53 protein-coding genes, 3 pseudogenes and 1 riboswitch (2 of these 57 cut by a window edge) are annotated in these 57,671 nt (G+C 34.9%); of the genes and pseudogenes, 31 read left to right on the forward strand and 25 right to left on the reverse strand.

What is annotated here, in order from left to right; all coding sequences use genetic code 11:
* Nucleotides 1–480, forward strand: the 3' portion of a protein-coding gene (locus tag C794_RS03825; protein ID WP_017795811.1) for an ABC transporter ATP-binding protein. The gene continues 285 nt to the left of window position 1, outside the view; only the last 480 of its 765 coding nucleotides appear in the window; its start codon lies off the left edge, out of view; the stop codon is at nucleotides 478–480.
* A gap of 177 nt (nucleotides 481–657) precedes the next feature.
* Here the strand turns inward: C794_RS03825 and C794_RS03830 are convergent, their stop codons facing one another.
* Nucleotides 658–873 (reverse strand): hypothetical protein, encoded by a 216-nt coding sequence (locus C794_RS03830; RefSeq protein ID WP_017795812.1) that lies wholly within the window; start codon nucleotides 871–873, stop codon nucleotides 658–660.
* A 140-nt stretch (nucleotides 874–1,013) separates the two neighbouring features.
* Nucleotides 1,014–2,423, reverse strand: a complete 1,410-nt coding sequence (locus C794_RS03835) for a YfcC family protein (protein WP_017795813.1) — start codon at nucleotides 2,421–2,423, stop codon at nucleotides 1,014–1,016.
* 470 nt (nucleotides 2,424–2,893) lie between these two features.
* Between C794_RS03835 and C794_RS03840 the strand changes: the two genes are divergently transcribed.
* From C794_RS03840 to C794_RS03905, 14 genes are all read left to right on the forward strand, one after another.
* Nucleotides 2,894–4,450 carry a spore germination protein gene (locus C794_RS03840; RefSeq protein ID WP_026133711.1) on the forward strand — a complete coding sequence of 519 codons (1,557 nt, stop codon included), beginning with the start codon at nucleotides 2,894–2,896 and terminating at the stop codon, nucleotides 4,448–4,450.
* Nucleotides 4,450–5,562, forward strand: coding sequence for a GerAB/ArcD/ProY family transporter (locus C794_RS03845; protein ID WP_017795815.1), 1,113 nt, complete (start codon nucleotides 4,450–4,452; stop codon nucleotides 5,560–5,562). The genes C794_RS03840 and C794_RS03845 overlap by 1 nt, the downstream gene beginning before the upstream one ends.
* Complete coding sequence (locus C794_RS03850) at nucleotides 5,559–6,713, forward strand: Ger(x)C family spore germination protein (protein WP_017795816.1); 1,155 nt, start codon at nucleotides 5,559–5,561, stop codon at nucleotides 6,711–6,713. Before C794_RS03845 ends, C794_RS03850 begins: the two co-directional genes overlap by 4 nt.
* Nucleotides 6,714–6,724: 11 nt before the next feature.
* The gene (locus tag C794_RS20625; protein ID WP_154648730.1) at nucleotides 6,725–6,892 is read left to right on the forward strand and encodes a hypothetical protein; all 168 of its coding nucleotides are present in this window, start codon (nucleotides 6,725–6,727) and stop codon (nucleotides 6,890–6,892) included.
* A 43-nt stretch (nucleotides 6,893–6,935) separates the two neighbouring features.
* Nucleotides 6,936–8,384, forward strand: a complete 1,449-nt coding sequence (locus C794_RS03860; protein ID WP_017795818.1) for an FMN-binding glutamate synthase family protein — start codon at nucleotides 6,936–6,938, stop codon at nucleotides 8,382–8,384.
* Between the two features lie 596 nt (nucleotides 8,385–8,980).
* Entirely contained in the window at nucleotides 8,981–10,246 is a 1,266-nt protein-coding gene (gene celB, locus C794_RS03865; protein WP_039819745.1) for a PTS cellobiose transporter subunit IIC, read from the forward strand.
* Nucleotides 10,243–10,986: a carbohydrate deacetylase gene (locus tag C794_RS03870; protein ID WP_017795820.1), complete on the forward strand. Its 744-nt coding sequence runs from the start codon at nucleotides 10,243–10,245 to the stop codon at nucleotides 10,984–10,986. The genes celB and C794_RS03870 overlap by 4 nt, the downstream gene beginning before the upstream one ends.
* A 626-nt stretch (nucleotides 10,987–11,612) precedes the next feature.
* Nucleotides 11,613–13,073 carry an Msr family ABC-F type ribosomal protection protein gene (locus tag C794_RS03875; protein WP_017795821.1) on the forward strand — a complete coding sequence of 487 codons (1,461 nt, stop codon included), beginning with the start codon at nucleotides 11,613–11,615 and terminating at the stop codon, nucleotides 13,071–13,073.
* 24 nt (nucleotides 13,074–13,097) lie between these two features.
* Nucleotides 13,098–13,253, forward strand: a complete 156-nt coding sequence (locus C794_RS20630) for a hypothetical protein (protein WP_017795822.1) — start codon at nucleotides 13,098–13,100, stop codon at nucleotides 13,251–13,253.
* Between the two features lie 347 nt (nucleotides 13,254–13,600).
* Complete coding sequence (locus C794_RS03885; RefSeq protein WP_017795823.1) at nucleotides 13,601–14,041, forward strand: hypothetical protein; 441 nt, start codon at nucleotides 13,601–13,603, stop codon at nucleotides 14,039–14,041.
* 385 nt (nucleotides 14,042–14,426) lie between these two features.
* Nucleotides 14,427–15,041: an anthranilate synthase component II gene (locus tag C794_RS03890; RefSeq protein ID WP_017795824.1), complete on the forward strand. Its 615-nt coding sequence runs from the start codon at nucleotides 14,427–14,429 to the stop codon at nucleotides 15,039–15,041.
* Nucleotides 15,013–16,773 (forward strand): aminodeoxychorismate synthase component I, encoded by a 1,761-nt coding sequence (gene pabB / locus C794_RS03895; protein ID WP_017795825.1) that lies wholly within the window; start codon nucleotides 15,013–15,015, stop codon nucleotides 16,771–16,773. The genes C794_RS03890 and pabB overlap by 29 nt, the downstream gene beginning before the upstream one ends.
* Nucleotides 16,774–16,825: 52 nt before the next feature.
* Nucleotides 16,826–17,338, forward strand: coding sequence for a type 1 glutamine amidotransferase domain-containing protein (locus C794_RS03900; RefSeq protein ID WP_017795826.1), 513 nt, complete (start codon nucleotides 16,826–16,828; stop codon nucleotides 17,336–17,338).
* 313 nt (nucleotides 17,339–17,651) lie between these two features.
* Nucleotides 17,652–18,605, forward strand: a complete 954-nt coding sequence (locus tag C794_RS03905; protein WP_017795827.1) for a formylglycine-generating enzyme family protein — start codon at nucleotides 17,652–17,654, stop codon at nucleotides 18,603–18,605.
* A gap of 266 nt (nucleotides 18,606–18,871) precedes the next feature.
* Here C794_RS03905 and C794_RS03910 read toward each other — a convergent pair whose 3' ends face one another.
* On the reverse strand, nucleotides 18,872–20,479 hold the full coding sequence (locus tag C794_RS03910) for a BCCT family transporter (protein ID WP_017795828.1): 1,608 nt from the start codon (nucleotides 20,477–20,479) through the stop codon (nucleotides 18,872–18,874).
* A 490-nt stretch (nucleotides 20,480–20,969) separates the two neighbouring features.
* Between C794_RS03910 and C794_RS03915 the strand changes: the two genes are divergently transcribed.
* Nucleotides 20,970–22,187: a M20/M25/M40 family metallo-hydrolase gene (locus tag C794_RS03915; protein ID WP_017795829.1), complete on the forward strand. Its 1,218-nt coding sequence runs from the start codon at nucleotides 20,970–20,972 to the stop codon at nucleotides 22,185–22,187.
* A gap of 400 nt (nucleotides 22,188–22,587) precedes the next feature.
* On the opposite strand, the gene C794_RS03920 is transcribed toward C794_RS03915, so the two are convergent.
* Genes C794_RS03920 through C794_RS03940 form a run of 5 tightly spaced genes read right to left on the reverse strand, consistent with a single transcriptional unit; the run spans nucleotide 22,588 to nucleotide 27,173 of the window.
* Complete coding sequence (locus C794_RS03920; protein ID WP_017795830.1) at nucleotides 22,588–23,358, reverse strand: alpha/beta hydrolase; 771 nt, start codon at nucleotides 23,356–23,358, stop codon at nucleotides 22,588–22,590.
* The gene (locus C794_RS03925; RefSeq protein WP_017795831.1) at nucleotides 23,351–24,163 is read right to left on the reverse strand and encodes an ABC transporter ATP-binding protein; all 813 of its coding nucleotides are present in this window, start codon (nucleotides 24,161–24,163) and stop codon (nucleotides 23,351–23,353) included. Before C794_RS03925 ends, C794_RS03920 begins: the two co-directional genes overlap by 8 nt.
* Before the next feature lie 6 nt (nucleotides 24,164–24,169).
* Nucleotides 24,170–25,201: a FecCD family ABC transporter permease gene (locus C794_RS03930; protein WP_039819746.1), complete on the reverse strand. Its 1,032-nt coding sequence runs from the start codon at nucleotides 25,199–25,201 to the stop codon at nucleotides 24,170–24,172.
* On the reverse strand, nucleotides 25,194–26,204 hold the full coding sequence (locus C794_RS03935) for a FecCD family ABC transporter permease (protein WP_017795833.1): 1,011 nt from the start codon (nucleotides 26,202–26,204) through the stop codon (nucleotides 25,194–25,196). Before C794_RS03935 ends, C794_RS03930 begins: the two co-directional genes overlap by 8 nt.
* Nucleotides 26,205–26,210: 6 nt before the next feature.
* On the reverse strand, nucleotides 26,211–27,173 hold the full coding sequence (locus C794_RS03940; protein ID WP_017795834.1) for an iron-hydroxamate ABC transporter substrate-binding protein: 963 nt from the start codon (nucleotides 27,171–27,173) through the stop codon (nucleotides 26,211–26,213).
* Nucleotides 27,174–27,335: 162 nt separating this feature from the next.
* On the opposite strand from C794_RS03940, the gene C794_RS03945 reads away from it, so the two are divergent.
* The 6 genes from C794_RS03945 to guaA all read left to right on the forward strand — a co-directional run bounded on the left by C794_RS03945 (nucleotide 27,336) and on the right by guaA (nucleotide 37,525).
* Nucleotides 27,336–28,841: an amidase family protein gene (locus tag C794_RS03945; protein ID WP_017795835.1), complete on the forward strand. Its 1,506-nt coding sequence runs from the start codon at nucleotides 27,336–27,338 to the stop codon at nucleotides 28,839–28,841.
* A 172-nt stretch (nucleotides 28,842–29,013) separates the two neighbouring features.
* Entirely contained in the window at nucleotides 29,014–30,543 is a 1,530-nt protein-coding gene (locus C794_RS03950) for an AbgT family transporter (RefSeq protein ID WP_017795836.1), read from the forward strand.
* 629 nt (nucleotides 30,544–31,172) lie between these two features.
* A complete protein-coding gene (locus C794_RS03955; RefSeq protein ID WP_017795837.1) occupies nucleotides 31,173–32,138 on the forward strand; it encodes an AAA family ATPase in 966 nt (321 codons plus the stop codon).
* Entirely contained in the window at nucleotides 32,135–33,403 is a 1,269-nt protein-coding gene (locus tag C794_RS03960; protein WP_017795838.1) for a DUF58 domain-containing protein, read from the forward strand. Before C794_RS03955 ends, C794_RS03960 begins: the two co-directional genes overlap by 4 nt.
* Nucleotides 33,400–35,589 carry a DUF4129 domain-containing transglutaminase family protein gene (locus C794_RS03965; RefSeq protein ID WP_017795839.1) on the forward strand — a complete coding sequence of 730 codons (2,190 nt, stop codon included), beginning with the start codon at nucleotides 33,400–33,402 and terminating at the stop codon, nucleotides 35,587–35,589. The genes C794_RS03960 and C794_RS03965 overlap by 4 nt, the downstream gene beginning before the upstream one ends.
* A 76-nt stretch (nucleotides 35,590–35,665) precedes the next feature.
* A riboswitch (purine riboswitch) is annotated at nucleotides 35,666–35,767 on the forward strand.
* Nucleotides 35,768–35,989: 222 nt separating this feature from the next.
* On the forward strand, nucleotides 35,990–37,525 hold the full coding sequence (gene guaA / locus C794_RS03970) for a glutamine-hydrolyzing GMP synthase (RefSeq protein WP_017795840.1): 1,536 nt from the start codon (nucleotides 35,990–35,992) through the stop codon (nucleotides 37,523–37,525).
* 56 nt (nucleotides 37,526–37,581) lie between these two features.
* Here guaA and C794_RS03975 read toward each other — a convergent pair whose 3' ends face one another.
* The 5 genes from C794_RS03975 to C794_RS03995 all read right to left on the reverse strand — a co-directional run bounded on the left by C794_RS03975 (nucleotide 37,582) and on the right by C794_RS03995 (nucleotide 42,182).
* Complete coding sequence (locus tag C794_RS03975; protein WP_017795841.1) at nucleotides 37,582–38,793, reverse strand: site-specific integrase; 1,212 nt, start codon at nucleotides 38,791–38,793, stop codon at nucleotides 37,582–37,584.
* Between the two features lie 38 nt (nucleotides 38,794–38,831).
* Complete coding sequence (locus C794_RS03980; protein ID WP_017795842.1) at nucleotides 38,832–39,017, reverse strand: DUF3173 domain-containing protein; 186 nt, start codon at nucleotides 39,015–39,017, stop codon at nucleotides 38,832–38,834.
* Between the two features lie 517 nt (nucleotides 39,018–39,534).
* Complete coding sequence (locus C794_RS03985; protein WP_017795843.1) at nucleotides 39,535–39,789, reverse strand: helix-turn-helix domain-containing protein; 255 nt, start codon at nucleotides 39,787–39,789, stop codon at nucleotides 39,535–39,537.
* Between the two features lie 699 nt (nucleotides 39,790–40,488).
* Nucleotides 40,489–41,514, reverse strand: a complete 1,026-nt coding sequence (locus tag C794_RS03990) for a sensor histidine kinase (protein ID WP_017795844.1) — start codon at nucleotides 41,512–41,514, stop codon at nucleotides 40,489–40,491.
* Nucleotides 41,511–42,182, reverse strand: a complete 672-nt coding sequence (locus C794_RS03995; protein ID WP_017795845.1) for a response regulator transcription factor — start codon at nucleotides 42,180–42,182, stop codon at nucleotides 41,511–41,513. Before C794_RS03995 ends, C794_RS03990 begins: the two co-directional genes overlap by 4 nt.
* Before the next feature lie 206 nt (nucleotides 42,183–42,388).
* Between C794_RS03995 and drcA the strand changes: the two genes are divergently transcribed.
* Nucleotides 42,389–43,156 carry a daptomycin efflux ABC transporter ATP-binding protein DrcA gene (gene drcA, locus C794_RS04000; RefSeq protein WP_017795846.1) on the forward strand — a complete coding sequence of 256 codons (768 nt, stop codon included), beginning with the start codon at nucleotides 42,389–42,391 and terminating at the stop codon, nucleotides 43,154–43,156.
* Complete coding sequence (locus C794_RS04005; protein ID WP_017795847.1) at nucleotides 43,143–45,068, forward strand: ABC transporter permease; 1,926 nt, start codon at nucleotides 43,143–43,145, stop codon at nucleotides 45,066–45,068. The genes drcA and C794_RS04005 overlap by 14 nt, the downstream gene beginning before the upstream one ends.
* 205 nt (nucleotides 45,069–45,273) lie before the next feature.
* Here C794_RS04005 and C794_RS04010 read toward each other — a convergent pair whose 3' ends face one another.
* The 6 genes from C794_RS04010 to C794_RS04035 form a co-directional block, all read right to left on the reverse strand.
* The gene (locus C794_RS04010) at nucleotides 45,274–45,420 is read right to left on the reverse strand and encodes a hypothetical protein (RefSeq protein WP_017795848.1); all 147 of its coding nucleotides are present in this window, start codon (nucleotides 45,418–45,420) and stop codon (nucleotides 45,274–45,276) included.
* 360 nt (nucleotides 45,421–45,780) lie between these two features.
* The gene (locus tag C794_RS04015; RefSeq protein ID WP_017795849.1) at nucleotides 45,781–46,035 is read right to left on the reverse strand and encodes a helix-turn-helix domain-containing protein; all 255 of its coding nucleotides are present in this window, start codon (nucleotides 46,033–46,035) and stop codon (nucleotides 45,781–45,783) included.
* Entirely contained in the window at nucleotides 46,019–46,456 is a 438-nt protein-coding gene (locus tag C794_RS04020; protein ID WP_017795850.1) for an RNA polymerase sigma factor, read from the reverse strand. The genes C794_RS04015 and C794_RS04020 overlap by 17 nt, the downstream gene beginning before the upstream one ends.
* A 736-nt stretch (nucleotides 46,457–47,192) precedes the next feature.
* On the reverse strand, nucleotides 47,193–48,320 hold the full coding sequence (locus tag C794_RS04025) for an acyltransferase family protein (RefSeq protein ID WP_230199316.1): 1,128 nt from the start codon (nucleotides 48,318–48,320) through the stop codon (nucleotides 47,193–47,195).
* 127 nt (nucleotides 48,321–48,447) lie between these two features.
* A complete protein-coding gene (locus C794_RS04030; protein ID WP_017795852.1) occupies nucleotides 48,448–48,669 on the reverse strand; it encodes a hypothetical protein in 222 nt (73 codons plus the stop codon).
* A gap of 24 nt (nucleotides 48,670–48,693) precedes the next feature.
* Complete coding sequence (locus tag C794_RS04035) at nucleotides 48,694–49,407, reverse strand: GAP family protein (RefSeq protein ID WP_017795853.1); 714 nt, start codon at nucleotides 49,405–49,407, stop codon at nucleotides 48,694–48,696.
* A gap of 96 nt (nucleotides 49,408–49,503) precedes the next feature.
* On the opposite strand from C794_RS04035, the gene C794_RS04040 reads away from it, so the two are divergent.
* From C794_RS04040 to C794_RS20790, 5 genes are all read left to right on the forward strand, one after another.
* Nucleotides 49,504–50,109, forward strand: a complete 606-nt coding sequence (locus tag C794_RS04040) for a TetR/AcrR family transcriptional regulator (RefSeq protein WP_017795854.1) — start codon at nucleotides 49,504–49,506, stop codon at nucleotides 50,107–50,109.
* Nucleotides 50,110–50,329: 220 nt separating this feature from the next.
* A complete protein-coding gene (locus C794_RS20960) occupies nucleotides 50,330–50,530 on the forward strand; it encodes a DUF5946 family protein (RefSeq protein ID WP_230199332.1) in 201 nt (66 codons plus the stop codon).
* Nucleotides 50,531–50,564: 34 nt separating this feature from the next.
* On the forward strand, nucleotides 50,565–50,747 hold the full coding sequence (locus C794_RS20965) for a hypothetical protein (RefSeq protein ID WP_230199317.1): 183 nt from the start codon (nucleotides 50,565–50,567) through the stop codon (nucleotides 50,745–50,747).
* Between the two features lie 9 nt (nucleotides 50,748–50,756).
* Nucleotides 50,757–51,344 carry a GrpB family protein gene (locus C794_RS04050; protein WP_051042498.1) on the forward strand — a complete coding sequence of 196 codons (588 nt, stop codon included), beginning with the start codon at nucleotides 50,757–50,759 and terminating at the stop codon, nucleotides 51,342–51,344.
* Between the two features lie 122 nt (nucleotides 51,345–51,466).
* Nucleotides 51,467–51,604 carry a hypothetical protein gene (locus C794_RS20790; RefSeq protein ID WP_195891533.1) on the forward strand — a complete coding sequence of 46 codons (138 nt, stop codon included), beginning with the start codon at nucleotides 51,467–51,469 and terminating at the stop codon, nucleotides 51,602–51,604.
* A 308-nt stretch (nucleotides 51,605–51,912) separates the two neighbouring features.
* Here the strand turns inward: C794_RS20790 and C794_RS04060 are convergent, their stop codons facing one another.
* Nucleotides 51,913–52,515: a hypothetical protein gene (locus C794_RS04060; protein WP_017795857.1), complete on the reverse strand. Its 603-nt coding sequence runs from the start codon at nucleotides 52,513–52,515 to the stop codon at nucleotides 51,913–51,915.
* Nucleotides 52,516–52,838: 323 nt separating this feature from the next.
* A pseudogene (locus C794_RS20635) lies at nucleotides 52,839–52,960 on the reverse strand (TetR/AcrR family transcriptional regulator); the annotation flags it as partial.
* 187 nt (nucleotides 52,961–53,147) lie between these two features.
* On the opposite strand from C794_RS20635, the gene C794_RS20795 reads away from it, so the two are divergent.
* The gene (locus C794_RS20795; RefSeq protein ID WP_017795860.1) at nucleotides 53,148–53,288 is read left to right on the forward strand and encodes a hypothetical protein; all 141 of its coding nucleotides are present in this window, start codon (nucleotides 53,148–53,150) and stop codon (nucleotides 53,286–53,288) included.
* A gap of 66 nt (nucleotides 53,289–53,354) precedes the next feature.
* Here C794_RS20795 and C794_RS04080 read toward each other — a convergent pair whose 3' ends face one another.
* Nucleotides 53,355–54,107 carry an alpha/beta fold hydrolase gene (locus C794_RS04080; protein ID WP_017795861.1) on the reverse strand — a complete coding sequence of 251 codons (753 nt, stop codon included), beginning with the start codon at nucleotides 54,105–54,107 and terminating at the stop codon, nucleotides 53,355–53,357.
* A gap of 323 nt (nucleotides 54,108–54,430) precedes the next feature.
* Between C794_RS04080 and C794_RS20290 the strand changes: the two are divergent.
* Nucleotides 54,431–54,580 (forward strand): annotated as a pseudogene (locus C794_RS20290) (TetR family transcriptional regulator); the annotation flags it as partial.
* 34 nt (nucleotides 54,581–54,614) lie between these two features.
* On the opposite strand, the gene C794_RS04090 reads toward C794_RS20290, so the two are convergent.
* The 3 genes and pseudogenes from C794_RS04090 to C794_RS04100 all read right to left on the reverse strand — a co-directional run.
* Nucleotides 54,615–55,526: a conjugal transfer protein gene (locus C794_RS04090; RefSeq protein WP_017795863.1), complete on the reverse strand. Its 912-nt coding sequence runs from the start codon at nucleotides 55,524–55,526 to the stop codon at nucleotides 54,615–54,617.
* Nucleotides 55,527–55,541: 15 nt separating this feature from the next.
* Nucleotides 55,542–56,551: pseudogene (locus C794_RS04095) on the reverse strand (bifunctional lytic transglycosylase/C40 family peptidase).
* An 8-nt stretch (nucleotides 56,552–56,559) separates the two neighbouring features.
* On the reverse strand, nucleotides 56,560–57,671 hold the 3' portion of the coding sequence (locus C794_RS04100) for a CD3337/EF1877 family mobilome membrane protein (protein WP_026133716.1). 1,087 nt of this gene lie beyond the right edge of the window; 1,112 of the gene's 2,199 nt are visible here — the last part of the coding sequence; its start codon lies off the right edge, out of view; it ends in the stop codon at nucleotides 56,560–56,562.

Below are 57,671 nucleotides of genomic sequence, written 5' to 3' on the forward strand. Positions count from 1 at the left end.
TTAACAGGTAAAAAAATAAATAAAAAGCAACGAGGTTTAGATTATTTGAAAAGTGTTGGACTCTCTCAAAAGGAGAACCTTTATCCAAAGCAACTTTCAGGTGGTATGGCTCAACGTGTAGCAATAGCTCGAGCTCTAGTCACTTCTCCAGAGATTCTATTACTAGATGAACCTTTTAGTGCATTAGACGCATTTACGAAAATGCAATTACAAGATTTATTATTGTCTATATGGAGTAAGTATCAAACAACAATGGTACTGGTGACTCATGATATTGATGAAGCTCTGTTTTTATGTGATAGAATACTAATTTTACGTGGACAGCCTGGAACGGTGGCTGCAGAAATTGTATTGGAACAATCAAAACCTAGATTAAGAGGTAGTCAAGAGATGGCAACTTTAAAGGCAGAAATTTTGGAAATCCTTCAACTTGAACGTGGAGAAGAAAAGAGTATACAAGAAAAAAGATATACGGTGTAATAATTAATGTAGTGAACTGAAAAAATCGAAAAATCCATACGTGACTTTCTACGGGCGGTTGTCAGCTTACTCGTTTCTTTGTTTTTCCTCCCGTAGAGATTACGTATATCTTCAACATTCCTTTCGTTCTGTTCTAAGCTCAAAACTTGAGGTGTTTTTCGTTGTTTTGTTATTTTTTTAATGATTTTCTATTTCATATCTTCCTGCCTCTATATCGGATTGCAATGAAGATAGATAATTTTTTAATTCTAAATCCTGGATACTGCCCAGTTCACTCCATTTGAAATTAAAAGGCTCTTCATCAATAAGCATGGCAAGCCAGATATCCCCGTTACTTCGGTAAGTAGCAATTAATTTGTACTTTGAAGTGTAGGGAGGAATCTTAAATGACATTCCTCATCATTCCTCGCTAATTAAGTTGTATATCTAATCTTATATCGGTAATTATTTAAGGATATCAACTAAATTGAATAAATAATTAGGTATTTACGCCTAATTATTTATTTGGGGATGAATATATTATAATGAATTCCTTACATAGGACCCCATTGAATGAGAACTCCTATTATCAAAGCTATTATTGCAATTACTAGCCAGACAAGAAATAGAGGGAAAACCCATTTTAACCATTTTGTATAAGGTACTTTAGCTACAGCAAGACTAGCCATTAGAATTCCTGACGTAGGAAAGATTAAATTAGTCAGCCCATCCCCAAATTGATACGATTGAACTGCAACTTGTCTAGTGACTCCAATCATATCAGCTAATGGAGTTAGAAGCGGCATTGCTATCATTGCTTGTCCACTACCTGAATTTACTAAAAAGTTAAGCAATGAATTTGAAATAAACATACCAATTGCTGAAAATACTGGTATTAAATTTTCAAGAGGTACTGATAATGCATATACAATTGTATCAATAATCATTGCTTCTTCTAATATAACAATAACTGACCTCGCTAACCCTACCACTAAGGCTCCGTAAATAAGGTTTTTAGCCCCATGTAAAAATGTTTCAGCTAGAGTATTATAATGCATTCCTGCAATAATTCCAGAACCAAGTGCAATAAATATAAAGAAGGCAGACATATGATTTATCGTCCACTCGAGTTGAATAGACCCATAAACGAAAAAGCTTAGACAAAGAGCCACAAAAATTAATATTAATTGATGCCTCTTCGTGAAAGGAGCATTTAAACTATCCATCTCATTCGTTGCTTCGTAAGTTCCTACTATACTTAACTCTGGGTTTTCTATGATTTTCTTTGCATATCGCCAAATGTAAGCAATCGTTAAAGAAAGCATCAAAATGAAAATAATTATTCTAAATAATAACCCAGAAAATATCGGAAGACCGGCAATATCTTGTGCTATACCCACAGTGTAAGGATTTAAAAATCCTACACTAAATCCAACAAAATTAGATCCAAATGTAATAGCTGCTGCAACAATTGGATCAAGCTTTAATGCTCGCGCAATTATTACTCCGACCATTACAAAAGCAATAACAGCATTTGCTACCGCACCAACTGCTCCAATGAGTGCAAAGATTGTAGATACTGATGCAATAAGCCAAAACTCATTTCCCCGAGTGAGTCGTACAGCTTGGTTAATTAAACCCTTTAAAGCACCGGAACGTTCAATAATTTCAAACATTCCCCCAGTAAATAAGATCAAAAATATAATATCCGCAGACTCAACCATACCCGTTTGAATAGCATTAAAAAAATCTAAAAATCCTAATGAATTTCCATCCATTGATTGATAAGTATCTGGTATAACTTTTTCAACACCATCAACGTTTTCTCTCTCAAAGCTACCTGAGGGAATAATATATGTTGCTATATAAGCTACTAATAACACTAAAAATAGAATGACATATGTATCGGGCATCACTAATCTTGACTTTCTTTTTTGTCGGGAAATATCTTGCTTGTCCTCCATATTCAACCTCCTTGTGGCTAATTACCCTATAAATGTAAAAAACAAAAATCAGAAAATATTGTAAATATATCTCCCGATTATATCGTATTGATTAATAAATTCAATAAAAGGTAAGCAATATAGAACAAAATTATTAGTTAGCGATATGAATATGATTCTAAAGAAGGAATTTAATAATGGCATTTATTAATGAAGGATCCGATACATGTTACGAAAAACAATTGCCACACTTTAAAAAGGATGGGGACAACTAAAAAAGATAAGTGGGAAATCACTGCGTAAATGTCCGATTCTATTCAAAGGTCTTTAGGTCATGCCATTGTGGTACTAACATCTAAGTGGTCAAGAGCGAAAAGTCCACTAAATGAAGCTTCACTTTTTCTTTTTTACTTTTGTATATTTTATACAAACTAGAGAATAATTAACTGTTTATGTGGAATGGTAAAAAAAACTGTATGTTTGGAGGTATCATGTTGAGAAGATCAATATTATCTAAATTAAAAAATATTCAATCAGATAACAAACGTGCTACTTCTATACAGGTATCTGCAAACACGAAATTATCGGTATCAAGTAAGGTAATTACTAACCTTCAAAATATAAAGGATACGATAGGTAATCCAGAAGATTTAAATTTACGTAATATTAAAATCGGTAAGATGAATACGAACTGTGGGATTGCCTATATTTCAGGAATAACCGATGAAATTCGTATTAATAATAATATTATTAAAAACCTTCAGCAAAATTTAAAAGATATTGACGTCGATCTAATAGAGAATATTAAGTTAGAGGTAATATCAATAACTTCTATTGAAGAATCTGAGAATATGGATAAGATTATTGATTATATTTTAGATGGACAGACTGTATTTTTTATTGATGGTGAAAAGAAGGCTTTAATCATCGGTTCTACCGGTGGTAAAGAACGCTCTGTGGAGCAGCCTCAATCTGAAACATTAATACATGGACCAAGAGATGGTTTTATAGAAAATTTAGAGGTGAATTTGTCTTTAATTCGAAAAGATATAAGAGATCCGAAATTACGTTTTAAAAGTTTTGAAATCGGATCTAGGTCAAAACAAAAGGTAATGCTTTGCTATATAGAGGATATAATTAATCCTAATATTCTAGAAGAAGTTACACGAAGACTTCAATCTATAGATACCGAATACGTAACGGATTCTGCACAAATTGAACAATGGATTGAGGATAGTTCACTATCTCCTTTTCCTCAAATGATAAGTTCAGAACGACCAGACAAAGCGTCATTTGAAATGTTGCATGGAAAATTTGTAATTTTGGTGGATGGCACTCCTTTTTCTATTATTGGACCTATTGTTTTAAATGATATTGTGAAATCAATGGAAGACTATAATCAACGTTGGATAACTGCTTCTTTGATACGTAGTTTGCGATTTATCGCATGTATAATTGCGTTATTTTTACCAGCGATCTACATCGCGTTGGTATCTTTTCATCCCGGGATGCTGCCTACATCTTTAGTTTTTTCTATAGCAGCTAGTAGAGAGGGAATGCCCTTTAATGCAGCTGTTGAAGTGTTGTTAATGGCAATGGTATTTGAGATGCTTCAAGAAGCTGCTATACGACTTCCAAGGGTAATTGGTCAAACCATCAGTATTGTAGGAGGTTTAGTAATTGGGGAATCAGCTGTAAATGCTGGAATTGCTAGTCCGATAATCGTTATTGTGACAGCGTTAACAGCTATTGCAAGCTTTTGTGTTCCCTATTATAGTGTAGCAATTAGTTTTCGCGCAATTCGCTTTGGAGTTATGTTAGCCTCAGCATTACTTGGATTGTATGGGCTGATATTATCGTTAATTGTAATGGTGATTCATATTACTAACCTAAAAAGTTTTGGAGTGCCATACAGTATTCCTCTTATGCCAATGGTGAAAAGAGATTTATCAGATACTATTATCCGTGCACCAATTACTGTTTTATCGAAGCGAGAGAATTTTTTGCAGAATAATTTACATCAATCTAAAAAAGGTCGGAAAAGTTAATGAAAACAGTGAACTATACGGATGGGAGAATTTCAAATAGAGCAATTGGTTTTTCGATTCCAAGTATGATTGTGGCTGTAGGGATCCTAACTTACCCACGTTTATTAGCAAGTAAGACAGAGGCAGCGGATGGATGGGTAACATTAATTATTGCTGGATTGATCTCAATTATAATTACTTGGTTGATTGCGAATATAGCATCCAAATTTCCTAATCAGTCATTTTTAAATTATGCATCTTTTTTGTTAAGCCGGCCTGTTGCAGTTGTTTTTTCGCTTTTATATATCATCATTTGTTGGTTTATTGTAGGGTATGAATTAGCGTTTATTGCGGATATATCACAACATTATCTTTTTGATAGAACCCCATCAGAATTTGTTATATTAGCATTCTTATTAGTTATTGTGTATGCAGTTTCTGGTGAGAGAAATGCAGTGTTTCGTATGTGTTTTGGATTTATGACCTTTTCGGTCATTGCTACTGTTGCGTTAGTAATTATGGCATTGCCATTTGGTGATTTTAAACATCTATTACCGATTTTTACTACGGATTGGAAGACGTATATAAAAGAACTTCCAAACGGCATTTTATCATATACGGGAGCTTTTATTTTATTATTCTATATGAAATTAAATAGAGATCCAAAAAATGGTCCTAAAAGTGCCTCTGTGGGAATGTTAGTTGTAATAATACTATATGTTGCAATATATCTAAGTTGTATAGCTGTGTTAGGAAATGTTACGACAGCCAATACAATCTATCCATTAGTGGAGCTTGCCAACACAATTCATTCAGCAGGCCTTCTGGACCGTATTGAATCTTTATATTTTATTATATGGAACACTACCATATTTCTCACTTGTATCCTTGCATATGATGTTAGTGTCATGATAATTACAGATTTATTCCCTAAGGCTAATAAAAAATATGTGGCGTTTGGATTATCCCCTATTGCATTTTTGTTATCCATACTACCGGCTAATTATTATCAACTCGGGTTATATGCAACAATTATAAGTTATTCATCCGTTATCGTGACAATTTTAACTATATTGTTCTTATATATTATGTATATTTTTAAACGCAAGAAAAAACAGGAGATAAAACCATGAAAAAGTTATTAGTCAGCATTATAATTACTTCTTTTCTTTTTTTAACAGGTTGTTGGGATAGTTTGGAATTAGAAGAGCGAGCGTTTTTATCTGGAATTGCGATTGATCTTCCTCATGACAATACAAACCAAACTTTAAATGTGACCGAACAAATTGTAGTTCCAAATGGGCTGATTACCTTACCAGCATCTAGTGGTACTGGAAAAGGTTTTCGAAATATTGTGGAGGAAGGAAGAACAATTTATGAAGTAGGAGATGCAATAGAAAAACAAGAGGATAGAAAATTAGATGGTAGCCATATAGAGATTGTAGTTATTTCTGATGAAGTTGTGAAAGAAGAATATCAATTAGCAGATGTTGTAGATGTATTTATGCGTGAAAAACGAATGAATAGAGAAGTGATACTTTCTATTGCGGAAGGATCTGCTGGGGAATTATTGTACATTGAACCACAAGATGTAAAATTGCCTTCTCAATATTTAACACAACTCATTATAGGAAATTACCGATCAGTTGGGGGAGATCCACAACGATTTGGAAATATGCAACAATACTTTATTAATAATCGTAGTTTTACGTTGCCCTTGTTAACTACGGAAGGGTCTTCAACCGGTATTGATTTGACGGGTCTAGCTGTTTTTAGTGGGGATAATTCTAAAATGATCGGAGCTTTAAAAGATGACAATCTAGAAGGTTATATGATTATACAACCTATGTATAATGGTTCAGTAACAACAAAATTAGATAATACCTATGCAACTTTTCATATTCCAGATGGAAAAACAAAGATAAAATTAAAAAATAAAGACCCTGAAAATCTTCACTTTGAATTTGAAACTTTTCTAGATGCTGAGTTAGTGGAAACTTTTTATTCGGAAGATTTTTTTGCACATAAAAACATGAAAAAATTGGAAAGTTCTTTAGAAACAAGAGTGAAGAGTTTAATTACAGGAACAATAGAGAAGGTTAGGGATGAGTATGAAACTGATATTTTAGGTCTTGCTGAACATCTGATAACCAAGGAGCCGAAGATTTGGAAACAAGTAAAAGATGATTGGGACTATGGAGAAAATTATTTCAAGGATGTGGAAATTACGTTATCAGTAAATATTGATATTAAAGAACCGGGAAATTCAGTGGATACGGATTAGGAGGGATTGGTTTGATGGATTTTATCGCAGACAGGTTAAATAATATTGCGTTGATATGCTTCTTACTATCTATAGCAGTTCCAATAACTATAAATTATATTAATTTCAAGTACCATCAATTAACCGACCCGAAATGGAAAAAAGAAGAGGATGAGCAATCAAAATCAAACCAACAGTAATATGTCTTTATTAGCTGAATAAAGAAAGGAAATGAATAGAACAATGATAGACATAATCATTTTAATATTGCTATGTATCGTAATTTTAGGGTTTCTATTCACGCTTTTGAATTGGCGTAAAATAATTAAAAAAATGACAAAAAAATATGGTTCCATTATTATGTCTGATAAATATCAAGAAAATCTGATTGAAATGTTGGCTGGTTTTAAACATATGGGAATTCAAACTACATTTGAGAATAATCTGAGGTCAGAGTTTGGAAAGATTTTGCATCGTCCATTGGGATCTACAAGACAATGGCCGCACTTTGAAAGCATTACGTTTATACCAGCTCAAGCGGCGAAATTCCCAACGGATCACGATGTAGCGGTAGATATTTCAGTAACAATTGGACCAAAAGCAAAAAAACCACTTGAAATTAATGCTCCCTTTATGATTAGTGGAATGGCATATGGAATTGCGTTAGCTAAGAATGTACGTCTTGCTTTAATGGACGCTGCGAATAACGTAGGAATTGCAATAAATTCTGGAGAAGGTGGAATTTTAGACGAAGAGATAGACAGTGCAGATAAATACATATTGCAGTTTGGAAAGGCAAGATGGTCAAAAGATGAAAAATTGCTTAAAAAGGCAGATATGATAGAAATAAAATTCGGACAAGGAGCATTACTTGGAATGGGAGATGTAATCATTCCAAGGGATTTACAAGGACATGCAAGGAAAGTTATGGGGTTAGAAGACGATGAAGACGCGGTGATTCATAACAATTTCTTTGAAAATCAGACGATGAAAGACCTAAAAGATTTAGTACAAGAGCTTCGACGAATTAGTGGAGGGGTACCTATTGGAGCTAAAGTTGGAGCAGGAGGTAAGATAGAAGATGATATTGACACTCTATTAGAACTCGATGTTGATTTTATAGCAATAGATGGTGGTCAAGCAGCTACGTATGGGGTTGCTCCAATTTTAACAGATGATTTCGGTATTCCCACTTTGCATGCTTTAATAAGAGCAGTTAACCATTTAGAAAAATTAAATAAAAAAAGTGAAATCAGTCTTATCATTTCTGGAGGAATGTTTACACCTGGAGAGTACTTGAAGGCAATAGCATTGGGTGCGGATGCAGTTTATCTAGGTTCTGTATTATTATTTACAGTTGCTCATAAACAAGTTCTAGATGCAGTACCATTTGAACCGCCTACTCAAGTGGTGTGGAGTGATGGAAAGTATAAAGATAAATTTGTGCGAGAAGAAGGAGCAAAAAATGCTACCAATTATCTTAAGTCAACTATCGAAGAATTAGAAGTCGCTATTCGTGCTATGGGGAAGAAAAAATTATCAGATGTTACTAAGGAAGATCTGGTATCTTATGAGAAAAATACTGCTGAAGCAGCTGGGGTTCCATTTACTACACATCCTTATTCAGAAGGCAAAGTAAGTCACCCATCCCTCAAAAAAGAAAAGAAGAAGGATCCTCTAATAGAATTGTAATTAAAGCTTTCTCTACAATTAAGCAGAGAAAGCTTTTAGTTTAGTCAAATTGTCCCTTAGTAATATTTCAAACAAAGCTACCCCGATGCCAATTAATTTTATTTATTCTGGGATTAAATAGCTCTGCCTTACTCAGAATTTATATTGCATAGAGAAGTATATTAACCGTAACAATAACTAGTTTAATATCTTTTCACCTTCATTCATTTCATTGTCATCCACTAACTTTAAAATTAGAAATACATTTTGAATACCTTCTTCCTTATATACTTAAATTATTTATTACAGAATACGCTTAAATGGTGTTTTTGTATGTTTTTCTATCATGAATTTTAAAAGATAGATCAACTGTTCTTAAGAGATTTATATTAGTTTTAAAGGTAATTAGTAGAGAAATATACATTTATTTTTAATGTAAAAATTTATTGTTGTTCTAACTATTTGTAAAGAATACTGTTTTTATAAGAACAGAAATTTAAGAATTCTTGTAGCTGTGATTTCATATGCTTAGAGTATACAAGCTTTTGAGAACCATCAAACACTGGATAATCTTTTTCAAAAAAGGGGGTTTTTTGGTGACCAAGTTTCAAACATTTATGGAAAAGTATTTCATGCCAGTGGCGGGAAAACTTGCGGAGCAGCGGCATCTTAAGGCAATCCGTGATGGTATTATAGCAGTTATGCCATTATTGATTATCGGAAGTATTTTTTTAATTATTTCTTCTCCACCAATTAAATCGTGGGCTGAATTTATGTCGCAATATGCTCCAACATTAAGTATTCCGGTTAATGCAACATTTGGTTTGTTAGGATTAGTCGCAGTATTTTCCATCGCTTATAGCTTGGCTAAGAGTTATGAGATAGATGGATTATCTGCCGGTGTACTTGCATTATCAGCATTTTTTGTAGCTACGCCATTAACTGAGGATGGGAATATACCATTGAATTTAATGGGAAGTGAAGGGCTGTTTATTGCGATTGTTTTAGCTATTTTTACGGTAGAGGTGTTTCGTTTTTTTAATCGAAGGAAGTTAGTAATAAGAATGCCTGACACCGTTCCCCCATCTGTATGGAGAGCGTTTACAGCATTAATTCCCGGTGCAGTTATTATTACTATTGTATTTGGAGTAGATGTGTTACTTACACATTGGTGGGATTTATCTTTACATGATATAGTTGCGACAGTATTAAGACAACCATTAGAAATGCTTGGTGCTAGTTTTTGGGGCGCGATGGTAGCAATAATATTAATTCATTTATTATGGGCATTTGGAATTCATGGTATATCGGTTGTCGCAAGTGTGATGGCTCCAATTTGGTATAGTCTTACCGAACAAAATGTAGCTGCTCATCAAGCAGGTGAAGAATTGCCGCATATTATTGGCCAACCATTTATGGCTATCTGGTGGGCAGTCGGTGGATCGGGGATGGTTTTAGCACTTACATTACTATTTTTGTTATTCTCTAAATCAAGACATTTAAAAAATGTTGGAAGAGGATCAATTGGTGCCAGCATTTTTAATATTAGTGAACCGACAATATTTGGAGCGCCTGTGGTAATGAATCCGATATTAATGGTTCCTTTTATACTTGCTCCATTGACTGTTGGAATTATTACTTACGTTTCGATGGCGATTGGTCTTGTTGGAAAACCGTATGTAATTGTACCATGGACAACTCCAGCACCGTTTTCTGGGCTTCTTACGACAGGGGAATTCAGTGGGCTTGTTTTAATGATTATTAATATTATTGTTGCGATGGTAATTTATTATCCTTTCTTTAAGATGTATGATCGACAGTTATTAAAAGAAGAAACTGCAGATGCTACAGATAATATAAAGGAAGAAGGAAAAAGTGAATGAGTAGAAAGAAGTTAATTGTGAATGCAGATGATTTTGGATTGTCACCAGGAGTTACGATGGGAATTTTGTATGCACATCAGTTTGGGATTGTATCAAGTACTACAACAATGGTGAATACCGTGTTTGCAAAAGATAGCATTCAACTTGCTAGAAATTTTCCAGATTTAGGTGTTGGCTTACATGTAGTGTTAGATAGAGGTAAGCCAATTTCTTTAACTGTACCAAGTTTAATTGATAGGAAGGGAAACTTTTTAAAAGGGGAAGAGTTGTTAGAGAGTGCTGAAAAGAAAGATGTAAAAGAAGAGATTATTTGTCAGTTAGAGCGATTACTTTCATGGTATCCAAAGGTCACACATTTAGATAGTCATCATCATGTTCATACACATATTTCCACTGTTGCAGAAGCTATAGAAGAAGTAGCTAAAGAATATCGGTTACCGATAAGAACGTTAGATGGATTTACAATTGGCGATATTTTAACACCAAGTAAATTTATTGGAGGATTTTACGGTGAAGGAGAAGTCAGTGCAACATCGTTAATAAATCTTTTAAATAATATAAAAGAAGATGAAGTAACCGAATTGATGTGCCATCCAGGTTTTCTAGACAATTGGCTAATGGACCAATCTAGTTATCAACAACTTCGGGTACAGGAACTAGAAACACTTATTAATCAAGAAGTAAAAAATTCAATATTTTCGAATGATATAGAATGTACTCATTATGGGTGTTTTTTATGATTCGTGATATTGACGATAATAAATTGTATCGCTATAATTAACTTAATATCACGATGTACGGAAGGAGAATTAATAAAGATGAATTCAATTAGATTACGTTCCCCAAAGATTTTGAACAAATAACTGAATATGTTCAAGCTCTACCTGTTTTTTAGGAGAGTAAATGGGAGTAATCTGTCTTATACGAATAAATCGTCTTAAATTAGTTTCTCAATGATTGAGGGGATGGTACATTACAAAAGGGTTTGGTCAAAAGACGGATGATAGCTAGAATAAGCGTCAGAAATATACGAAGTCTCCAGAGGGCGTATCATAGTTGGAAACCCACCCCGTAATGCGGAGCATTCGGATGCTCACCAGCTGTAGCTGGATAAGCTGGTATATTTCTGAAACGGGATTATTTATCTTTTGCGTAATTACTTATGTCCACCCCCCCTTATCTATAGTTTTTCTCATTTACGAAAACACAGGTAGAGTACCTGTGTTTTTTTGTATAGGAGGATAAATATGTATATGCTATTGTTCTTTTAATTCATACGAGCTTGTCATTATTAATCATTTAATCAAGCTCGTATCGATATAGCTAGCTATCGATACGAAGTAATATTATTCGGAGGTAGCTATCAATGGAAAGAATTTGTTTTGAATTAGAAAATATTGAATTGACCTATTTAGATAAAGAAATTTTAAAAATTAACCGACTAGCCATTCATCAATTTGATCGTATTGGTATTGTTGGAAAAAATGGATCGGGAAAGAGTAGCTTATTGAAGTTACTTGCAGGAAAAATAGATCCAAATAAAGGCATCGTTCACCAACACGCAAGTTATGCCTATTTCGAGCAAATGGAAGCCCCAGATAAAACTTTAACAGGAAATGAAGATCCTGCTTTGTTAGGAAAACTACATGTTCCATCTCAATTGGATTCAATAAGTGGAGGAGAACAAACTCGGTTGAAATTAACGCAACTTTTCTCAAAGTATCGAGAAGCTTTATTTATTGATGAGCCAACAACACATTTAGATCAAGACGGAGTTGCATTTATTCAATCTGAACTAGAATTTTATTATGGAGCTTTAGTATTAGTAAGCCATGATCGTGCCTTATTAAATAAATTAGTATCGACGATTTGGGAAATTCGCGATGGCTGTGTTTTTGTTTACGCAGGCAATTATGATGAATATGAAAAACAGAAACAGCTTGAGTTAGAGCAAAAACAGGAAGCTCATCATCAATTTGTGAAGGAAAAATCCCGTCTAGAAAAAGCTGCAGATCAAAAGCGTTCAAAGGCTAATAAAATGATGAAAGGTGAAAAAGCAAATACCCGCTCCAAAGAAGGAGTTAACCGGATGTTCGCGACAAAATCAAAAGATGCGACGCAAAAAGCGATACAAAAAAGTGCAAAAGCTATTGAAAAACGAATAGATCAATTAGAGGAAATTGCTGCCCCTGAATCAAGTCGCCCAATTAACTTCTATAAGTCAAAAGCACTTGAATTGCACAATAAATTCCCTATTATAGGTGACCAATTAACTTTGCAGGTAGGGGATAAAGTTTTATTAGAAAAAGCAAGATTTCAATTTCCGCTTGGCGAAAATATTGCAATTACTGGAGAAAATGGAACAGGAAAAAGTTCATTACTGCAACACATTGTACAACGTGGAGACGCATTGGATATTTCACCTAAAGTAACATTTGGTTATTTTCAACAACTGAGTTATCAGCGGAATATTAATGAGACAGTGCTTGAATTTTTGCAAAAGCGAACAGAATATGAGGAAGGATTTTTAAGAAGTATTCTTCATTCTATGTATTTCTCGGGAAATGATTTAAGGAAAAAGTTGAATCAATTAAGTGGAGGAGAGTCGATTCGACTGCAATTAAGCTATTTGTTCCTAGGAGAATTTCATGTACTAATATTAGACGAACCAACGAATTTCTTAGATATACCAACTATCCAAGCTCTAGAGAATTTCTTCCACTCATACCCCGGGACAATCGTATTTGTTTCGCATGATCAAACATTTATTAATCATGTTGCTACGAGGAAATTTGTTATTAATAACAAGAAGTTATATGAAGTATAATAGAATTGGGAGAGGTTGAAGTTTATGAAAATCATATTCCAAAATAGATTTTCAACCAAGACAGAGCTTTATGTGATGAAAGGATTCAACCGATTATTGTTAAATAAGTGTGGATCGATTAAACGAATTATTCATGAAATCGAACAAGATATAGAAGCAACAAATAACCGAAAACTTTAAATGTAACTCACAAAAAACTGCCTATTAGGCAGTTTTTTGTACATAGGTATATCATTATTAAGTTCTAAAAAAGAAACTGTCTTTTACTATGGAATTTGTTTAATTAGGAAATGAATTGAAAAGTTTTTTGCCATTTAGAAATTTCGTTTAACAATTAGAATGGGAGTTGTATATGACATAAAAGTTAAAGCAGAAGCGAAACTTTTGGATAAGCTAGTGATGGAGTTGAATTAGTAAAGAAGTTTAATATAGAAAAAAGTATAGGGTATTTGATATCATAGTCCACTAGTGAGTAGTTATGAAAAATTTAAAGAACGACATGAATTGCATCATGAGGAGAGAAGCACATGAAAAAATGGATGATTAGTATTATTATGTTGTTAACAATTGGGGTTGTAATTGCTAAAGTGAACAGTCCTGAAGTAACGTTTGCACATGTATTACCAGAAGAAATGAATGATTCAACAGAAATAAAGGAAATTACGATTTATGAGATTAAACCTTCTGGAAAACCACGAGAAATTGTTTTATCTAATAAACAAGATATTGATAAACTACTCCAAGTATCAAAAAATATGAAGTTGAAACAGACAGACGAATATGCCCATAGTGGTTATCTACTTCTATTAAGTGATGAAAATCAAACATATACTATTACAGTAAATGATGACGGGATTTTGGATATGGATACACATGATAATCACTATACAATTAAAGGAGAAAATGACTTATTAAAAATAATTAAATCATTTGAGGATAAGTGGGAGCCAGTTCAAGAAGAAGAATAATAATGCTGATCAAAATTACTTACTAACATTAAGTGAGTAAATTTCATAATAGCCAAGTTTCATTAAAAAATGAATGATTGTTGTGTTCGGATTACAGAGGATTCTTAGCTTTGATTGTAATGGAGGACGGCGACTCCTGCAGGAATAGCACGAGCTGAAAATCAACTAGAAAAATGGTCTTTTTTTCTAGTTAGTTGAAGCCGTGCCTGCGGAAAGCGTCGTCTGCAATGGAAATCAAACAGCACAACATTTAGATTTCAAACTAAATACTTTAAAACTATGAATAGATTCAAAAGCTATTCCATTAATGTTATTTATAACTGCTAAGATGAAGTCTATGCTATAGTTAAGAGGAAATTTGAGATTGAAGCTATAGGAGAAAAAAATGCTATTAATTATAGATAACTACGATTCTTTTACATATAATCTTGTACATTATTTGGAGAAATTTTCAATTGAGTTAATGGTAATAAAAAATGACCAAACAACAATAAAAGAAATTATTGAATTAGATCCTGAATATATCTTGCTATCACCGGGTCCTCATAATCCAGATCAGGCAGGGATTACCTTAGATGTGATTAAGTTTTTTCATGATAAAGTACCAATATTAGGAGTTTGTCTTGGACATCAGGCAATTGGACAAGCATTTGGTGCGAATATTATAAAAACTAAACCGATGCATGGAAAACGCTCAATTATATTTCATGATGCTAAAACGATATTTATGGATATACCCTATCCTTATTTAGTAACACGGTACCACTCATTAGTAATTGAACGTGCTTCATTACCTGAAGAATTAGTAATCACATCTGAATCAGAAGATGGGGAGATAATGGGAGTTCGACACACCACTTTCCCAATAGAAGGTGTTCAATTCCATCCAGAGTCTATTTGGACAGAATGTGGTGAAAAATTACTCCTTAATTTCATTACTCATTATGCTAATTATAAGGAGCGTAGAAACGATGCAACAGACAGGGAAATTGATATTTGATTTTGCATTTGATGAACAAAAAAAGAAAAGATTAGTTTTTCTAGATCCAGTTGATATGATTGTCGCGAATGCGAAATCTGAAGTTATTTCTGCTATGGAAAAAATTGAAACCTATACAAATCAAGGCTATTATGCAGGTGGGTATATATCTTATGAAGCAGGAGAAGGATTTGATAATAATTTAAAAACTTCGGACGACTTTGAACTTCCTTTAATTATGATGGGGATCTATAAACAACCTTTAGAAAAATCAATAGATGAACAGGAGTGTCCACAAACATCCGAGCTATTCGATTGGGAGATGTCTACTTCTAAAAAAAAATATCTAAAACATGTATCAACCATCAAAAATTCTATAGCCCAAGGTGATACATACCAAGTTAACTATACAGTGCGTTTACATTCCAACGATGTAGTTTGTGATCATAATTTATATGAAAAATTAAGTAAAGCTCAAAAAGCAAATTACTGCGCCCACTTACAGCTGGGTAGATATAACATTGTATCAGCATCTCCTGAGTTATTTTTTCAATTAAAGAATGGCAAGATACTCACGAAACCGATGAAAGGTACGATGAAGCGTGGAAAATCCATTGAAGAGGACATTCGGAATAAGCAATTGCTATCGGAGTCGATAAAAGATCAAGCTGAAAATTTAATGATTGTAGATCTATTAAGAAATGATATCTCTAAAATTGCAAAAAAAGGTACTGTAAATGTACCAAAGCTATTTAATATCGAGAGTTATCCTACTGTATTTCAAATGACATCTACGGTTTCTGCAGAAATTGAAGAAAATGTCGGGATTATAGATATATTTAAAGCATTATTTCCATGTGGATCGATAACAGGTGCACCGAAGCAAAGTACGATGCAGATTATTCAAGAACTCGAAAACAGTCCGAGAGAAGTTTATTGCGGAAGTATTGGATATATTACACCGAATCAAGAGGCGCTCTTTAATGTAGCTATACGTACTGCGTTAATTGATACAGAACAAAACACAATGTCTTATGGTGTTGGTGGTGGAATTACTTGGGATTCTGATCCAGAAGCTGAATATCTAGAGGCTTGGGCAAAGGCGGAAATACTCAAATCTCTTAACGAGACTAATATTGAATTGTTAGAGACAATGAAATATGAAAATGGCCACTTTTTTTTAATAAATAATCACTTGAATCGATTAAATAAATCAGCTGAATATTTTAATTTCTCAATTTCTATAAAAGAAATTGAACAAAAATTATATGAGTATGCAGAAGAAAATTTAAATCAAAAACAAGCGTATAGAGTTCGATTATTAGCCAATAAACGCGGTGAAATTAAAATTAATTCCACAATTATTCCAGTGATAAATGAAAAAACAAATTACTCATTTCAACTTGCCGCAAGTCCAATAAATAAGAAGAACCCATATTACTACCATAAGACAACATTTCGTAAGATGTATGAAAAATTTCGAGAAGAATTAGGAAATGCGTTTGATATCTTACTTTGGAATGATAAAGAAGAGCTAACGGAATTTACAATGGGAAATCTCGTTGTAAAAGTAGAAGGAGAATATTGGACACCTCCTATAAAGTCTGGTTTACTTGCTGGTACTTTTCGTCAACAGCTAATTGATGAGAAGAAAATCAAGGAAAGAATCATATCTAAGTCGGAATTAGAAAGAGTTGACGAAATTTGGTTTATAAATAGTGTGCGAGGTTGGATGCAGATGTTTCAACAGTAAAAATTCGGGTACACTACTCATAGATGCTTAATAATGAAAGGATGAGTTAAACATGAGTAAACACATTGCAGTATTAGTCACAGATATGGTAGAAGAAATCGAATTAACTGATCCAGTTAAAGCTTATAAAGAAGCGGGTCATACGGTAGATATTATTAGTAATGAAGGAAATAAAACGATTAATGGTAAAAATGGAGATAAAATCGAAGCGGACAAAGGTATTAACGATGTAGATCCATCTTCTTATGATGCATTATTAGTACCAGGTGGATTCTCTCCGGACTTACTTCGGATTGATCCTAAAAATGGAGAATTTGCAAAAGCATTTATGAAAGACAATAAACCAGTATTCGCGATTTGTCATGGACCTCAATTCTTAGTGGAAACGGACTTACTGAAAGGTAAAACATTAACTAGCTTTGTTTCCGTGAGAAAAGACCTTGAAAACGCTGGTGCGACAGTTAAAGATGAAGAAGTAGTCGTTGATGGTAATCTTGTAACAAGCAGAACACCGGATGACTTACCAGCATTCAACCGCGAATCACTAAAATTGCTTGAAAAATAATAATAATAATTAGGAAAGGGGCTGGATATAACTAGCCTCTTTTATTTTGAGAGATAAGAAAGTATAGAATTTGGACTTCATATTTTTTGTAGACAGAAACGACAAAGTCCAGGTCCAGCTCCGACTCAATTAATACTTTTAATTTTGTCCTTGAGTTTCTGTATCGGTTAGATGTATTGAAATTCATATGAATTAACAAATGAATACAACAATCCCAATTATGAAAACGTTATAATTGAGTTAAAGAATAAGTTACAGAATTTGAAAGGTTATTATAACGATCATAACTAGTTTTCATAATGGAGGTATATTCATGAAAAAGAAAAGCTGTTGTGTACCAAATAGATCACAGCAACCAAAAAAAACAACTGAAATTAGTGGGATTAAACCAACGGATAATCATTCTTTCCTTGAAAATATGGTAGAGATTAAAGGTGGGGAATTTTTGATGGGAACTCAAGAAAGTGATGGTTTTCCTGAAGATGGAGAAGGCCCTGTCAGACCTGTATCCGTAGGTTCATTTTTAATGGATTCCATCACTGTAACGAATAGACAATTTCAAGATTTCATTGAGGCTACCGGATATCTTACGGATGCAGAACGTTATGGTTGGTCTTTTGTATTTTTTCAATTTTTAAGTCAGGATGTGTTGGAGTCTGCGACAGAGAGAGTAGCCCAAACTCCTTGGTGGATAGTCGTAAAAGGTGCAGATTGGGCGCATCCAGAAGGTCCGAATTCATCTATTGACAATCGCATGTCCCATCCAGTAGTCCATGTGTCATGGAATGATGCAAATGCGTATTGTAAGTGGGCTGGAAAAAGACTACCAACAGAAGCTGAATGGGAAATGGCAGCTAGGGGTGGATTAGAACAAAAGCTATATCCATGGGGAAATGAACTTGTTCCAGATGGGGTTCATATGTGCAATATTTGGCAAGGTACCTTTCCAACGCATAATACATTGGATGATGGATATTTAGGCACTGCACCTGCAAAATCATTCCCAGCTAATTTATATGGACTATTTAATATGGCGGGTAATGTTTGGGAGTGGTGTTCTGATTGGTTTACCAATGTTCCTTCCAACCGCGGTGGAGAAAATAATCCGGTAGGCCCGAATACAGGGACAAGTAAGGTCATACGTGGAGGATCATATCTCTGTCATAAAGGTTATTGTAATCGCTATCGTGTTGCTGCTCGCTCAGCAAACACGCCAGATAGTTCCACTGGAAATATGGGATTTAGATGTGTGAGTAATATGAAATAAAGAAAGAGTGTTTTATATAGGGATAGACACTACTTACCAAACAGTTATGTTAGATAGGCTATTCGGAAGGTCCGGAAACGAAATATTATTGAAGGGTATGATGCTGGAGGTATGAAAGAATAAGGAGTGAATGCATCGAATCAAGCACAATTTAGTGTGAATTTTCATCATAAAAATTATAGAGAACAATGACAATGCCGATTATACTTTACCTAGATGGTAAGGGATATAGGAAGTTGAAAAAATAAAGAACCCGGAGTAAGCTGCTATTCTCCGGGTTCTTTATTTTTTTCTTTTCGATTTTGATTTCTTTCAACATCAACAATGATGGCAGAGGTTGATTTTGAATGTTTTGTTCGATTTAAATCGTATGTTGAAGCTTTTATAAATGACCAAGCTAACAGTATCATAATAAACATGACGGGAAAACCAGCGACAATACTAGCAGTTTGTAGTGTCTCAAGTCCGCCTATAAACATAAGTGTCATCGGTAATATCATTAATGTAAATGCCCAGAATAAACGATGCCATCTTAGAGGTTCACCTTTCGTTACTTGTTTTTGTGCTACTGCAGCTAGAATGTAGGATGCAGAGTCAAATGTTGTAGCTAAGAAGACAATGGCTAGAACCGTAAATACTGGTATCACTAACCAAGCTAATGGTAATTGATCAAGAATAGCAATAATGGCTGCCGGTGCACTATATTCATTAATATAACTAATAACATCAAATGAGCCGGAAAGCTGGAGGTATAAGCCATAGTTACCTAGAACACCAAAGAACAGTACACAACCTAACGTTCCATAGATTAATGTCCCTAAAATCATTTCTTTAATGGTTCGACCTCGAGATATTCTTGCTACAAACAAACCGACAAATGGTGCATAAACTAGCCACCATGCCCAGTAAAAGACGGTCCAGCTTTCAGGGAAATTTGTTCCTTCAATTCCGGGAATGTTAGCTTGTGGTTCTAGCCATGTTGCCATAGAGAAGAAGTTATTAACAATTACACCAAGGCTTGTAAATGTCATTTCACTAATAAAAAGAGTTGGGCCAAATATAAAGACAAAAGCTAGAATGAAAATGGTCAGCCAAAGATTTAAATCACTTAGCCTTTTAATCCCTTTATTAATCCCTGAGAAAGAACTAATTGCAAAAATAGCTGTACATATAATCATGATAATTGCTTGTAAAAATAAAGTAACAGGAATTCCTGTTAAATGATTAATTCCTTCAGCAATCATCGGTGTCCCTAAGGTTAATGTCGTTCCTGCCCCACCTAAAAGACCGAAGATAAATAGTATATCAATGATTACTCCTAGGGGACCGTCCGCATATTTACCAATTACAGGTCTTGAAGCCTCACTGATTTTCAATACAGGTTTTTTTCGAACATAATAGAAATATGCGATAGGTAAAGCTGGTAGTGTGTACAATGCCCAAGCTATTGGCCCCCAGTGGAATATACCATAGGATGCAGCCCAATTAATCGCTTCTTCTGATTTCGGAGTAATTCTAAATGGCGGACCTTGATAATAAAATGCCCACTCAATCATTGCCCAGTACAAAATACTAGAGCCTATACCTGCAGAGAAAAGCATCGCAGCCCAAGAAAAGGTACCAAATTCTTTCTTTACATCTCTTCCACCCAGTTTAATTCTTCCGTTTTTACTGAATGCAACGTATAAGATAAATATCAGAGCTCCCATTCCTAAAATGAGATACAATATACCGAAGTTTCCTGTTACAAAAGTATTTGCAGAATTAATTACTTCTGATCCAGCTTCTGGAAATAGAATTAATGGAATGACAACGGTGAGTAATATAAGTAATGCTCCAATAAATGTTGGCCAATCTATTAAACGTTTGTTCATTATTTACCTCATTTCTATGGCTTCATTATTTTTTTACTGGCAACTAACTTGTGTCCTTCACTAATTAAAAAACATTATTTACGATACCAAAACGCTAATTTTTTAACAAATAGCAAAAATAAGGATAATTACATCTGAGTAGAAAAATGTCTTTATTTGACGAACAATATATTATTATTCCATATTATTTCTTTTAAAAGCTTTTATTTGCTAATCTTTACAAAAAAAGATTGTTTGGATATTCCTTCGAGATTAACAATGAGATGATTTAAGGACAATCCTGTTTTGTTAGGATTAGTTTTGATTAAACTTGTGATTTTTATGAGTCAGAGTAGTATTTTGTTTCAAAATATAAGCAGTGAATTAACTCTGTGCGATAAATTAGAAAATTATCATATGTTAAAACGTTCCATAAACTATAAATTTCCGTTATGCTAGTTAGAGAAGCTAATATCATAACAAATGCTAAATATAATAGGAGGCTTGCAGGATGGAAGAAGTGTTTGAGCGTTTGCTGGAAAAGCAAGAAATAAAACGCACATTAGAGTTCATTCATCAAGATGAAAAACTAACATTAAAGGAGCAAATTCAATTAACGGAAATACCAGCTCCGCCTTTTAAAGAACAAAAGAGGGCTATAAAATTTCAAAAAATGCTAATTCAACATGGGCTTGAACATGTACATATCGATGAAGAAGGAAATGTTTTTGGAATAAGAAAAGGAACAGGTAATGGTCCGAGATTAGTAATTTCTGCACATCTAGATACGGTATTTCCAGAAGGCACGGATACGAGAGTAAGTGAAAAAGAGGGTAAATTCTTTGCTCCGGGAATCGGTGATGATACGAGAGGATTGGCTGAAGTACTTTCAATTGTTAGAGCATTAACCCAAAGTAATATAAATACAATTGGGGATATTATCATTGGAGGTACAGTTGGTGAAGAAGGGGCAGGAGATTTAAGAGGGATAAAAGCCTATTTTAATAAAAATAAAGCGGATGGATATATTTCGATCGACGGACCAAACTTAGAGGCGATTACGTATCTTGGGACAGGAAGTTATCGCTATGAAATTACCTATTCAGGTTCAGGAGGCCATAGTTTTGCAGATTTTGGAACCCCAAGTGCCACGCATGCGCTAGGGAGAGCGATTGCTGAAATATCCAATATTGTAACTACTTCCGACCCGAAAACAACATTCTCTGTTGGCCCGATAACTGGTGGTTCTTCAGTCAATGCAATATCTGAAACCGCATCTATGCAAGTTGATTTAAGATCTAATTCGAAATCAGAACTCGATCGATTAGACGAAAAGTTCCAGGAAATTGTAAAAGAAGCATGTGAAGCTGAAAATCGTCGTTGGGAAAGCAATACATTAACGGTAGATATACATCGATTTGGCAATAGACCACCTGCTCAACAAAGTGAGGATCTTCCGATTGTTTGTGCATTACAAGAAGCAATCATAGCTGTCGGGAAAACACCTGTATTATCTGGACCAAGTAGTACAGATGCTAATTATCCAATGAGTATAGGGATTCCTTCAATTACTTCTGGTACTGGCGGACAGGCTGGAGGAGCACATACATTACAAGAATGGTATGATCCGAAAGATGGCTATCTAGCAGTACAAAAAAATTTCTTACTTATTCTTGGTCTTGTAGGTATTAAAGATGAAATCAAGCCTATTTTAAAACTACTTTCATAATCGGAATGTTTGGTATATAGACGCACTCTATTCACTAAAATTCGTGTTTTTTGCATGTGCTCTGGTTTATAATTCACTACGCACTAATAATTCTTCGATTTCTTTCGTATTTATGATATTTTTAAGTACTGGTGTTCTAAGCAGGCTGGCACCGTTCTTCCATTACAATTAAAATCAAGTTTTCCTGTAATTCAAACATAAAAAATTTAATTTCACTAACTATTCGTTTACCAGATAAAACTTGGCACTCAAGAGATTCACTGAATAAAATAAAATCCGAACTTTAATCTGAAAAATGAGAGACTAAAGTTCGGATATAATTATCTGTGCAACTAACATTCAGAGGGAGAAAACGAAAATCCCCTCTGAACAAAGTTTTACTATATGAATTTAATGAGTGTTATATACTAGCAAATCGAATTGCCCTACTCATAATAGTAGGTACAACAGAAGCATGATTTTCATCTGGAGCGATATATAGTTTACAGTCATAGTTATATTGCTGAAAGAGTTGTTGAAGATGTTTTGCATCCTCTACCATAAATCCTTCTTTTTCGCCGACAAATAGTTGTCTTCGTTGCGCACGATTATTTTGTACATCTAATGTTTTTTCTATATAACTTATCAGTTCATAGTCATTCCACCAAATAGAGGGACTACAAGCTAAATACGTATCAAATAAGCTTGGGGAATGCACACTCGCATACAGCGTAAAGTATCCACCGAGTGAGTGGCCAAACAGTGTTCGTTTTTCTTGGTTTATAAAGAAATGTTTATTCATTTCCGGAAATAATTCGTGATCGATAAATTTCAAAAATTGCTCAGCACCTCCATAGATGTCTGGTATCTTTCCTTTCATTCTATCCGGAAAAACAACTTGATCTGATAATGCGGTAAAATCTCGAAAACGCTTATTCCTTCTATCTTCATCCTGATGAGCGATTCCAATAACAATACTTGGATGCACCCCTGTTTTTGTATGGCGGATATGTTGTAATCGAACAACGTCAGCTGCTAGTTGAAAATGAGAACTTCCATCCAAAACGAAAATTGCTGGAAACCCATTCTCAGGAACAGGACAGTCTGGTGTATATATTTCTAAATTGTAAGTATCATTAGCAAATGAAGAGTAAAGAGAGATTTTATTTTCAATGATGTTAATTTCACTCATTATAAATCTCCTTTTTAATCTGACATTCATAGCCAAAGCAAACAGGACTATTTGTTTGAGGATCTTTAAAAATTCTAGCTTCTATTTGGAAAACTTTTTGTAATACGGAAGGATGTATGATCTCATCTGGACTACCAATTTGAATGATTTCTCCATCCTTCATAGCAATAATGTTGTCAGAAAACCTAGCTGCATGATTGATATCGTGCAATACCATAACTACAGTGCACTGTTTTTCTTGATTTAATTGTTTTACAATTTGTAGCACTTCTAATTGGTGAGCCATATCTAAATAAGTAGTAGGTTCATCAAGTAATAGTATATTTGTTTCCTGTGCTAAGGTCATTGCTAACCATACTCTTTGGCGCTGTCCCCCGGATAATTGTACTATTTCTTCATTACGGTATTCGGTTGTTTTAGTAACTTCCATTGCCCATTCAATCATTAATTGATCCTGTTTTGTTAATGTGTTTTTGTTTTTACGGTGCGGGTAACGACCATATGAAATTAATTCTTCTACTTTTATTGCTCCTGGAGCTGAAGGTGACTGAGATAGTATTGCTAACTTTTTAGCTATCTCTTTAGTAGAAAGGTTCTTCATATTTTGGTCATATAAAAGGATGTCACCAAATTTATGTTTTAAAACTCTGCCAACGGTTTTTAAAAGTGTGGATTTTCCACAACCATTGGGACCAATTATCGTTGTTATTTTGCCTTCTTCAATTTCAAGTGAAAGGTCAGAAATAATCGTTTTCTTACTATACCCAGTAGTTACTTGATCAATTTGAATTGTGTTTTTTGACATAACATATCATCCTTCCTTATTTCGAATGAGAAGATAAAGGAAATAAGGTATCCCAATAATCGAAATAACAATTCCAACTGGTAGTTCAGATGGAGAAAAAATAGTCTTCGCGATAAAATCAGAAAGCACTACCAAAGTAGCTCCAATAAAGGCACTCACTGGTATGACATAGCGATGTTTAATTCCAATAAGCTGTCTTGCAATGTGTGGAGCCATCAAACCAATGAAACCAATACTACCTGATACTGACACACAAGCGCTAATTAATCCCACACTTGAATACAGGAGAAGCCTTTTTTCTTTTTCCGTTTGAATACCAATACTAATCATTTGATCTTCTTGTAATTGGAAATAATCGAGAATAGGAGCTTTTCGATAAATAAAAAAGCCTAATATTATTAACCAAGGTAGGGAAGACCAAATGTAAATCCAATTTGCATTGTAAATACTACCTGTTGTCCATATTGCTGCCATTTCATAGTCTTCTGGTGAGAGCTTTAAAGAGATATACATCGATAGAGCTCCTAAACCACTATTTAAAGCAATACCAGTTAAAATTAATCGTTGCATATCCATCTGCTGGTTTTTAGTAGCAAAGAACAAGATAAATATTGCAGTTATAATTCCTCCTACAAATCCAAATATCGGTAGCAACATGATAGATACCCAGCCATTTAAAGAGAAGGAGGAAAACATGACTTGGAAAAAATACATAAATGAAATAATCCCTACCCCAGCACCTGCATTTATACCAAGAATCCCAGGATCGGCTAATTCATTTTTGGTAATTCCTTGTAAAACAACACCCGCAATTCCAAGGCCAGCCCCAGTAATAATTGCTAGTATAATACGAGGCATTCTGAAATCAAAAATGACTAATTCTTGCATTTCATCATTACCTATTCCAAGGAGTACTTGGATTATTTCCATAATCTTCATGTCGAATTCGCCATTTGTTAAATGGAGATAAGAAGATATTAAAATTAATAGTAATAATACGCTTTGAATTATCAGAAATCTAGTTGTTTGTTTAAGCACTTTTGACACTTCCCTTACTCCAGATTAAGTAGAGGAAAAATGGTACTCCAATAATTGCTGTAACTACCCCAATTGGAGTTTCATAAGGGAAGTTAATTAATCTACTAATAACATCGCATAAAGCTAAAAAGCATCCGCCAATAACCGCTGCACACGGAATGATGTAGCGATAATCAACACCAACTAAAAATCGAGTAATGTGAGGAATAATTAATCCTACAAAACCAATTCTACCTACGAGAGCGACAGAAACACCAGTTAAGATGACAACAGTAAACATCGAAGCAATCTTAACCCATAATGTTTTCTGTCCTAAGCCAATGGCAACTTCTTCACCTAGTGAACTGATCGTAATTCCCTTAGCAAGTGAATAAGCAAGTATAATTCCTATAATTCCCATTGGTGCAGACAATAGAAGTAACTTCGGATCTACTAAATGAATTTTGGAATTATACCATAATGTTATCGTTTGAGATACTTGAAAATGCATTGCGATAGAAGTTGCGACACTTCCTAAGAATGTTCCGATTATTGTTCCGATAATTGCTAGTCTTACAGGTGTTAACCCATCACGGATAATGGATCCAAATCCAAAAACAAGCCCAGCACCAATTGCTGAACCAATCATTGAAATAATTATTAACGAAGCATTAGACATATTTGGTAGAAAGATAATCGCTAATGTAACTAGAAATGCCGATCCGTCATTTACACCCATTATAGACGGAGATGCCAAGTAATTTCTAGTTATACCTTGCATAATAGCACCAGCAACTGCAAGAAATGCTCCAACCAGCAATGCTGCGACGAATCTTGGAATACGAGAATTCCAAATTATTTGATGGTCTACATTACTTTCGTTGAAATGAAATATAGCTTGATAGATGGTCTCTATTGATATATCTTTTGTACCAATGATAACAGAACTAACCATAACTATTACGATAAAAAAAGGAGAGGATGCTAGTATGAATACCGGCATCCATGTGTTTTTATTCTTCATCATTCATTACTCCGAATATAATTCTTTTAATGCTTCAAGAAAATGTACTTTTGACCAAGCAGTACCACCTTGAGCAAGAGGATCAACTGCATTTACGTGAATGCTATCATTTTTTGCAGCAGTAATGCTTTGGAAGATTGGATCCTCCATTAACTCATCTAACGCTTCAGGTGATTCCGCATTTTCTGAAGTTTCGAATTGCAAAAATACTGTGTCTGGATTGATTTCTGCTAATGTCTCCATGGACAATTCAGCTTGTGCCTCTGTACTTTTAATTACTTCGGGTGCTTCAATTCCTAAGTCTTGATAAAGTACTGGATTTAAGTAAACATCTTCCGGGTAAACAAACATAGAGCCACTTCTTACTCGGATAATAAGGACATCTTGATCTGCCATTTCTCCAGATATTTGAGAAGAAAGATCTTTTGCATCTTGCTGATAATCGTCAATAATTGTTTGTGCTTCTTCTTCTTTATTGGTTAATTGTCCTAATAATAGTAGGTTGTCTTTCCAATGTGAAGAGATATGTGAATAAGGGAATGTTGTTTGAATTTTACTTAGTTTTTCAATTACTGGCTCTTGGAATTTAGAAGACCCTAAAATCACATCAGGTTCTAAAGTAGCAATTATTTCATGATTCGGTTCTCTCTTGTCCCCGATTAAAGTAGGATCTTCAAAATCTTCAGCTAAATAATTGGGTACTTGATTAGCTATAGCTAATACACCATTTGGTTGGACACCTAGAATTGCTGCATCTTCCATAGATTCTAAGCTAGCGGTTACAATAGAATCTACTTCCGAAGGTATTTCGTACTCTTTATCTAAATATGTAATAGACTGTGTTTCTGAAGTTTCTTCTTCATTTGTATCAGAAGTATTATCCGTTGCATCAGCATCTTCGTCTTGACCGCATCCGTATAGTACTCCGATTAGCAAAGCTAGTAATAATAACGAATATATCTTTTTCACTGTGTATTCCCCTTTCTGTTAATTAATTACATTATAATTGATAATGATTATCAATTTCAATACGTATTGTAAAAATTATAATATTTTTTAAAATAGAAGAGGCTGACTTATAGATTGAATAATGGTAGAATTTGGTTATGATTATAGGAGATGAATTGCTATATGAATTTTAAAGAGTATATTAGCTACGATGCTATAGGATTAGCCAACTTAATCAAGAACAAAGAAATACATCCAAAAGAGCTAATCAATGTAGCATTTCACAGATTGAAGCAAGTAAATGATGAATTAAATATTATTACTCATAGTCGTGAGGAACGAGTGAAAAAAGAGTCTTTAAATGAGAGAACGATTCCTAATGGCATGTTTCAAGGTGTTCCGATTCTGATGAAGAATATTTCACAGGCTATTGAAGGAGAACCAATGTCATCAGGGTCAAAACTATTAAAAGATGCTACATATAAACACGATAACTATTTTGTTAAGAAATTTAGAGAAGCTGGTTTTTTATTTATGGGCCATACGAATACACCGGAATTTGGCTTGAAAAATATAACTGAACCAGAGTTATACGGAGCGACGCATAATCCATGGAATACATTATACTCACCAGGTGGTTCTAGTGGGGGAGCAGCCGCAGCGATTGCTTCCGGAGTAGTGCCATTAGCGGGGGCAAGTGATGGTGGAGGATCCATACGTATTCCTGCATCATTTACTGGACTGTTTGGATTGAAACCAACTCGTGGACGAACTCCAGTTGGACCTGGTGTAGGTAGACAGTGGCAGGGAGCATCGATCAATTTTGTATTAAGTCGGTCCGTCCGTGATAGTGCAGTGATGTTAGATCAATTGCAGGTTATAGAACCCCACGCTGCATTTCAGACCCCTTTATATGAAGGTAGTTATTTAAATGATATAGAAAAATCACAAGAAAAATCATTAAAAATAGCGTATTCTACTGAATCCCCGGTTGGGACTCCAGTGTCTGAAGATGCAAAAAAAGCAGTGAATAATTTGATTGAGTTATTACGTGACGAAGGATATGATATTGAAGAAGTAAATCATCCTGTAGATGGAAAACAATTGATGAAAGATTATTATATAATGAACAGCGGAGAGATGAATGCAACTATCTTAAGTTTAGAAAATATGCTTAACCGAAAATTAACAGATGATGACATGGAAGTAGAGTCTTGGTTGTTACATAGAGCTGGAAAATCTGTGAGTGCGGCAGCTTATTCACAAAGTTTGTCTTCATGGGATATAGCAGCAGAGAAGATGGCTTATTTTCATCAGACATATGATTTTTATATCACTCCTTCAACAGCTTATTCAGCACCTAAAGTTGGGGAATTGACAATGACGAAGGAGAAAAAGGAATATTACAAAGAATATATTGAAAAGGTATCTAATGTAGAAAAGCAAGATATTATTTATGATATGTTTTTACCGAGTTTAACGTATACCCCATTTACACAACTTGCTAATTTAACGGGGCAGCCTGCTATGTCATTACCGCTCTATTTGACTAAACAAGGCCTACCTTTAGGTGTTCAGGTTATGGCAAATAAAGGAGAAGAACACCGATTATTACGATTCGCTCGTTATTTGGAACAATCTCATTTATGGGTTAATGTGAATGAGAATCCTTATTTTAATATATATTAAGTTAACCTATATTAGTAGCATTTTTCGACAATCTTATGAAAAATGCTACTATTTTTACTTTTATATAATAGGTTTCATTATTATCTGTTCGAATGTATAATGAAAAACATGTCTAAACTCAGGCTTTATTGTCAGAATATTATCGATTTACTAACAAGGAAGGGGCAACATCATGGCAAAAGAAAGAAAAGGGTTTTTTCAACGATTTCTCGATATGATCGAGTTCGTAGGGAATAAATTACCTCACCCTGTTACATTATTTGCAATATTAGCTTTAATTGTTCTTCTTCTTTCTGCTGCATTGCAGCCACTTGATATAAGTGTGGAACATCCAGGACAAGAAGGAGAAGTTGTTGAGATAAACAATTTACTTAATGCTGAAGGAATTAAATATATTTTTGAAAGCATGACAGATAACTTTATTGGATTTGCTCCACTTGGGGTTGTTCTTGTGACGATGCTAGGTATCGGAGTGGCTGAACGAGCAGGCTTAATCAGTGCAATGCTTCGTGGATTTGTATTAGCTATACCAGGACGGTTTGTAACACTAGGTTTAGTATTTGCAGGTATTATGTCTAGTGTAGCATCTGATGCAGGTTATGTTGTATTACCGCCGCTTGGTGCATTGATCTTCGCTGCGCTTGGTCGCCATCCATTAGCTGGTTTAGCAGCAGCGTTTGCAGGTGTATCTGGTGGATTTAGTGCAAACTTTGCATTATCTGGTACCGATGCAATGTTAGGTGAATTAACCATTGCTGGGGCAGCGATAATAGACCCTGCGTATGCAGAGCAAATGAACATCGCGATGAACTGGTGGTTTATTGCAGCTTCTGTTATAGTATTAACATATATAGGTGCTTGGGTAACAGAAAAAATAGTAGAGCCTCGCCTTGGTTCATATAAAGGTGATCAAAAAGAAGATTTAGAAGGTATTACTAGTGTAGAGAAGAAAGGACTTATTTGGTCTGGAATCTCATTTGTAGTTGCTGGTGTACTTGCGCTATTATTAGTACTTCCAGAAAATGCTCCACTTCGTGGCGATGGACCTGGAATGGATGCAATCATTCAATCTCCATTCATGAGTTCATTAGTTCCAATTATTGCATTATTATTCTTAATTCCTGGTTTGACTTATGGTATTGTTACGAAGTCAATTCGAAATGATAAAGATGTAGCTAGTCAAATGACGGATACAATGGCGTCTATGGGGATGTTTATTGTACTTGCATTTACTGCTGGTCAGTTTGTAGCTTATTTCAATGAATCGAATATGGGATTAATTTTAGGTGTTTACGGTGCTGAGTTCCTAGATAGTATTAACTTAAAAGGATTCGCTCTTATCTTGATGTTTATCTTGATTACAGCATTTATCAATTTATTTGTAGGAAGTGCATCTGCGAAATGGGCTATGATGGCACCGGTATTTGTACCAATTATGATGCAATTAGGTTATTCTCCGGAGTTAACACAGATGGCTTATCGTATTGCTGATTCATCGACGAATATCATATCGCCGTTAATGACTTATTTTGCAATCATCATTGCATTTGCTCAAAAATACGATAAGAAGATGGGAATTGGTACGTTAATATCTACAATGTTACCATATTCCATATTCTTCCTTGTTGGTTGGTCAATCATGTTAATAATTTGGATGCTACTTGGATTACCGCTAGGTCCAAATGGTCCATTAACGTATTAAATAGTAAAAACGTAATGCAGAATTCTGCATTACGTTTTTTTATTGGGAAGGTTATCGTTCATAGACAAATCACATAGTATATTTACTCGAGAAGGAGGAGACTTTATCGCCCTTATGCCTTTGGGTAAACTCTTCATCGATTCATTACCTCACTGTGATTCAATTATCTTAGAGAGCAAAATAAAGCGTTTGGGAAAATAACTAAAAGTATTGGTCAAAAGACGGATAATAGCTAGAATAAGCTTCAGAAATATACGGAGACTCCTTGAAAATCAAAAATCGATTTTCTGCGTGCGATGCAATGCTGTCGAGGACTTCCTTGTCCTGTGGGAGTGAGGCTCACCAGCTGCCTCTGGATAAGCGGAGTATATTTCTGAAGCGGGTTTTCAAAACCTATTCATTTGGATTTTCTCCAACTTTTTCCTTTAAGAAACAGGTGGCGCGATCACTATTCTTCTAAGCAAGTCCTCATGAATTCAATCTAGTAAAATATCTAGTTAATTTAGTATAGAAAATTGGAATTATGTTAACACTAGATTTTAAATTATCAAACTATTGCGTTTGATTTCATGTACTTTTCTAGTATAGTTATAGTAGGATAATGGTAAGAGAGGCGAAGGGGGATGAATATGATTCAACAAACAAAGATTTATAATGAAAAAATAGAACGTGTTATCGAAAATATAAATAAAGTAATCATCGGTAAAGAAGAGGTAGCTAGTTTAAGTCTAGTTGCTCTTTTAACAGACGGCCATGTATTGCTAGAAGATGTTCCAGGAGTTGGAAAAACAATGCTAGTACGAACTTTGGCGAAATCTGTAAATTGTGACTTTACACGTATCCAATTTACTCCAGATTTACTACCTTCCGACGTGACTGGAGTATCGATATATAATCCAAAAGAACTAAAATTCGAATTTAGAAGTGGTCCGATATTTGGAAACATTATCTTAGCAGATGAAATTAATCGGACTTCACCAAAAACACAATCTGCTTTGTTAGAAGCTATGGAAGAAAAAAGTGTCACTGTGGATGGGACTACGAAGCAGTTACAGAAACCATTTTTTGTAATGGCAACACAAAATCCTATTGAATACGAAGGTACATATCCATTGCCTGAAGCACAGTTGGACCGTTTCTTATTAAAGTTGAAGATGGGATATCCAACTTTTGGGGAGGAGTTAGAAATGCTGCATCGTACTTCTTCTACACATCCAATCGAGGCAATCGAAGCTGTTATGTCACAGGCAGAAGTGTTGCAGGCACAAGAAGAAGTAAAACAAGTTTACATCGATCATTCAGTGAAACAATATATTATTAATCTTGTAACAAGAACAAGAGAAAATAGTTCCATATATTTAGGAGTAAGCCCGCGTGGCTCCATTGCTTTGATGAAGGCTGCTATGGCTTATGCCTATATTTCCGATCGTGACTATGTTATTCCTGATGATGTGAAGTATCTTGCTCCATTCGTATTATCTCATCGTATTATACTTACATCCGAGGCAAGATATGAGGGAATTACTAGTGAAGATGCAATTGCATCTATTATTAAATCTACGCATGTTCCAATAAGGAAGGATACAGCAGAATGAAAGGGAAGATAAAAGCTACTTGGAATATCATATGGCTAGTTTTATTAATGGCTATATTATTTAGCTATGCGATGTTTCAAGGTGGATTTGTAAGTTGGTTTTTATTTTATAGCTTTCTTCCAATTTTTCTATACCAGGTACTTTTATCTCTTTATCCGTTTAAAAAATGGGAGATAACACGTGAAATTCCAAGATCGGTGGTTCAAGCTGGTGATGAGATATATGTAACGATTCATATGAAACGAAAGTCATCATTTCCTTTATTCTATTGTTCTATAAAAGAACAAATGCCGGATTCACTAATGCTAAGAGATGTAAAAAAGGAAAAGTATCATTCTTTTGCCAATCCAGAAGTATTAAAAGGGAATCGAACATTAAATCGAATTGTATTCCCTCTATTTAGAAAACAGATATCATTTACCTATGCAATCCAACAAGTTCCTAGAGGCGAGCATCAGTTACGAGCAGTTACGTTACGTACAGGTGATATTTTTGGTTTAATAAAAAAACAAGTAATGATACCTGTGGAAAATAAGCTCGTTGTGTTTCCGTATCTTCATGATTTAAAAATAAAAGATCGTATAACGAGTTATGATCAAGGAGCAGTTGCTTCTACTGTAGTGAATCAATCCAATACAAATATTGCCACTGGTGTTCGAGAATATGCTCCTGGCGACCGTGTGTCATGGATTGATTGGAAACAAACTGCACGAAAACAAGATGTAATGACAAAGGAATTTGAACAAGAAAAAAGTACCGAAATTCTAGTGGTACTTGATAGTTGTAATAGTAATCATATGAACCGATTAGCGTATGAAGCATCTATTGAAATTAGCTCCTCATTATTAATGGAATTTCAAAAAAAGGATCATCAGGCCAATTTTCTTTCTATCGGACAAGAGTCACACTTTTTTTCATCCAAATACGGAAGAAGTAATCATTCTCCGATGAATCGCTATTTCATACATGCTAAACCTAGTGGCACACAACCATTTTCTGTTCGTCTACGTGAAGAATTAAAAAGAAATAGAAAATCGGAAAGTATTTTTATAATTGTTACCCATTTAGATGATTTTTTAATGCAAATAATGCTAGAAGCTAAAGTCGGGAGAAAATACCTGGCAGTATTTTTTATTCAGGCAAAATCACTCATTACTGAAGAAGAACATCGTATTATTCAGAAGATGAGACTTGCGAATATTCATGTACAAATGTTATCTGACCAGCACTTGCTTGAGAGTCCTATCGAGGTGAATTTTAGATGAAGCTTAAAGGAGAAAAATCCAACCAAATAACGACGATATTGCTGTATATCAGTGGATTCTTCTTGTTTTTAGAATGGCTATATCCGCTTGGTGATATTACAGATACAACAGTTGGTGTGTTTGTAATGTTTGCGACTTATTGTTTTTTCCTGTCTCTGTTTGAGATGAAGTGGTGGTTAACTCTCTTATTAAAAGGCTTCGCATTAATGTTCATTTTAAATGGATTATATTTTGACGTTAGCCTGGTTGAATTGCAATGGATAACAAATGCGGTAGAGGAATTATTTTATAATATAAATATTCTCTTCTCTCAGGAATGGTATTTCTTGACGCCAATGTTCCGTAGTTTGCTATTTTTGATCTTAATATGGTTAATGAGTTACCTTTTGCATTATTGGTTTGTACAAATGAAGCATATTTTCTTATTTATATTATTAACATTTTTCTACGTAACGATTATTGATACATTTACCGTTTATGATGGTGCACTCTCCGTGGTTCGTACATTTATTATTTCTTTTGTTGCTTTAGGAATTGCCAATTTAGGTAAGGAAATTGATAAAGGATCTGTTCGAATTACAATAAAGAATAGTGTAGTTTATTGGCTTATGCCATTAATGGGGCTTGTTTTGTTTTCTTCGATGATAGGATATGCAGCACCTAAATTAGATCCTCAATGGCCAGATCCTGTACCGTTCATTCAAAGTGCTGCAGAAAATGCAGGGTATGGTAGTGGTCCAGTTCAAAAGGTTGGTTATGGGGAAAATGATTCACAACTAGGTGGATCCTTTATTCAAGATGATACACCAGTATTTGAAGCGACTTCAGAAGAAGATCATTATTGGCGTATAGAGACGAAGGATCTCTATACTGGGAAAGGTTGGGAAACTTCACTAGATAGTACGGAGATGGAATCACCTAATGGTATGATCCCATTTGCTACTTTTTCAAATAATGTCGAACTTGAAGATTTGGAAGCAGAAATCGAATTTGTTGGTGGGGAGTCGCTCCCGAAACTTGTTTATCCTTACGGTGCAAATCAAGTAACTGCAGAGAATGATTATGAAATTTTTCACGATGTTAGTATGGAAGCTGTATTCATGAAAGAAAATGGCGAAGATATAGAACCTGATCAATATCAAATTCAATATAATCATCCTTCTTATGACATAGATGTATTGAAAGAAGATGACGGTGATGATGGTGAAGCGATTCAAGAGAGATTCACTCAACTTCCAGATGAACTTCCTGAACGAGTCGGAGAATTAGCTGAAGAAATTACGGGAAGTCAAGAAACACGTTATGATAAGGCAAAAGCAATCGAAAGATACTTTAGTTCTAACGATTATCAATATCAAACAACCGATATCCCGGTTCCTGGAGATGGGGAAGATTATGTTGATCAATTTTTGTTTGATACGAAGGTTGGCTATTGTGATAATTTTTCTACTTCTATGGTAGTCCTATTGCGATCACTTGATATACCAGCTCGATGGGTAAAAGGGTTCACTAGTGGTGAGATCATGGACACGTTAGATGATGATAAGAGAATCTATGAAGTAAAAAATTCCAATGCCCATTCATGGGTGGAAGTATATTTTCCAGAAACAGGTTGGGTTCCATTCGAACCTACACAAGGTTTTACAAACTTATCTGATTTTCATGTAGAGTTAGAAGAGAACAATGAAAATGAACAAGATTATTTAGAAGCTCCAGAAAATAATACGCAGGAGCCACCAGAGTCAGAATCTGAAGAACCTGAAGAGGAAGAGGATACGCTAGCTACTGGTAGTTCTACAAATGATGATGGTTTAACCATTAATTCTTGGTATATTTGGATTGGTATAGCAGTACTCGTTCTCATCATTGCTATTGTTCTGTTTAAAAGACGTCATCATGTAAAAGTGAGAATAATTCAAGCTAAACTAGAAAAACAACAAGACACGGCTTCCTTCCAAGATGCATATTTGTATTTAATTACGTTACTCAAAAAGCAAGGGTACCAAAGACATCCAGATCAAACGCTCAGAGAATTTGCAAAGGAAGTAGACTTTAATTTATCTTCCCAAGATATGGGAGAACTTACGAGACATTATGAACGAACAATCTATAGTGGCAACAATTCGTTGCGAATACAAGAACTAACTCAATTATGGAAAAATTTAATTAACCGTATAATGGGTTGACCAGTGCGAGCCTGCTTAGTAGAATAAGGACATGTGAAAATATAAGTGATAAAAGTCGGTTTCTATATTATTATATCGAATTTTATCCAATGCCTTTCGTATATCCTCGATAATATGGTTCGAAAGTATCTACCGGGTCACCGTAAATGACCTGACTATGAAGGCAGAAGCAGGTACGGTTAAGATACCTGGATTTCTGTCTTTTTAGATAGCTATGTCTATGTAGCTAATTGGAGGGCAGTTTTCCAGGTTTTTTTCATAGGTGAATGTTTTTTATATTATATTTTTATTTCGAATAGATATGGACGTATGATAGCCTTAAGGTATACGGTATGTAAACGAAAAACAAACTAATAATATAAGAGAGAAGCCTATAGTAAGTATAGATAGGAGAGCGATTATGGAAAATAATGAGTTAGTACTTGTACTTGATTTTGGAAGTCAATACAATCAATTAATCACACGTCGAATTAGAGAATTTGGCGTTTATAGTGAACTTCATTCTCATAAATTAACCGCTGAAGAAATCAAAGAAATGAATCCAAAAGGAATTATTCTTTCTGGTGGTCCTCATAGTGTTTATGATGAAAATAGTTTCCGCTGCGACGAACGTATTTTTGAATTAGGAATTCCTGTATTAGGAATTTGCTACGGGATGCAGTTAATGTCACTTCATTATGACGGTAAGGTTGAGCGCTCTAAAAACCGTGAATATGGGAAAGCATTGATTGAACTTGATGGAGAGCCTGTATTATTTAAAGATACTCCAAAAGGACAGACTGTTTGGATGAGTCATGGAGACAAAGTCACTGCAGCACCACCATCTTTCAACATTGATGCAACAAGCCCTTCCACACCGATTGCAGCAATTAGTAATGTAGAAAAGAACTTGTACGGTGTTCAATTCCATCCGGAAGTTCGTCACACTGAATATGGAAATGATTTATTAAATCGCTTTGTATTCGATGTATGTGGATGTGCTGGAGATTGGTCAATTGAGAACTTTATTGATATGGAAGTAGAGAAAATCCAAGAAACAGTTGGCGATCGTAAAGTACTATGCGCACTAAGCGGTGGAGTAGACTCTTCTGTAGTTGCCGCTTTGATTCATAAAGCGATCGGCGATCAGCTAACTTGTATTTTCGTGGATCATGGTCTTCTTCGTAAAAATGAAGCAGATGATGTCATGAAAGTATTTGCAGAAGATTTTCAGATGAATATTATCAAAGTCGATGCAAAAGATCGTTTCCTATCTAAATTAGCGGGTGTATCCGACCCAGAATTAAAACGTAAAATTATTGGTAATGAATTTATTTATGTATTTGATGATGAAGCGTCGAAACTTAAAGACATCGACTTCCTAGCACAAGGCACACTATATACGGATGTTATTGAAAGTGGTACCGACACTGCACAAACAATTAAATCTCACCACAATGTAGGTGGATTACCAGAAGATATGCAGTTTACGCTAATTGAGCCTTTAAATACGTTATTTAAAGATGAGGTACGTGAATTAGGATCTCAATTAGGTGTACCAGATCGTATTGTTTGGCGACAGCCATTCCCAGGACCTGGATTAGCTATTAGAATCCTTGGTGAAGTAACCGAAGAACATTTAGAAATCGTTCGTGAATCAGATGCAATCCTACGTGAAGAAATTGCAAAAGCAGGTCTAGATCGTGATATTTGGCAATACTTCACAGTCTTACCAAACATCAAAAGTGTTGGAGTAATGGGTGATGCACGTACGTATGCTCATACAATCGGTATCCGTGCGGTAACTTCTATTGATGGAATGACTTCCGATTGGGCACGTATTCCATGGGATGTATTAGAAAGAATTTCTACACGTCTTGTGAATGATGTAGATAATATAAACCGCGTTGTGTATGACGTAACGAGTAAGCCGCCTGCTACAATTGAGTGGGAGTAGTAGAAGGAGAGCTGAAACCCCTTTGTTTATAAGGGTTTCGGCTCTTTACTCTATTTTCATTGCATTGTTATTGCATTATTTGTTTCTAATCCTTTACGTAGGTAACGAGCAGTGAACTGATTTTTAGGTGAAGTATCTTCATTTTGTGTTGCTGTTTGGTAAGACATAATACCTTCTAATTTATGGGCTACCTCAAAGTTACTGTTAGGATACAAATATCCGTAAGTGCCGAGTGTCGTTTCAATATCTTCATGCCCTAGACGGTCTTTAATGATTAATGGGTTTTCACCCATGCTAATAAGCAATGAAGCATGAGAGTGTCTTAAAGCATGTAATCTAATTCGATGAACCCCAGCTTTTTTTGAAAAACGTGTAATGGCATTCGCCAACGTATGTTTTTGTGTAGGAACACCATTATAGCTCATCACATAATTGGTTTGAATGACAGCTTGCTGCACGTTTTGCCATTCACGGAGTAAAGTTAAAGTATCCCCGTCTAATGCAATTTGGCGCACACTAGCCTTTGTTTTTGGTTCTACAAAAGAGTAATTATCTAAATTCTTATAGTAAAGTGTTTTATCAATAGATAACACGCCAGAATCAAAGTCAATATCTTCCCATTGAATTGCAGTGGCTTCTCCAATCCGCATCCCAGTCATAAATAAAAACCACAATGAGATAAATAAAAAGTGTTGATAGTAGTCTTCCTTATAAAAAAGAGAGATGACTTTTTCAAATTCTTCTTTGGTCCAAAAATCTATTTTTGTCTTTGTCTTTTTTACATTTCCAACAATTTTAGATGGATTACTTTCAGCTAAACCTAAAACAACCGCTCGATCCATCGCCATGGAAAATAACCCTTGAACATTTCTAATATAAGAAGAACGATACTTCTTTTTAGATAATGCTAATTGCCATTTTTGCACATGAATCGGGGTAATTTCGGTAGTGATTAAACTATTAAAAAAAGTGAAATGTTTTCTTACGGTCGGTAATCGATTTTCGTACGTTCTTTCTTTTACTTGTGTTTTATACCAAGGTAAAAAAATATCTTCAATAAACTGTTGGAACAGAATGTCATCTTGCTTTTCTTCTAATTCATCTGATTTTGTAAGCAGTAACCTCGAATATTCTTCCCTTGCTTCTTTTTTAGTTTTAAAACCACTACGGTATTTCTGAATTTGCTTGCCAGTGATCGGGTGATACCCTAAATTAGCACGAAAATAATATGTTCCGTTCTTTGCCTTTTTGACGATATCTTTAGTCATGATTTCACTCCTTACGCAATTAGTGCAAGAAGTACAAATCACACATCTAAAGTTATCCCTAATACTTCCTCAACAGCTTCTTTAGGAACACGATCTAACTTTTTAGATTGATAATACGCATGTCCTTTTGAAATCATTAGTTTTTTACATTCTCTAATGATATCAGCTGAAAAAGAGGGACCATAACCTAGTGCTATCAAGTCTTTTTTAGTGACTGTGACCATATGAACTCCTTTCCATAGACTAGGATATGCTATTTGATATCTGTCTATTATTATATCGCTTCTATAAAACTAATTCTAATACGTTGCGTGAATTTGGCTCTTGCACTAAAATAAAAAGGATTTAATGTCATAACTTGATAGTTACTTTAACCTATCTTGCTAAATTGAATATCAAAAATCAGACGGCTGCTGGTGCAGCTCCACGGGAATTTCACCCCTGCAAGTATTTCTTCCAGCCCTACTCATAGCTTGCGACGGTTCAAACGCTCGAACCATGACGATAGGGGAGTATCATTATCCTAACTGATGGGTTATCGCCAGCAATCCACCACGATTACATTAGATTCATAGATTATCGCTCGTTTCTAACGAAAGTCATGGCGTATGAATCAATTGGCTCATCATCAGTAGAACGTATCTGATTTTTTGCTTATACTGCACGGCGTAGTCTTCCGTGCTTTCTTTGTCAAAGAACAAATATATGATGAATGAAAGGGAAAACCTAACCATTCTGTATTCAAATTTTGAAAGCTAAAACAGATTGCATAAGCTTCGCTCGTAAGCGTTCGCGTGTATCTTCATCGATGCCCCAATAAGTGTTTCCTTGTTCATCACGGAGCTTACGCATGGATAAACTTGTCATATAGCTTCTATAATGTAGAACAACTACTTTCATTGCTTCTAGCTCACCCTTATTTGCAGCTAAAATGATTGGATACGGCAAAAAGCCACGCTCATTGCTTTCCGTATTAGTATTAATCATCCCATTCATCTGCATGCTCCTCCAAAAAACGTCTTGATGATTTCCCCTTTCATTACCTTCAACAAGTTTTTTTGTAAAATGCCAAAAATCAGAGAAAAAGTTTTTAAAAAACAATAACCCAACTGAATATTAACAGTTAGGTAGAATCATTTTTAATATTTAATATTAAGGACCAAAACAAGAAATACTTTAAATGTCAAACTCTATTTTATTACAATTCACATAAAAACTGATCGAACATAATAATGAATAATACAAAAATAAAGTTTTTTAAAATCATTTCTTATCTGTTAACCGTAATGAAACTTGAAAGGTCCAGCTAAATAAAATAGTAAGAACATAAAAATATAACCAAATAAAAATCTTAAATAAAGTGTTTGAGCCTCAGTTGATTTCAAAAGTCATTGCATATGCATGGTGAAACCATGGATAATATTTCCCATACTTGGAACTGGAGATAAAAAGAGGACATATAACTTTGATTTATCGTGGTATTAATAGAACAATTTTTGAAAAATTCGATCAAAATATAATAAAAACCTGGTTATAGCTATTTTCAATTACTCATTTTTTATCAATTAATGCACTTACTATTGACTATATTATTTAATATTTATTAAGCCTTACGATAAACATTATTCTACTCGAACACCTTTAATTTGATACTTATTTTCCGATTAACCAATTTCTTTAACCCCACCATTATACTTATAGATGATAATAATTTCTGATTTTTGGAAAGTGGATGATGACCTTCGTATATTTCCCATCTTCTGAATGAATGGAAAGGTCATGTCCTAATTTAAGAGCCATTTCTTTTGCAAGGTAGAGACCTAAACCGGTAGATTTGGCATGACTTCTCCCAATAGATCCTGTAAATCCTTTTTCAAATACGCGGCTGATATCCTCTGGCTTAATTCCAATGCCTGTATCTTGAATCTGTAGCCGCTTTTCTTTTCGATCTTCCTCAAATTGTACGGAGATTTCCCCGCCTTCACCTGTATATTTTAAAGAATTTGAAAAAACTTGATCCATAATAAAACCAAGCCATTTACTGTCGGTATGGACAACCTGTTCAATATTGTCCATATGAAAACGAATTTGCTTGTTAATAAAAGATTTGGCAAATTTCTTTACACTATTTTTAGCGACTTGATCCAACACTACCTCGGAAATAAAATAATCTTTGGAAAAAGAATCAATGCGAGAATAATAAAGAGCCTGCTCCACGTAATTTTCGATTCTATCCAACTCATCTTCAAACTTGTCCACAAGGTTTTCAACAGTTCTTCCATTACTGTTTTCCATAAGCAAGCGACCTGCCGCAATCGGAACCTTGACTTCATGAATCCAAGATGTAATAAAGTCTTGATGATCCATTTTTTCGTTATACAACTTTTGTAATTGATCGCCATGCACACTATTTACTTTTTTTAATAACTCAAGATATAACAGTTGTTCATCGTTTCGCGGTTTAGGCAGAGTTGCGAGAAATTCTTCATGATTACTTTCAACCACATCATTTAATTCCCGATAAAATTCTCTATTGTAATAGTATTCGATGATTACGTATATAGCTACAATAAAAAAGATAACCATATTGGTATATACGATATTACTTACAGCGTTTCTGGAATCTGTGCTCACAATCATCATCAAAGAAACAAAGAACATAATGATCATGTTTAATATAAAGAAATTCCGTTTATCTTTTAAGTAATGAAAGAAATTCATTGAATTATATAACCTTGTCCTTTCTTAGTTGTAATAAAGTGTTCTTTTCCAAGTTCAACAAGTTTTTTACGCAGGCGAGCAATATTAACCGTCAATGTATTTTCGTCCACGAAATTTTCATTCTTCCAAAGGCTACGCATCATTTTCGTACGACTGACGATGATTCCTTTATTTTTCATAAGAATTTTTAAAATAAGAAATTCTGTTTTCGTGAGTTCCGATTTTCGATCTCCATGTAAGACCTCTCCGTTTTCAAGATTTAATATAATTCCATCATGTTCCATTGTCTGAGACTGTGTTTCCATATAGGAATACGTTCTGCGAAGGAGTGCATTTATTTTTGCAATCAATACATCCATATGGAAAGGTTTTTGAATATAATCATCTCCTCCCATGTTCATCGACATCACTATATCCATTGGTGTATCACGGGAAGAGAGAAAGATCATAGGGACCTTTGAAATTTCTCTGATTTTATTACACCAGTAAAATCCGTCAAACGATGGCAAATTGATATCCATGATGACTAGGTGAGGATCATGATTAAGAAATACCTGCATGATTTGGTCAAAGTCTTCGATCTTAACGGTTTCAAAACCCCACTTTTCTAATGCTTCCCCTACCATATCACGAATGGTCAAATCATCTTCCACAATCATGATTTTCATTCCTCTTCCCTCCAAACAATCATCCTTCTGTAACATCATATTAATTGAATATCGACCAACATACAAAGAAAACATCGTGTTTAATATATTTTTTATCAATGTGACGAAAATGTAAGGTTACGAGATCAAGCTGTAAGTTTATATAAAGAGCAGCTATTGTAAAATAAAAACATAAAACAAAACTATTCTGAATGGAGGATTTAAATATGAAAACTATTGTCGAAGCAAAACAAATAAAAAAAGTCTATGGTGCAAAGGGAAATGTATTTTCAGCTTTGGAGGATATAGACTTAACCGTCATGGAAGGTGAATTCGTCGGTATTATGGGTCCCTCGGGTGCTGGTAAATCAACTTTACTAAATATATTGGCAACAATTGACGAGCCGACTGCTGGTGACATCGTGGTTGACGGAATCAATTTGACAAAGATGAATGAAGAGCAATTATCTGCCTTTCGCCGTGACAAACTTGGTTTCCTTTTCCAAGACTATAATTTATTAGATACTCTAACTGTGAAAGAAAATATTATCTTGCCGTTAGCCTTGGCAAAATTGAACGTTGAGGAATTGGAACGAAGAGCAGATGAAGTGGCAGATAAGTTTGGCATTCGCGACATTTTAAATAAGTACCCGTACCAAATTTCTGGGGGACAAAAGCAACGCACGGCAGCATCACGCGCGATTATTTCAAAGCCAAACCTAATATTGGCAGATGAACCAACAGGTGCGTTGGATTCGAAATCAGCAACAGACTTATTAGAAAGTTTAAAGGATCTTAATGAACAAGACAAGGCAACAATTTTAATGGTTACCCATGATGCTTATGCGGCAAGTTATTGTAATCGCGTCCTATTTATTAAAGACGGTAAAATCTTCACAGAACTTGTAAAAGGGAAAAGATCCCGCAAAGAATTTTTCAACAAGGTATTGGATGTTCTATCCGCACTGGGGGGTGGAGCAAATGACGTTATTTAGTTTAGCAAGGAAAAATATTAAAGGTAATTTCAATAATTATTTTGTCTATTTTGTTACACTCGTCTTCAGCATGGTTATTTATTATACGTTCACTTCCTTGCAATATAGCGAAAAAATTCAGGAAAGCATTGAATTGTCGGATACAATGAGTTTCATGTTTGGGGTATCATCAATTATCTTAATTTTATTCGTAGCAATCTTTATTTTGTACTCCAATTCATTCTTCACAAGAAAAAGGAAGAAAGAAGTCGGATTGTACGCCATACTTGGTTTACGCAAGAAAACCATTGCAAAAATGTTGTTTTATGAAAATTTGATTATGGGAATCATTGCAATAGTTATTGGAATTATTCTTGGAACCTTACTTTCCAAATTATTTGCAATGATTTTAATAAAACTTATGGGTTCAATTGCCGAGGTGGACTTCGGTATTTCCATTCTAGCGATTACCCAAACAGTCATAGTCTTTATGGTCATTATTTTATTCACTTCCGTTCAAGGTTACCGTTTGATTTATCGTTTTACATTAATCGAATTATTCTATGATGAGAAAAAAGGAGAACAAATTCCAAAGGTTTCACTTATTACGGCTGTTATCGGAGTTATATTTCTTGTCGTTAGTTACTGGCTGATATTAAAACCATTTCCTGACGAATTTACTACGGAATATTTAATAAAAAATTATGGTATTGCTTTTGTTGCTCTCGTCATTGGCACCCATTTATTTTTTCGATCTGTAACGGTCTATTTATTAAGATTATCACAAAAAAATAAGTCGCGTTATTACAGAGGAACTAGAATAATTGAAACATCTCGTTTACTGTTTCGTATTAGAGGGAATGCACGTACCTTTACAGTCATTGCATTGTTGAGTGCTGCTACGATCTGTTTCTTAGGTGCAACTTACAGTGGGTATTACAGCAACGAAAAAAGAGCTAAGGAAGTTGTTCCATTCAGCTATTCGCATTTGTCAAAAGGTCCAGAATTTGATTCGCAGGTGGAGAGCATAATAAAAGCAGATCATCGACATCCAATAAAAGCCCAACTAGACATACCCGTCATTCAGGTAAAAGGAATACTCTCATTTCAACTGGATTATGACATAAATCCTGTGAAATTAATCTCAGAAAGTACATTTAATAAAGTAGCGAATGCTTTAAATAAGGATGAAACAGTCTCACTATCAGGAAATCAAGCAGCAGTAATCCAGCCAAGGTTTACTGAATATACGAAGTCGGTTTTTAAAGGAGAAAATATAACGATTCAATTGCCTCAAGGAAGCAGCGAACTGCCATTTGTTCATATGGTTGAAAGTAATGTGCTACCTTTCGATTATCCCGATTTCTTTCTAGTAGTCAGTAACGAAATGTTTGCTGAGATAGCCAAAAAAGAGGCTCCATTAACTTATAAAGTGTATGAAGTGGAAAATGAAGTAACGGCACAAGCCACATCAAAGAAAGTAAATAAACTGGTTGGAAACGATTTTCAAGTTTCTTCATCATTTTATACGGAGTATAAGCAAGGTAAAGAAGGAAACGCAATTACTCTCTTTATTTTCGGATTTTTGGGGCTAGTATTTTTAGCAGCAACTGGAAGTATCATTTATTTCAAACAGTTAACAGAAGCGAATGAGGCGAAAGGACACTATGAAATCCTTAGAAAAATCGGTGTCAATAAAAAGGATATACGTAAATCAATCAAAAGGCAGTCATTATTTGTATTTGGATTGCCACTAACCATAGGAACATTGCACAGTTGTGTGGCATTGTACTTTACTAGCAACTTTATTTCTAATCTCATTGGAATCAATCTTATTTTCCCTATTCTAATGGCTATAGTCTTCTTTGTTATTATCTATGCAGTCTATTACGTATTAACTGTTAATACGTACAATCGCATTGTAAACAAATAAGGGCGAAACATCTCTCGAATGTTCGGTTCGGGAGGTGTTTTTTCATGTATTCCTTTGTTAAAAAAATCCTCATTACTCTGGAATCTAGACCGATTATATTATTGAAGATCAAATTGAACATCCTTAAATCTTCTAACAACAAAAAATCGAATGATTGGAAATATGATAACTCCTATACAAAATGTATCGCCAATAGAAACACAATTCAGTCTGTAATATCAGAAATAATGCCATATTCTTTCATTAATTTATTTTTAACCATGTAATATTCTTTCTTGGTAATCAAATTACGGGTTAGCAGTTGTTTTAACATAGCAATTTGTATACTATAAAGAATCAAATCCTGTTTCAAAAAACACGCCCCCCTATAATTAATTAAAAATCAGACGGCTGTTGGTACAGCTCCACGGGAATTTCACCCCTGCAAGTATTCCTTCCAGCTCTACTCATAGCTTGCGACGCTTTGAACGTTCGAACCATGACGGTAGAGGAGTATCATTATCCATACTGATGGGTTATCGCCAGCAATCCACCACGATTGTATTAGACTCATAGATAATCGCTCGTTTCTATCGAAAGTCATGGCGTATGAATCAAGTGGCTCATCATCAGTAGAACGTATCTGATTTTCGGTCTATACTGCACGGCGTTATCTTCCGTGCTTTCTTTGTCAAAGAACAATATATGTGAAAGGGAAAACTTAACCATGTAATCAAATCTTGAAAGCTAAAATGCCCTGCATAAGCTTCGAACGTAAACGATCATGTGTGTCTACATCAATGCCCCAATACGTATTACCACGCTCATCATAAAGTTTACGCATAGACAAACTTGCCATATAGCTTCCATAATGCAAAATAACGTAATTCATCGCTTCTGGATCACCCTTATTTGCAGCTAAAATAATTGGATAAGGTAATAAGCCACATTCGTTGTCTTTTGTGTTAGCATCAATCATCCCAGTCATCTGCATGTTCCTCCAAAAATCGCTTTAACCTTTTAAAAGAGCTTGTCCGTCTATACTGAACCGTACTACGAGGAATCTCTAGTAGTTCGGCTATTTCTACATCTGATTTATCAAAAAAATAGTATAGTAGGACTGTCTTACGCTTTTCTATTGGCAAAGTACGCAACGCTTCAGCGAGTAATTTCGGAGTTATTTTCTTTCCAACCACTTGAAAACTTTGTCCTTCTTCTCCTTCATATTGATGATCTAAGGTAAAGAGTTGATTTTCTTCTTGTGGTGTGAGATCCGAAAATGTCATCTCCTTTGTTAGACGTTGTTGCCTTTCGTTATAAATGTTGATTGCTTCATTCTTCAATACACGTTTACAAAAGGCATTAAATGCACAGCGAATTTGCCACTCGGTACGATCTGGTTCTATCATGCATTTCCTCTCCCTTCGCAACTGCAAAGGTGGGTGATGATTTCCCCTTTCATAACCTTCAACAAGATTTTTTATGAAATGCCAAAAATAAAAGCAATATTTTAAAAAATATTCATTAAATACAAAAAAGCCCAACTGAACATAAGCCAGGTGGGAGTAAAAATTTATACATATTATTAAATGGAAAATTCTATTTAAAAAAGTGGAAAGCCTTAGTTCAAAAAGAAAACAAATTACGACAAAACAAAAAGTAAAAGTAATATATGAGCTAAGGCACGATTATCCTGTGAAGACATTACTCAAAATTTCCGGTATTCCACGTAACACTTATTATTATAAAATTAATACTTTTGAGCACTCAGATAAAAATTCCAAGTGGAAAAGGCTCATTAGTTCTATTTTTGAGAAGCATAAGGGCAGATATGGTTATCTATAAATGATACTCTAACAATGTACAAAAACGATTGGATAAGAATGTACAGTTTTGATTATAGTGCTTTAAAAACTTTATATGGAGAAGTGGACATGATAGCCTGATAGCTATGCCAGACTCTGTAGGGCCTGGCTTCCTGGCATGTCAATCATGTCCACAGGGGCTCCATGTAAAGTTCGCATATTGATTGACAAATCATTAAAAGTCATTTCTGTACATCATTTTACAATCAAAAGTGTACATATTTAAAACATCATTTATAGTTATCGTCGTATCCTCTTTTTTTCTTTAATATTCACCATCCTAAAGAATCTTTGACGCAAAGGGAATCTGCTTAATTATATAACTTAACAAGAAGCAAAGTGGTAACGTGATCAGAATCATAGCTAGAAACATGAAGGATGGTGGAAAGTGGATGACCTTCAATCCAGCAATAACAATAGCGATAATCGGTATATGAATGATGTAAATCACGAAAGAATGGGCTGACAAGAAGCTCCAACCTTTTCCTTGATGAAAAACTCTTTCGCGAAAGAATATGATTAATCCGAGAATGACGCCAACACAAAATAGAGCTTCCCACAGAGAATAAACCAAAGATGTCCAGTTCCAGCCGCCAGAAAACTGTAATCCGTCTACCCCAAATATCAAGACTAAGGGTAGAAGAAGAATCGATGCTCCAATTGCAATTCCAAAACCCGCCCTCCCCATAGAATCAGGAGTATTTCGAAACCAATTACGTTGGTAAGCGATGATACCCAAAATGAATAGCCCGACATATTGTGGGAGATCATAGCCGCTTGCTGTAAAAAGTCCAACAAATGATTGAACCTCGGGAGATCCACCGGGTAAATCAAGAGCAGGAACCCACAGTCTTATGGTGAAGTATCCTGCTGCTAATATCATTACAAAGACTGTAAACATCCTGTAGGTGGGTGGCGTACTCTGCCGAACTACTGATAGCTTATTTTTACTCATAAACTTCGCCCAGACTGCGTATAAACAAACGAATACGAAAAGTAGCTCGACGTACCACATCGGGCCGTAAGTTAAATGTGAAAAATAGGTTTGCCATGTAAATGGCTTTTGGTTAAGTATATAGGCTTCAATTGCTTGAACTTGGCTAAGAATGAAAATATAGAAGATAAATGGGATTAGGAATCGGATAGATCTATCCTTGATAAACCGAGTTGCCCCATTTCGTTCAAAAGATAAAGGGACAAAGTAACCAGAAATAAGAAAAAATGTCCCCATAAAGAAAGTCTGGTTAAAAGCAAGAAATAGAAGGCCCATTACAACCCCAATAGACCCTTGTGTTAATACCTCGTTATAGATGGAAAAATACACCAAATGATGAAACACAACCAACACTGTAAGAGCTCCTCTTAGATTATCAATAAAATATAATCGTTCTTCCTTTTGGGGAGACAAGCTCCCTATATGTCTTGAATTCATAATAATTCTTATGTTCCTCTCTATAAACATTTAAAAATATATTTCAACGGAGCATCCGCCAAACTGGACGGCTATGTATAAACCGTCCTATTTGCTCTATATTTTAATTTTCTCTTTTAGTTGATCCGCCTATTTTCCAAGAGGCTAAACTTATGACCCCACCAACTACAATAAAAATAATGTCCATAACAATTTCAAATCCCTGAAACGCATTAATATAATTTACCAAAAACCAGCTTTTTCCACCATTAGTCAAATGATTAATTAATCCGCCTACTCCCTGTATAACAAAAAGTAGACCAAGTCCACTGATTATTTCTTTCATGATGAACACCTCATTAATAATTTTTTAATTTAATATTCCTCTAAGACCGATATTGAAAAAAACTGCACCTACTACTCCTATCGCTACCAACAGTGAGGAAATCGGAGCTTCATTTAATTTTGATCTAATTTTATTTAGAAATTGTTGCAGTCTCTCTTTAAACATAATATTAACCCCTAACAAAAGAAGAGAAGGAAGCACCATTACAAGATTGTAGCCAATTATAATAAAGATAGAAGAGGAAGGCTCAATTGTTAGGTGATTCATTAACAAAATGGAATAAAAGTAAGGCAACGCAGTTACAAATTCAATTAGAAAAACAATGATACCTAACATGATCATCCCTTTCATCGTTGTTTTTTGGGGTATAAATGAAATTAAACGTTTTTTTGTATTATCATTTGGTTTACAGAAGCTAATTAGAACAATAACTGCTCCAAAAAGGAGATAAAACCAATTGATAAAGTCAAATTCAGATAATTTTCCGATTCCTTTCAATAGTGAATCTCCACCAAAGTATAGGAATAAGCCCACTATGAAGTAGCCAAACTGCGTAATAAACAAAAAAACAAGCAAGCGAGAAGATAATTGATTAGGCTGTGTCAATAATAAATAGGCTGTTACAGCAAGTACACCAGGACTTAATATATCAATTAATGCGCAAATAGAAATAATTAGCAAAGCTATCGATGTGTCTATTGATGAAGAAGGCATTAATGCTTCAATACTTTCGATCAAATATAGAGTCTCTCCTTTTTATATGTTATAATTTAAATAACACAGTGTGTTAAAATTATAATAACACACTGTGTTAAGAAAAGGAAGTGATTTTTTATGCCAAGGATTGTTAATCATGAAAAAAAGAGGAAGTCAATTGCTGAGGCCGCTTGGAGTATTATTAAGAAAGAGGGAATCGAAAAAGCATCTATAAGAAGAGTTGCTATTGAAGCAGGCATGTCTGCTGGAGCGTTAAGACATTATTTTTCAACTAAGGATGAAATGTTATTATTTATCATGGATTATTATCTGGAAGAAGGGAAAAAACGTTCTCAAAGTAAAAGTTGGTCAGACAATCCATTGCAGGCGGTTGCGGAAGTTTTATTAGAGCTTATTCCAATTGATGAAGAAAAGAAAATCGAAACGAGTGTTTGGTGGATCCTTGCACTTCAGTCACTTACAAGTGATACTTTAAAAGAAAAAAAAGATGAAATGACTAACGGTATGTATGAATTAGCAAGTTCAATGATCGAGATATTAGTTCTACAAGGGATTTTATCTGATTCAACTAATGTAAAATTAGAAAAGAGTAGGCTAGCGGCATTAATTGATGGATTGTCCATTCATGCTCTGTTAAGACCTGACGTCTACTCTCCAGATAAGGTGAAGGAAGTAATCCGTTATCATTTAGAAACACTCTGCAATGAAAGTCAATTGAGTTAGTTGATCATTTATCAATATTATTCGATGAGTTAGTAGATTTTGTTTTTTAGAAAAAAAGGGTAATCGGAAAATAGTGTGGAATAAATGTATGTTGAATGATGGTTGCTAAATTAAAGGAGGAGTATTCTTTAATAGGTTAAATAAATACGAATAAGCAACGTAAAAAAATTGGTAACAGAACAAAGCCAAAGAAAGGAGGATTCCCTTGATTGATACAATCATGAAGGATGGCTTTTGTATAGAGTGTGGAGCGAAAGAAGAGGATGGTTTATCTTGTTGGGAGCAACTTGGGTATCTTCTGGCTTGGGAACAGAACAATCCTAAACTTTATGCTCTTCATTTCTGGACAGTTTCAAGATACATGTTACAGCATCCTTCCAACTTTAGAAGGATGTGCTCTAACAAAAAAATTATTCCGTGATGCTTGCGATTACAATTGGGAAACTCCTTATATTTTGAAAAAGAATAGAGAAGTTACTACTAATAAAACATTTAAAATTGTTAATCCTATCCCTGTTGCAGAAAAAGTTAGAGTTCTAACAAAATGGGATATGACGGTAAACGATGTGTATGCTGCGGGTGAAAAGAATGCAATTGAAAAGGGAGCTTCGGTTGAATCGAAATGGAGGGAGATTTAATTGACTTTGATGCACGATAATTTAAAATCTAAAAATGAAGAAAAACTTCAAGAAGTAATGGTTGGAGAGCTAAAACCTCACAATGCACAAATTACACTCCTTGACTATGATCCGAAATGGCCGAAGTTATTTGACCGAGAGGCTAAAAGAATTTATTCCATACTTGGTAAAAAGGTACTTCAGTTGGAGCACGTTGGATCAACTTCAGTGCCAGGTTTATGTGCTAAGCCAATTATTGATATTCTATTGGTTGTGAAGGATTCTGCTGACGAAAGTGCTTATGTTCCTGACTTGGAGGAAGCTGGCTACACTTTACGTATTCGAGAACCAGATTGGTTTCAACACCGACTTTTTAAAGGTCCCGATACAGATATTAATTTACACGTATTTAGTAAAGGCTCATCTGAAATCGACCGAATGTTGCGATTTCGTAATTGGCTAAGAATTAACCATTCCGATCGAGATAAGTATGCAAGCGTAAAGTGTAACTTAGCTCACCGTAAATGGAAACACGTCCAAGACTATGCGGATGCAAAAGCTTCAATAGTACAGGAAATTATGAGAAGGGCAAACTCAGTCGATGAGAAGAAGGGGTGAAATTTACAAATTCCTTATGGGAAAGCCTTATAACCATTGATAGATTAATGATAAGAAACAATTGGAATACATTCATTCACTGTTTATGCGAGAACTCTTTTTTAGGACATGATGATAAACAAGTGGCAGGGCAGCGATATTCAAGAATTGGGAAAACAGAGCTTGCAGATGGCTTTGTCGCTTTACCAGGTGGACCAAGAACATTAGAATGTCACTTTAGGAGATATATTGCACACCATTTAAACGCTATTTTGCATTAAGTAAATATAAAAGCCTAATTTCTCAACATTAAAATTGAGAAATTAGGCTCATAGAAGGACATTAAACCCTTTCGATCATGATGCATAATGTCCCAGTTTTTTCTAAACTTCATATTCCTCTTTGCTCTGGTTAAATAAACAAATAATAATTTACTCTAGAAGTTTTAGGTGACTGATTATTCACAAAGTAGCCTGTTTTTTGAACTAAGATCAATAATTAGGACTGTGAGTTTGTGATACCATCCAAACACAGAAATGTTGAATGGTTGTTTTAAGATTCCCTTTTTTCGTGGACATTACCGTTTTTCTCATCTAACTCGATAAGATGAGACTTGGTCGTTCCAAGAAGTAGTACCAGACATTCCCCAAGAAGTTAAATTGGTGGTAAAGTATTTGTTTGGATAACTTACAAGAGTTAAATAACGACCACCATAATAACGATTTTGATAGAGCCTAATCCAAGAACCAGGAGCTACAGATACAGCAGATATTCTGTTATCCCATGCAGTACTCAGAGAAGTGACCTGAGTTCCAGGATACGCAATTAATGATCTTCCATATCCATGACCCGAAGTATGTTCATATAAATAAGTTGGTCTTGCCATTATACCTATTGACTGACTAGATAATCCCTCTGTAACTTTTTGATGATATGCTTCATATTTTTCTGGAGTTGAGAAGCCGTGTACCTTTTCTCCTTGATTAGTTGCTTCAACTACCATTCCAACAATTTTTTTATGTTTATCTGGTGCATATTTTATTCCATCTACTGTGTCAACTTTTAGATCCTGATCTGGATTCGATGTTAAACTAGCTGCATTTGTTCTACCTTCAAAACTAAAAACTAAAGAGAAAAATCCTACTAGGGCTATTAAAGCTAAAGACAGATTACGTATCATTTTTCTTTTCATCAAAGTTCCTCCTCTTAAATTAAAAGTCAATCTATTGTAGTGCAACTTTTTTCAAAACGGTTAAACTTTATTTTAAATCCACAACACGATATTCTTTAACTTTTTCCGCTTGAACCTCACCTTCCTTTTTGTAATAATATGACTTAATTTTCACCTCCTTAATAATTGACTGGCTTTTCTGGTAATATATGATATTTACATAGACCTGCAACTACTTGTCCCATGTTTTTAAAAGTGATTTCAACATATGAATGGCATGTTTCTGCTTATTAGGATCCAACGGTTTCTGCCATCGAAGTTGCCCTTCTAATAAAAGCATCATTTTCGATTAGTTGTTCCTTCGATGTAAAGTGGTTTTGTATAACGTCATAGTAGCTACATTTGCTTCCTCAATAATTTTCTTTATTCCAACAGCATGAAAACCGTGATAGTTTCGAGCATTCATAAACACCCCTTATTAATAGGAAATCCTTTAATCTCTTTTAATGTATAAAAGAGAACCAGTGGTACCACTGGCTCTAGTCATGCTGTTTGAGAATAGCCATTACTTTTGTCATTTAATTTCTCACCAACTGATATCAAGACGTGAAGGTGTCATAAGTTATCAATATTCTTTAGGTGGAGACAGCCCCATGGATTCATTGACTGGAACAGGGGTAATGGCACTCTATTTTATTGTGTATGATAAAAATTTTAAAAACTTCAATGAAGAAAATATAAAAATCATAGATATAGTTAATGAAATACAGAATCAGGTGAATGGAAAACCTTAGATTTTGCTAGTTTTGGCGCAAGTGGTTTAGAATTATTTGTCTATGGTGATAAGATGTCATTTCTGATTACCATTCTGGTAAGCTCAAAAAAAGACTGATATGGTCGGAAACTTCCTCAGGGTGGGTCAAAGTGATTATGTGATTAGCACCAGGTATACGCACAAAGTTAATATTGGGAGCTTCCTTATATAATTGTGCGATTTTAAAGAGATCTCCTGAGTCCTTCTCGCCTATGATAAAAAGTGTCTTCGTTTTAATTTCTCCCAATCTTTCCATTGCTGAATTGGAGGAAACAGTTTCGAATGTTTTCCAATCAAAAGTCTTTTGAATATTGTGTATCATCATTTCGCGCAATAAATCGTATGCTTTTCCAAAAGAAACGCTCCAGGAAGGCTCGCTTAATATTATATTAGTCATTTTCTCGACATCTGGTGCAACTTTAGAAACTCGGCTCTCTAATTCCGCATGTTCGGAAGAAAATTTAAACCCCGACAGGCCTGGAGCGACCAATACCAGTTGAGACACCCTTTTTGGATAGGTCAGAGTAAAATCAGTTGCAATTTGTCCACCTAGGGAATGTCCAACGAGGGCACCTTTCTTAATTTTAAGATGATCCAAGAGTTTTCTAAGATCCTTAACATAATCAATGGGTTCATTCGGAACAGGTGACTTCCCTGCACCCCGGACATCAAGAGTGATTACTTTGAACGACTTTGAAAGATGTGGTGTGATGAATTCCCAGTCACGTGAATCCATAGCTCCACTATGAAGTAGTATAACTGGCTTTCCTCTTCCTTTAATTTCGTAATGAAGATCCATCTATTTCAATCTCCTTTCCCTGAAAAAAGTAGGCATTGCCCCATGACTATCTTCGTTTCATTTCTAAGATTCCTTTTCTTATCTCCCAAACTGTTTACAAAACCATTTAATAAACTTGTTCGGTTAAAAAGGAAGTTTAATGTACCATTACAAATGATTTAATTGCTCAAGAAGGTCCTATTTCACCACTTTTATAATGCCCATCCGCTTTAATGTTCCAATAAGTGATTTCAAGAATTTAAACACCCCCCCTTATTTATTTCACACACTGTGATGAAATGATAATAACACAGTGTGCGAAATAAAAGCAAGAGGTGATTTGAGTGCCGAAAATAGTTGATCATGATCACAAAAGAAAAACGATCGCTGAAACAGCTTGGAAAATTATTGAAACGGAAGGCATTGAAAAAGCATCTATCCGAAGAATTGCATCTGAAGCTGGAATGTCTACCGGAGCAATTGATCAAACCTTTATTCTAAAGCTACAGTAAATAAACTAAATCATTTTTACTCGACAATCATCCAATTTGTATCTTTTTCTAACGTGAGTATATATTGCGAATACTGTGTGGCTTTTGTTACTTCGTCAATATATTTAACAGTAACCCATACTTTTATTTGGTTCTCTATTGTCTGGAATACTGGCTTGACTAACCCTGAAAATAGATAATCCTTACCAATCGGTGGTAAAGCATTATTTTTCACATAATAATCAAGTTCCTGTTCTGTTGCAGTCGGATAAAATGTAAAGAATGTCTCCAAAAACTCTGTCACTTCTTGCACCGTATCAGAGTCAACTGTTCCATTACTTTCAGGTTGTTGTGGCTCATAATCTGATTTATTCGGTAAGCTCCACAAGGTAGGGCTTTGTATAATTACTAAGTTTCCTACATTATCTTGATGTAATAAGATTCGATAGGTGGATCGGACCATTTTGCTATTTTTATCTTCCATAATTTTTTGATCTACCGAATAAACAACCGCATAGGTATTATCATTTTCTGGTGACACTGACCAGATATCAATATTACCTACGCTGGAACTAGTAGGAAAATCGTCTCTTACGGTATCGGTATTTAATGCTTGTAATTCCTCTGTCAAATATTGACTGATCTTTTCCACCCGTTGTTCAATGGAATCTTTTTCATTTTGCCATGTGTAGTAATCTTTCACAAAGTTTTTCGTAAAGCTCTCAATCGCATTCATATCCATGATCTTGGTTTCAATGATTTCTCTTTCATGAACGGTATGTTGATCAATTGCTGTAAAGTTTTTATAGATTCCAAAGGCTAGGCTACCAATAAGTAATATCCATAAAAGAGTTACTGTTTTTTTACGTGTACCGACAGTCCGTACTTTTATTTTTCTGGATTTTGTTTCGGTCGTTTGTTTTTCTTTTCTTTTAAAAAATCTTCTCATCTGATTCAAACCTTTCTATTGTTTAATACGTCCAGCTCCAATTAAGTGCTTTTGCCAATAGGCAGTAGTTAAATCTGCATAACCGATTGGATCGCCAGCATTATACATTTGGTTGTTCCCAACATAGATCCCAACGTGAGTGACATAGGTTCCTGCATTATATGTGGAATGAAAGAATACTAAATCACCAGTTTTTGCTTCAGACAAGGGTATATGCTCGGTCACGTCATACTGTTGCTGCGCTGTTCGGGGCAAGTTAATACCCGCCTTTCGATAACTCCATTGTGTTAATCCGCTACAATCAAAAGAAGTATTTGGATTATCTCCCCCAAAAACATAAGGGAACCCTTCATACTTTAAAGCTTCATTCATAACAATCTGAACCATTTCATCATCGAATTGAGGCGATATAAAATATTGACTGACTAAATCGACATAAAACATATTGCCATAACGGTAACGCCAACCACCATTTTTCTTTATGGCTATTGGATTTGAATAAGTGACTCTGCTACCACCTGAACGTTCTTTCGCAAAACTTTCGGCCAGTCCAAAACTATATTGTGTGTCTCTTTTTGCAACGTAATCAATAAAAGCACCGCCATAGTTATATGCTTGAATGACTGTATTCTTATCGACACCACTCGCTTCTGCGGAACGCAGCAAATCTAAAAAGTATTTAGTTCCTTGTTTAATTGAAGCTTCGGTATCTAAAGAATTGGGTGGAAGTCCCAAAGATTCACTTGACTGCATCACATCTGGAAGTTTTCCACCACTCTCTACTTGGATAATGGCAAGTAGGGTAGAGACATATTCACTAATTCCGTATTCTTGTGCATATTTTTCTACCATTGGCTGATGTTTTAACACATCGGCGGTTACCGATATGCTGTCTATATCATGAATGAAATCACCACGCTCTGATGAATGTTCTTCATTCGATATAAAAATAGCTACAAATGCTAACAATCCTAAAAGGCAAGAAAGCCTAATCCCCCAGTAATTAACATGACCTTTAATCTCATGGCTTTCATTAGCGTTTCCTCCTAACAGCATGGATTGGACGCTTAGTGATTTGTTTCTGTTTTGTACGTTTCAACGGTTTAGAAGGACGCTCGATGATTGTCCGACTATTTTTTGATCGAGAACGTTCTTCATTAGGAGATCGGTTTTCTTTTTTAACAGGTTGTTTGGGATTATCTGTAAAATACTCTTTTCTGTCTGGGCTCGATAACTGTCGTTGTAATTTGAATTGCTTCATATGCTCGCTTTTTGTGACAGGTCTTGTCTTTTCTTTTTGTTGAACAGTTGGGTTCTTTAATCTATCTTCATGTGCAGATTCATTGACATCATGCGTGACTGGTCGTTCATAACTAGCAGTCTTTCGAGAAGGGGTACGTTTCTTATCCAATGCTTGCCGCCTATCTGCAATGGTTTGACGATGTTTTGCTTGACGCTCTGCATGTGTTTTTTGTCTCTTTTCCTTTGCTTGCTTCATACCTTCTTTAAAATCACGGGCAGGTTTTGTAAGCTGTTCTTTTCCTTGCATCACCGCATATTGAGCAGTAGTAGGTAAATCATGCAATTGCTCCTTACGGTGTTTTATATTCGCACGGAATTGATTTTTCGCACCAAGCATTCTTCCTGTTACTTGACCTACTTTCTGGCTCAAAGTTGTTGGTTTCGTACTGTCATTTTGGCGTTCTTTATTGGTCTTTGCGGTTGATGTTAGCCGCTGTAACGGTCGAATAGGGGAGAAGGAACCTTTTGTTTGCTTTGATTTTCCAACCATTGCCCCGACTGTTGCTCCAGCTGTCGCCCCTGCAAGGGTGCGTCCGATTGTTCTCTGTAATCGCCGACTACCCCGATTGAACATTCGGTAAGGACGACGCATGACTTTACGTCCGACCTGTTGGGAATCATTACTTTGCAGGTTAAACATGCTCATAATGTCACCAAGTTTCATGTAAATGCCCGCAAACGTCACAATCTGTAAAAAGGCAATCAAGAAAAACGGATAACTTGTTGTTAAACTGTAAAGCATGGATGAGATACTAAAGGCAACTGTAATAATCAAGGTAATGCCAGCTCGTAACATAATCACATTAAACAATTTCATAATCGCTTGTTTCCCCATGTTTTCAA

The organism is Oceanobacillus kimchii X50 (genome assembly GCF_000340475.1).
In the GTDB taxonomy this organism is placed as follows: domain Bacteria; phylum Bacillota; class Bacilli; order Bacillales; family Amphibacillaceae; genus Oceanobacillus; species Oceanobacillus kimchii.

Excerpts from the sequence above, each read along its gene's own strand:
- C794_RS04030 (WP_017795852.1), bottom strand. The coding sequence starts at position 48,669 with ATGAAAGAAATAATCAGTGGACTTGGTCTACTTTTTGTTATACAGGGA.
- C794_RS04040 (WP_017795854.1), top strand. The coding sequence starts at position 49,504 with ATGCCAAGGATTGTTAATCATGAAAAAAAGAGGAAGTCAATTGCTGAG.
- C794_RS03845 (WP_017795815.1), top strand. The coding sequence starts at position 4,450 with ATGAAAACAGTGAACTATACGGATGGGAGAATTTCAAATAGAGCAATT.
- C794_RS03925 (WP_017795831.1), bottom strand. The coding sequence starts at position 24,163 with ATGTCAAAAAACACAATTCAAATTGATCAAGTAACTACTGGGTATAGT.
- C794_RS03830 (WP_017795812.1), bottom strand. The coding sequence starts at position 873 with ATGTCATTTAAGATTCCTCCCTACACTTCAAAGTACAAATTAATTGCT.
- drcA (WP_017795846.1), top strand. The coding sequence starts at position 42,389 with ATGAAAACTATTGTCGAAGCAAAACAAATAAAAAAAGTCTATGGTGCA.
- celB (WP_039819745.1), top strand. The coding sequence starts at position 8,981 with ATGGAAAAGTATTTCATGCCAGTGGCGGGAAAACTTGCGGAGCAGCGG.
- C794_RS20630 (WP_017795822.1), top strand. The coding sequence starts at position 13,098 with ATGAAAATCATATTCCAAAATAGATTTTCAACCAAGACAGAGCTTTAT.
- C794_RS03900 (WP_017795826.1), top strand. The coding sequence starts at position 16,826 with ATGAGTAAACACATTGCAGTATTAGTCACAGATATGGTAGAAGAAATC.
- C794_RS03960 (WP_017795838.1), top strand. The coding sequence starts at position 32,135 with ATGAAAGGGAAGATAAAAGCTACTTGGAATATCATATGGCTAGTTTTA.
- C794_RS03975 (WP_017795841.1), bottom strand. The coding sequence starts at position 38,793 with ATGACTAAAGATATCGTCAAAAAGGCAAAGAACGGAACATATTATTTT.
- C794_RS03870 (WP_017795820.1), top strand. The coding sequence starts at position 10,243 with ATGAGTAGAAAGAAGTTAATTGTGAATGCAGATGATTTTGGATTGTCA.
- C794_RS03935 (WP_017795833.1), bottom strand. The coding sequence starts at position 26,204 with ATGAAGAATAAAAACACATGGATGCCGGTATTCATACTAGCATCCTCT.
- C794_RS03950 (WP_017795836.1), top strand. The coding sequence starts at position 29,014 with ATGGCAAAAGAAAGAAAAGGGTTTTTTCAACGATTTCTCGATATGATC.
- C794_RS03955 (WP_017795837.1), top strand. The coding sequence starts at position 31,173 with ATGATTCAACAAACAAAGATTTATAATGAAAAAATAGAACGTGTTATC.
- C794_RS03890 (WP_017795824.1), top strand. The coding sequence starts at position 14,427 with ATGCTATTAATTATAGATAACTACGATTCTTTTACATATAATCTTGTA.
- C794_RS03985 (WP_017795843.1), bottom strand. The coding sequence starts at position 39,789 with ATGAATGGGATGATTAATACTAATACGGAAAGCAATGAGCGTGGCTTT.
- C794_RS03835 (WP_017795813.1), bottom strand. The coding sequence starts at position 2,423 with ATGGAGGACAAGCAAGATATTTCCCGACAAAAAAGAAAGTCAAGATTA.
- C794_RS04060 (WP_017795857.1), bottom strand. The coding sequence starts at position 52,515 with ATGAAAAGAAAAATGATACGTAATCTGTCTTTAGCTTTAATAGCCCTA.
- C794_RS03875 (WP_017795821.1), top strand. The coding sequence starts at position 11,613 with ATGGAAAGAATTTGTTTTGAATTAGAAAATATTGAATTGACCTATTTA.
- C794_RS03860 (WP_017795818.1), top strand. The coding sequence starts at position 6,936 with ATGATAGACATAATCATTTTAATATTGCTATGTATCGTAATTTTAGGG.
- C794_RS03980 (WP_017795842.1), bottom strand. The coding sequence starts at position 39,017 with ATGGTCACAGTCACTAAAAAAGACTTGATAGCACTAGGTTATGGTCCC.
- C794_RS04090 (WP_017795863.1), bottom strand. The coding sequence starts at position 55,526 with ATGAGAAGATTTTTTAAAAGAAAAGAAAAACAAACGACCGAAACAAAA.
- C794_RS03915 (WP_017795829.1), top strand. The coding sequence starts at position 20,970 with ATGGAAGAAGTGTTTGAGCGTTTGCTGGAAAAGCAAGAAATAAAACGC.
- C794_RS03995 (WP_017795845.1), bottom strand. The coding sequence starts at position 42,182 with ATGAAAATCATGATTGTGGAAGATGATTTGACCATTCGTGATATGGTA.
- C794_RS03945 (WP_017795835.1), top strand. The coding sequence starts at position 27,336 with ATGAATTTTAAAGAGTATATTAGCTACGATGCTATAGGATTAGCCAAC.
- C794_RS03920 (WP_017795830.1), bottom strand. The coding sequence starts at position 23,358 with ATGAGTGAAATTAACATCATTGAAAATAAAATCTCTCTTTACTCTTCA.
- C794_RS20795 (WP_017795860.1), top strand. The coding sequence starts at position 53,148 with ATGGATTCATTGACTGGAACAGGGGTAATGGCACTCTATTTTATTGTG.
- C794_RS04005 (WP_017795847.1), top strand. The coding sequence starts at position 43,143 with ATGACGTTATTTAGTTTAGCAAGGAAAAATATTAAAGGTAATTTCAAT.
- C794_RS03990 (WP_017795844.1), bottom strand. The coding sequence starts at position 41,514 with ATGAATTTCTTTCATTACTTAAAAGATAAACGGAATTTCTTTATATTA.
- C794_RS03965 (WP_017795839.1), top strand. The coding sequence starts at position 33,400 with ATGAAGCTTAAAGGAGAAAAATCCAACCAAATAACGACGATATTGCTG.
- C794_RS03885 (WP_017795823.1), top strand. The coding sequence starts at position 13,601 with ATGAAAAAATGGATGATTAGTATTATTATGTTGTTAACAATTGGGGTT.
- C794_RS03910 (WP_017795828.1), bottom strand. The coding sequence starts at position 20,479 with ATGAACAAACGTTTAATAGATTGGCCAACATTTATTGGAGCATTACTT.
- C794_RS03905 (WP_017795827.1), top strand. The coding sequence starts at position 17,652 with ATGAAAAAGAAAAGCTGTTGTGTACCAAATAGATCACAGCAACCAAAA.
- C794_RS03850 (WP_017795816.1), top strand. The coding sequence starts at position 5,559 with ATGAAAAAGTTATTAGTCAGCATTATAATTACTTCTTTTCTTTTTTTA.
- C794_RS03840 (WP_026133711.1), top strand. The coding sequence starts at position 2,894 with ATGTTGAGAAGATCAATATTATCTAAATTAAAAAATATTCAATCAGAT.
- C794_RS04015 (WP_017795849.1), bottom strand. The coding sequence starts at position 46,035 with ATGACTGGGATGATTGATGCTAACACAAAAGACAACGAATGTGGCTTA.
- C794_RS04050 (WP_051042498.1), top strand. The coding sequence starts at position 50,757 with ATGCACGATAATTTAAAATCTAAAAATGAAGAAAAACTTCAAGAAGTA.
- C794_RS04020 (WP_017795850.1), bottom strand. The coding sequence starts at position 46,456 with ATGATAGAACCAGATCGTACCGAGTGGCAAATTCGCTGTGCATTTAAT.
- pabB (WP_017795825.1), top strand. The coding sequence starts at position 15,013 with ATGCAACAGACAGGGAAATTGATATTTGATTTTGCATTTGATGAACAA.
- C794_RS20960 (WP_230199332.1), top strand. The coding sequence starts at position 50,330 with ATGAAGGATGGCTTTTGTATAGAGTGTGGAGCGAAAGAAGAGGATGGT.
- guaA (WP_017795840.1), top strand. The coding sequence starts at position 35,990 with ATGGAAAATAATGAGTTAGTACTTGTACTTGATTTTGGAAGTCAATAC.
- C794_RS04080 (WP_017795861.1), bottom strand. The coding sequence starts at position 54,107 with ATGGATCTTCATTACGAAATTAAAGGAAGAGGAAAGCCAGTTATACTA.